Here is a 57,671-nt window from a genome sequence, read left to right as displayed (position 1 = left end):
GAGCCCCAGCCGAGCGGACTCCAGTTCTTCGCCGACGCGCACCCCGACGGGGTCGTCGGTGCGGATATCACCGGGACGGTCACCGTGATCAACGAGACGGCGGCCCGGATGTTGCGCAGCAGCGTCGGCGAGGCGGTCGGGGCGCCTCTGGGTGAGGTGCTCACCCTGCAGGACAGCCATGGTCGCACCTGGCTCGAGCACAACCGACCGTTCGATTCGATCAACATCCGCACCGGGATCCCCGAGCAGGCCTGGCAGCTGCCGGACGGCACCGAGGTGCTGGTGACAGCCCGACTGGTGCGCCGCGAGCCGCTCGGGGAGCTGCTCGGCGTGGGTGTCGGCCTTCGCAACGGTCGCGGCCGGGCCCGCCTGGATCGGGAGCGGTCCGACCTGGTGGCCACGGTCGCCCACGAGCTGCGCTCGCCGCTCACCGGCGTCAAGGGCTTCGTGCAGGCGATGTTGAACCGGTGGGACAAGCTCAACGACGAGCAGAAGAAGCTGATGCTCACCACCGTCAACGTCGACGCCGACCGGCTCAGTCGGTTGATCGCCGAACTGCTCGACGTGGCCCGGATCGACACCGGCCGGCTCTCGCTCTACCCACGACCCGTCGACGGTGCCGTCCTGGTCTCGCGAGTGGTGGAGTCCGTGCGTGCGGGCACCGCGCGGACCATCGAGTACGACGTCGCGGAGGACCTGCCCGAGATCTCGGCCGACCCGGACAAGTTCACCCAAGTCGTCACCAACCTGGTGGAGAACGCCGTCCGACACGGTGACGGAACCGTCCGAGTCGGCCTCTCTCCGAGGTCCCCGGAGGCCGACGGGGTGGTGTTGACCGTGGACGACGAGGGCGACGGCATCGCGCCGGAGATCCGGCGCCGGATCTTCACCAAGTTCTGGACCGGCGGCGTGAGCGGTGGCTCGGGGCTGGGCATGTACATCGTGCACGGCCTGACCCGCGCCCACGGCGGAGACGTCGAGATCGACGACGCACCCGGCGGCGGTGCCCGGGTGCTGGTGAGCTGGCCGGCCGCCGAGCCGGACGCCTGAGTCTCCGCGCTTTGCGCTCTCGGGCAACCTGCACAGAACCTTCACGAGTCGTCCGGGCGTTCTCCGGACTGCGCTCCCTAGGGTGAGACCCGTGCCCATCGACCCGCCGCGCCGTCACCTCCTCGTCGTCGAGGACGAACCGGCGATCAACGACAGCGTCACGCGTCGGCTGGAGGCGGAGGGCTACGCGGTGACCCAGGCCTGGGACGGTCCCGGCGCCGTGGCGGCGGCAGCCGAGGAGACCCCGGACCTGGTCGTGCTGGACGTGATGCTGCCGGGATACGACGGCCTCGAGGTCTGCCGACGCCTCCAACAGCACCGCCCGATCCCGGTGCTGATGCTGACCGCGCGAGACGACGAGGCCGACATCCTGGCCGGCCTGGCTGTCGGCGCCGACGACTACCTCACCAAGCCGTTCGGACTGCGGGAGCTGGTCGCGCGGGTGGCTGCGCTGTTGCGACGGGTCGAGCGGGCCACCGAGCTGGCCGGCCGCTCGGCCAGGGTGCTGCAGGCCGGCACGGTCACCATCGACACCGGCACCCGGCGGGTCACCGTGGAGGACCAGCAGGTGCACCTGACGCCGACCGAGTTCGACCTGCTCGCCTGCCTGGCCGCCGCCCCCGGCCAGGTGCTCGCCCGGGATCGCTTGTTGGCCGAGGTGTGGGACTGGCCCGACGCCACCGGCACCCGCACCGTCGACAGCCACATCAAGGCGCTGCGCGCCAAGATCGGCGCCGACCGGGTGCGCACGGTGCACGGGGTGGGCTATGCCCTCGAAGTCCGATGAGCAGTCCGATGAGCAGTCCGATGAACGATCCCGCGGTGGAGGGCGACTCCGCCTCGACGACCGCGGCCACGCCGCTCGCGCCGTTCCGCTCCCTCAAGCTCAAGCTCGGTCTGCTGGTGGCGGCCAGTGCCACCGTCGCCGCCGTGATCGGCACCATCGGCGCCGGCGGAGGGGTCGCACCGTGGCTGGCCATCCCGGTCACCATCGCGCTGGCCCTCGGCGTCACCCAGCTGCTCGCGGTGGGCATGACGGCTCCGTTGCGGGAGATGACTCTCGCGACCAGGCGGATGGCGTCGGGTGACTACTCCATCCGCGTCACCGAGACCGCCCGCGACGAGGTCGGTGACCTGGCTCGCGCCTTCAACACGATGGCCGCCGACCTGGCGTCGGTCGACCAGCAGCGGCGCGAGCTGGTGGCGACGGTCGCCCACGAGGTGCGCACGCCGCTCACCGCGCTCAGCCTCCGCCTCGAGAACCTCACCGACGGGATCGAGCCGGTCACCCCGGAGGCGTTGGACGCGCTGCTCGGTCAGACCCGCCGGCTCAGTGGTCTGGTCGCCGACCTGCTCGACCTGTCGCGGGTGCAGGCGGGGCTGCGTCCGCTCGACCTCGCCGAGGTGCCGGTGCTGGGCCTGCTCACCGAGGTGGTGGCCGAGCTCACTCTCCCCAGTCGTGCGGTCCAACACTCGATCGAGGTCCGCCCCGGAGACCTCACCGTGCGCGCTGACCCGGCTCGTCTCCGGCAGCTGCTGACCAACGTGTTGGAGAACGCGGCCCGGCACAGCCCGACGGACGCGGTCGTGTCCGTGCGGGCCGAAGCCACTGCGAACGGTTGGCGGTTGACGGTGTCCGACCGGGGGCCCGGCATCGCGCCGGAGGATCGAGAGCGTGCCTTCGAGAGGTTCGGAACCCTCGGCCGACTTGATGGGAGCCGATCTGATGGGGGCCGATCCGACGGAGGCGGCACCGGGCTCGGCCTGGCCATCGCGCGCTGGGTGGCCGAGCTGCACGGCGGGAGCATCAGATTCGTCGATCCCCCGGCCGGTGCGCCCGGCGCACGCCTGCTCCTGGAGATGCCCGCCGAGCCGAGCGTCACCAAGGAGAGACCCGTGCCACACACGGTCGCACCGACGCCCCCTCCGTCGACCCTGTCCCTGCCAATCGCGCCTCCGGTGACAGAGAGGCTCCCACCGCCCGCCATGGAGGTGCTGTTCGGTGCGTTCTGGCCGGAGCGTGAGCTGCCGGCGCGGCGGTTCATCATGGTGGCCGCGATTGGCGGCGGTGTGCTGGCCGCCCTCCTGGTCGCGCCCCAGATCCTCGGGTTGGGCGCCTGGCTGGTGCTCGCCGCCTGCGGGGCCACCGTGCTCTACGCCGCTCGCGACCGCCGAGACCCATTCATGCTCGGCAGCGCCGCGCTCTGCGCGCTGCTGGCCTCGACTACCGTGCTTCGTGACGCCGAGTGGATCGGCGTGCTCTGCCTGCTGGCCGGTGCGGGTCTGCTTGCGGCCGCGGTCACCCGAGCGCGGACGGTGCCGGGGTTCGTGGTGGCTGCCATCAGCTGGCCGCTGGCCGGGCTGCGCGGCCTGCCCTGGCTCGGCCGGGTCGCCACCGGCGTCACCAGGTCGGGCCGCGGTCCAGCCGTGGTGCGCACTGCCGTGCTGTCCGCCGCCGGGGTGCTCGTGTTCGGCGCCCTGTTCGCCTCGGCGGATGCGCTGGTCGCCCACTGGGTCGACATGGTGCTGCCGGACTGGAACAGCGACTCGCTGGTCTGGCGCACGTTCACCGCCGTCTTCGTCGGCGGCGTCGTGCTGGCGGCGTCGTACCTTGCCATGAACCCGCCCGCCGTCGACCGCCCCAACGCCGGCGTACGCCGCCCGGCGCGGCGCCGATTCGAGTGGCTGGTGCCGGTCGTGCTGATCGAGGCCGTCTTCGTGGTCTTCCTGCTGGCGCAGGTGGCGGAGGTCTTCGGCGGCGACAGCTACGTGCGGCACACGACCGGGCTGACCTACTCCGAATACGCCCATCAGGGTTTCTGGCAGCTCGTGGTCGGCACCCTGCTCACCCTGGCCGTGGTCAGCGCGGCCAATCACAAGGCTTCCGTCGAGACAGCCATCGACCGCCGCTGGCTGCGCGGCGTGTTGGGGGTGTTGTGTGTGCTGGCACTGGTGGTCGTCTGGTCCGCGCTGCACCGGATGTCGGTGTACGACGCGGCATACGGCTTCACCCGGACCCGCCTGCTGGTCTGGGTCTTCGAAGGCTGGCTGGGGCTGGTCATCCTTGGTGTGGCCGCCGCGGGGGCACCTCTACGCGGAGGATGGCTGCCCCGGTTCGCGCTGCTCACCGGGGCCGCGGCACTGGCGGGTCTGGCACTGCTCAACCCCGACGCCTGGATCGCCCAGCACAACCTGGACCGCTACCAGGCCACCGGCAAGCTCGACTGGGTCTACTTGCAGGGGCTTTCGGCCGACGCCGTGCCGGTCATCATGGAATCGATGCCCGAGCTTCCCGCCGAGGTGGGCGCCTGCGCCGTACCCGACGTCCACCGCACCGGATGGCGAGCCTGGACCTGGGGTCAGCGCCGCGCGCTCGCAGCGCTCGACGCGCACTCAGCGGACCCAGGCAGCGTCTGCACGTCACGGATGCTGATCGTGACGAGCGGAGACTGATCGCTGCGCTGCTCACAACCAGGTGGCGGCGCCGCTTCGGCGGGCGTAGCCTGCCGCTGTGGCGTGCGCACAACGATTTCGCTGCCCCGGACCGGTGACGGGTCCGGGGTCCGCCACGCCGCGCTGACGTCGTCGTCGCGCACCGGACATCCGACCGCGCCCGGTCCGGGGAGCAGCCCCTCCCGACTGCCCACCTAGAATCTGCGGGTCTGCCCGCACACGAGAGGCTCCCATGTCCGGACCAAACACCGACTACGACCCGGTCCAGGTGACCCCGCTGGCCGCCGCCGAGGTCGAGGCCATGCGGGACGCGGCGCTCGCCGCGATCGCGGCGGCCGGTGACCTCGACCAGCTCAAGCAGGTTCGGCTGGAGCACGCGGGCGACCGTTCTCCGCTGGCGCTGGCCAATCGCGAGATCGGCGCCCTGCCACCCGCGGCCCGCAAGGAGGCCGGCCAGCGCGTCGGCCAGGCGCGTGGCGCGGTCAACCAGGCCCTCGCCGAGCGCACCGCCATCCTCGAAGCCGAGCACGAGGAGCGGATGCTGGTCGAGGAGACCGTCGACGTCACCTTGCCGGTCGACCGCACCCCGCGCGGTGCCCGCCATCCGATCACGATGGGCTCCGAGCTGATCGCCGACGTGTTCGTCGCGATGGGCTGGGAGGTGGCCGAGGGCCCGGTCATCGAAGCGGAGTGGCTGAACTTCGACGCGCTCAACCTGGGGCCGGACCACCCCGCGCGCACCATGCAGGACACGTTCTGGACCGAGCCTGCCGAGCAGCACGTCGTGCTGCGCACGCACACCTCGCCGGTCCAGGCGCGCACCATGCTGACCCGGACCCCGCCGATCTACGTGGTCTGCCCTGGACGGGTCTTCCGCACCGACGAGTACGACGCCACTCACTCACCGATGTTCCACCAGGTAGAAGGGCTCGTCGTCGACGAGGGCATCACCATGGCCCACCTGAAGGGGTCTCTCGACCACTTCGCCGCCGCGATGTTCGGTGAGGGGATCGACACACGGTTCCGGCCGTCGTACTTCCCCTTCACCGAGCCCAGCGCCGAGGTGGACCTGCGCTGCTTCGTCTGCCGAGGCGCGGCCGGAGCGGTGGAGACCTGCCGCACCTGCAAGGGTGAGGGCTGGATCGAGTGGGGCGGCTGTGGCGTGGTGAACCCGCGCGTGCTGGTCGCCTGCGGCATCGACCCGGAGCGCTACACCGGGTTCGCGTTCGGGATGGGCATCGACCGCACCTTGATGTTCCGCCACGGCATCACCGACCTGCGCGCGTTCTTCGAGGGCGACGTGCGGTTCTCCTCGGCATTCGGAAGCGAGCTGTGAGATGAAGGCGCCCCTGTCCTGGATGCGGGAGTACGTCGACCTGCCGGCCGACGTGCCCACCGACGAGCTCGCCCACCGCCTCACCGCGCTCGGCCTGAAGCTGGAGGCGCTGGAGCGCCCGGGTCACGACGTCAGTGGTCCGCTGGTGGTCGGCCGCGTGCTCACCATGGAGCCCGAGCCGCAGAAGAACGGCAAGACCATCAACTGGTGCACCGTCGATGTCGGTGACGCCAACGGCACCGGCGAGCCGCAGGGCATCGTCTGCGGCGCGCACAACTTCAAGCCGGGTGATCTGGTCGTGGTGATCCTGCCGGGCGGCGTGCTGCCGGGGAACTTCGAGATCTCCGCGCGGAAGACCTACGGCCACATCTCCGCCGGGATGATCTGCTCGTCCCGCGAGCTCGGGCTCGGCGACGACCACGACGGCATCATCGTGCTCCCCGAGGGCTTCGGGGGGCCGGGTGAGGACGCCATCCCGCTGCTGCACCTCCGCGACGAGGTGATCGAGTTCGAGATCAACCCGGACCGGGCCTATGCGATGTCCTTGCGCGGCGTCGCCCGCGAGGCCGCATTGGAGTACGCCGTCCACGGCGACGGCGTACCCTTCCGCGACTCGGCCCTCCGCGACACGCCAACGCCCGACGCGGAGGGCTACCCCGTGCTCGTGGACGATCCGACGGGCTGCCCGGTCTTCGTGGCCAGGACCGTGGTCGGCTTCGACCCGTCCGCGCCGACGCCGGCCTGGATGGCGCGCCGGTTGACGCTGGTTGGCCAGCGGCCGATCTCGCTGGCGGTCGACGTGACCAACTACGTCATGTTCGAGATGGGGCGACCCATCCACGGCTACGACCTCGACAAGCTGCGGGGGCCGATCCGGGTCCGTCGAGCGGCAGCGGGGGAGCGGCTCACCACCCTCGACGGTGCGGACCGCGAGCTCTCGACCGAGGACCTCGTCGTCACCGACGACTCCGGCATCATCGGCCTCGGCGGCGTGATGGGCGGCGAGACCACCGAGATGTCGGACTCGACCACCCGTGTGCTCATCGAGGCGGCCCACTGGGACCCGGTGTCGATGTTCCGCACCGGCCGCCGCCACAAGCTGACCTCCGAGGCCGGCAAGCGCAACGAGCGTGGGGTCGACCCGACGATCTGCGAGGCCGCCGCCGACCGGGTGGCCGAGCTCCTCACGACCTACGGGGGTGGCACGGTCGAGGCCGGGGTGACCGTCGTCGGCACGCCGCCGCCGCCCGCCACGATCGTCATCGACGCCGGCCTGCCGGCTCGGATCACCGGCCTGGAGATCAGCGCCGAAACGGTCGTCGCCGACCTGGTGGCGATCGGCTGCGAGGTCGTCGTGGACGGCGACCAGATCACCGCGACAGTCCCGCCCTGGCGGCCCGACCTGACCGACCCCTTCGACCTGGTCGAGGAGGTGGCCCGGATCGTCGGCTACGCCAACGTCCCGTCCGTGCTGCCCCCGGCTCCCGCCGGTCGCGGGCTGACCCGCGAGCAGCGGCTGCGTCGCAGGGTCGGGCGTGCGCTGGCCGGCGCGGGCTTCGTCGAAGTGGTCAGCTTCCCCTTCGTCGGGCAGGCCGACCTCGATGCGCTGGGGCTCGACGAGGCCGACGAGCGGCGCACCGTCCTCACCCTGGCCAACCCGCTCTCGGCTGAGGAGCCGGCGATGACCACTACGCTGCTGCCGGGTCTGCTCAGGGCCGCCGCTCGCAACACCGGTCGTGGTCTGCCCAATGTCGCGCTCTTCGAGACCGCGACGGTGACCTTGCCGCACGCCGGCGGTCCGGCGCCGATCCTGCCCGTGGACCGGCGACCGACCGAGGGTGAGCTGGCGGACCTGGACAAGGCGCTGCCTGCCCAGCCCTGGCACCTCGGTGTGGTGGTCTGCGGCGAGTGGGACCGCTCCGGCTGGTGGGGTGAGGGCCGCCCGGCGGGCTGGGAGGACGCGGTCGCCGCCGTGCGTGACGTGGCGGATGCGCTCGACGTCCCGGTCGAGGTGCGCGCGGCTGCCCGCGCGCCCTGGCACCCGGGCCGCTGCGCGGAGTTCGTCGCCGGCGACGTGGTGCTCGGCCACGCCGGTGAGCTGCACCCGAAGGTCTGCGCTGCCTTCGGCGTCGCGCCGCGGAGCGCGGCCGCCGAGGTCGATCTCGACAAGCTGCTCGCGCTCGCGGTCGACGTGGTCCGCGGCCCCGAGCTGTCGCCTTACCCCGTGGCCCGCGAGGACGTCGCCCTCGTTGTCGACGACACGGTGACCGCGCTCGAGCTCGAGGCCGCGCTGCGCGACGGCGCCGGTGAGCTGTTGGAGTCGGTGCGCCTGTTCGATCTCTACACCGGCGACCAGGTCGGGGAGGGCAAGAAGTCGCTGGCCTTCCGGCTCCGCTTCCGTGCCCCCGACCGCACCCTCACCGTCGAGGAGACCTCCGCCGCCCGGGACGCCGCCATCGCGGTCGCCGCCGACCGCTGCGGCGCCGTCCAGCGCTGAGCCAGACTGGATCCTGGCCCGTCTGGTGCGCGGTTGTGGGTGCTGAGTGTCCAGCAGACCGGGTACTCAGCACCCATAGGGGCGCGGGAGCCGCAAGAAGAGCGCAGCAGAGCAGGACGGTGTCGCCCAGGTGACCACCAGTCACCGCCTGACAGTGCCGAGGGCGCGGGCGAGGAGCTCGCCTCGACTGCGCACGGAGGTCTTGGCGAAGATCGCCCGCAGGTGATCCTGGACGGTGAGCTCGGTGATGCCGAGCGCGCGGGCGGTGGTGCGGGTGTCTGCGCCCGTCGCTACCTGATGCAACACGTCGGTCTCGCGGCCGGTCAGGGCGTGCGATCGGGCGAACAGATCCAACCGGTCCGAGGCAGAGGTGAGCTCGATCGTCACGGCGATGTCGCTGATCGAGGCGGGGATGTTCGAGGACATCCGGGCAGCACTCAGAGTGAGCCAGACACCGTCGCCGACATGGGTCCGCACCGTCGCCTCCGCGGGATCGACCCCTTCCTCGCGACTGAGTAGTTGGGCCGCGACGTTGTAGGCGCTGGCGGGGATGCTGCTGCCGGCGTCGGGCGAGGGCAGCAGCCGGTCGAGATATCGGTGAGCGGCGTCGGTGACCGAGAGCACCCGAAGCTTCCGGATCGAGTAGGACGACGGCCGAGCCGGGATGATCGCGGGGGATTGTGTCGAGACCGAAACTGGCGGCTGCTCGCTCGCGGAGCGCGACGACCAGATCCGGTGTCAGCAGCGAGAGCATTCGGAGCTCCTCCTCGGCGAACGGTGCAGACCCGATTCGCCAGAGGTCGACGAAGCCCCAGCAGCCGTATCGGTCACGCAGCACCAGGGAGGCGATGTCGGTGACATCGTGATGTCGAAGGAGCTCGCGCCACATCAGGCTCGCAGCCAGGTCACCTTGTGCGGTCGCTGCGAGGGCTACGGCTTGCCCCATCGACAAGGAGGTCCACCGGTTCACCCGGGTGCGGTACTTCAAGCCGATCAGGCGAGGCAGCAACTCCTGTGGGAGCGGCCCGACGTCGGCAAGCGGCGCGGTGCCGACGGCGGTTCGCGGATCGGTGAGCAGCCACACGTAGGCCTCGAAAGGGATCCGAGCACGGATCTCCTGGAGGATCGTGGAGCGCATCGCGCGGTCGTCGAGACCGGCACGGGTCACCTCACGCACTCGGCGCAGCAGGAGCGGACCAGCGGACGCGGTGACCACGAGTCATCGTAGAGCGCCATCCCAGGTTCTCGGGATGGCTGCGGTCGACCACACCGACCTACCGTGTGGACGTCTTCAGGGAAGGAGCGGACCCATGGCCACTTTGCAGATTGAGCACGCGATCACCGACTTGGACGTCTGGATCACGGCATTCGGTCGATTCGAGCAGGGTCGCGTGGACGCGGGCGTCCGAGGACAGCGGATCTGCCAGGTGAGCAATGCGCCGCACGTCCTGGTCATCGAGCTGGACTTCGACGATGCCGAGGCAGCGGCTCGTTTCGAGGGCTTCTTGCGCACGCAGGTCTGGTCCTCGCCCGACCGGGCGCCGGCACTGGTGGGCAGCCCCGAGACTCGCATCCTCGAGCCGATCGACATCGCCCGCGCAACGTCATAGCGAGCGGTCGCCCGGCTACTTGCCGGCGGCGGCCACGCGGGGGTGGTCCTGCCAGGCGGGCATCGTCGCCATGTAGGCGAGCGTCGCGGCCTCGAGCTCTTCGCGGGTGGAGTCTGGCTCGCGGCGCGCCTGCCAGGAGACCATCCGCTCGAAACGCTCGTCGAAGGACTGGAGGTTGCCCTCGGCGTCGGTGCAGTAGCCGCAGTAGCGCCCGGTTTCGATGGGCATGTCGCAGCTCTCGCAGGATGTCGTGCTGGTCATCGTTCGTCCTTTCGGTCGGAGTGGGGCGGGGGATCGTCGTGGTGGCGGGCCAGCCCGTGCCGGGCCGCGGGAGCGGCGAGCAGGGCACGCAGCCCTCGGAAGAGGCCGGCACGTTCGTCGTCGGTCAACCCGGCCAGTGCGGGGTTGAGCAACTCCGTCGAAAGCACCCGACGGTCCGCGGCAAGCCGGTCGAAGCCCGTCGGCGTCAGCCAGACCAGCGTGCGGCGGCGGTCGGCCGGATCGGCCTCACGCTCCAGCAGCCCCTTGTCTTCGAGCTGGCTCACGATGTCGCTTACGACGGACTGGGCACGGTCCAGGTGCGCGGCAGCCTCGCCGATCGTGACGGGTCCGCTCAGCCCGAGATGGGTCAGCACCGCCCGCGAGGCCGCGGTCAGCTCCGAGTGCTTCCGATCGCGTCGGTGGAAGGTCAGATAGACGCTCTGGAAGACCCGGTCGAACTCTTCGGCCTCGGTGCTGGTCACCAGTCCAGCCAACGCCCCCGGTGATGCATCGTCAATCCCGATGCATTCCGGCTCCGCCGGCCGTGCGCGCGAGCCGCATTAGTCGATGGGGTGGTGGACGGCAGCGCGGAAGTGGTCGACCATGGCCAGGTCCCCGGCCAGCTGGATCTCGTCACCGGGCCCGCGCCGCCAGAGCCGGGCAAGCAGCTGGGCGGCGGTGCCGCCGATGACGGCGTCCGGCTCCTCACCCGGGTCGGACACGACGTGGATGTCGTCCTCGTGATACTCCACGCCCTCGGGGTCGGTGCCGTCGAAGTGGCCGAGCTGCACCCACACCGACTGGTCGACGTCGATCAGGTCCACCCGCACGTAGTGGGGGAGCGGGGAGAAGGTCCCCCAGGGCGGGCAACCGCCGTACATCACGTCGAGGATCTCGTCGACGCCGTCGGCCGCCAACCGGGGATCGATGGACGCATGGTCGACGCCCGCGGCAATCTCCGCGTCCAACCGGTGGATCAGCGCCTCGTGCGCCTGCCGCCGGAAGGTGAAGCCCACCGTCTGCTCCGTCGACCACGTCCATGCCGGGTCGGCGGGCGGGGCGCCCTCCAGCGCGGCGACGAGTCGCCCGGAGGCGTCGTCGAAGGCGGCCAGCAGGTCGGCATAGTCGGTGGGGCGCTCGGGCTCGGAGTACTCCTCCGGCGGCGCCGGCCGGTGGGTGACGACGTACGCCCAGAAGTCGTGCACCGTGGTGAGGTGCCACAGCAAGTCGGCAGCGTCCCAGGCCGGGCAGGTCGGCACGGCGGCGGCCGGGTCGCAGCTGGCGAGCACCTCGCGGAAGCGAGCGGACTCCGAGCGCAGGTGAGCGAGGTAGTCGTCGAAGCTGAGACGAGTCATCCCCGCAACCTACCGTCCAAGCCCGACAGCCTCCGACCCGGTTCGCCTAGGCATGCAGCAATATGTATAGTCATGCACATGGCTGGATTCTCCGTGGCGGTCGCGGGCGCGAGTGGGTACGCCGGTGGCGAGGCACTGCGACTCCTGCTCGGCCACCCCGAGGCCCGGATCGGCGCGCTCACCGGCGGCTCCAACGCCGGTGAGCGACTGGGTGTCCTGCAGCCGCACCTGCTGCCGCTGGCCGACCGCGTGCTCGAGCCGACCAACGCGGACACCCTCGCGGGTCACGACATCGTCGTGCTCGCGCTCCCACACGGCCAGTCCGGTGCGCTGGCGACGGAGCTCGGCGACGACACGGTTGTGATCGACTGCGGCGCCGACTTCCGGCTGACCGACCCGAGCGCCTGGGCACGGTTCTACGGCAGTGAGCATCCAGGCACCTGGCCCTACGGCCTGCCCGAGCTGCCCGGCCAACGGGCCGTGCTCACCGGAGCGCGCCGGATCGCGGTGCCGGGGTGCTACCCCACGGTCTCCTCGCTCGCCCTGGTTCCCGCGGTCGCGGCAGGCCTGGTCGAGCCCGACATCGTCGTGGTCGCGGCCAGCGGCACCTCCGGTGCGGGGAAGTCGGCCAAGTCGCACCTGCTCGGCAGCGAGGTGATGGGCAACGCCTCGGCCTACGGAGTCGGCGGCGTCCACCGGCACACCCCGGAGATCGTGCAGAACCTGTCCGCGGTCGCCGGCGCACCGGTCGCGGTCAGCTTCACGCCGCTGCTGGTCCCGATGTCGCGCGGGATCCTGGCCACCTGCTCGGCACCGGTCGTCGCGGGCGTCACCGCCGAGAGCGCGTACGACGCCTATGCCGCGGCCTACGCCGACGAGCCGTTCGTGCACGTCCTCCCGCCAGGACAGTGGCCGCAGACCAAGGCGGTGCTGGGCTCGAACGCCCTCCACCTGCAGGTCACCGTCGACGAGGCGGCCGGTCGACTGGTCGCCGTCGGTGCCGTGGACAACCTCGCCAAGGGCACGGCCGGCGCCGCCGTGCAGTGCCTCAACCTTGCCCTCGGCCTCCCGGAGACGACCGGCCTGAGCACGGTGGGACTCGCGCCATGAGCCGACGACGACGCTGACCCGACCGCCGCCCCAGCCGACCCGACTTCGAGAAGAGATCCCATGAGCGTCACCACTCCCGCCGGCTTCCGGGCCACCGGCGTCACCGCCGGGCTGAAGAGCTCCGGCGGCAAGGACCTGGCCTTGGTCGTCAACGACGGCCCGACCTTCTGTTCCGCCACCGTGTTCACCGCCAACCGCTGCCAGGCCAACCCGGTGCTGTGGAGCAAGGAGGTGGTCAAGGACGGCGTCGTGCGCGCCGTCGTACTCAACTCCGGCGGAGCCAACTGCTACACCGGCGCCGACGGCTTCCAGACCACTCATGCCGTCGCCGAACAGGTGGCGGGCCATCTCGGCATCGGCGCCATCGACGTGGTGGTCTGCTCGACCGGCCTGATCGGGATGGCCAACGACCGCGACCAGCTGCTGGCGGGCGTCGACACGGCCGCGTCAGCGCTGACGCCAGACGGCGGCGCGGACGCGGCGGAGGCGATCATGACCACCGACACGGTGAGCAAGCAGGTCGTGGTGGAGGGAGCCGGCTGGAGCATCGGCGGGATGGCCAAGGGTGCCGGGATGCTGGCGCCGCAGCTCGCCACGATGCTGGTCGTGCTCACCACCGACGCCGTCATGACGTCCGCGGAGCTGGATCGGGCGCTGCGCGCGGCGACCCGGGTGAGTTTCGACCGGCTGGACTCCGACGGGTGCATGTCGACCAACGACACCGTGACGCTGCTGGCGTCAGGGGCGTCGGGGATCACGCCGCCGCTCGACGACTTCACCGCGGCGCTGACCCAGGCCTGCACCGACCTGGCCATGCAGCTGCTCCGCGACGCCGAGGGCGCCGACCACGACATTGCGATCTCGGTGCTCAATGCGGCCACCGAGGACGATGCCATCGAGGTCGCCCGCAGCGTCGCCCGCAGCGCCCTCTTCAAGGCGGCCGTCTTCGGCAACGACCCCAATTGGGGGCGGGTGCTGGCCAGCATCGGCACCACGTCCGCGACCTTCGACCCGGCCGATCTCGACGTGGCGATGAACGGCGTCTGGGTCTGCCGCCGCTCGACACCGGCCGAGGATCCGAGCGCCGTCGACCTCACCGCGCGTGACGTGACCGTCACCATCGATCTCAAGGCGGGTGCCGAGCGCGCCACCGTGTGGACCAACGACCTCACCCATGCCTACGTCCACGAGAACAGTGCGTACTCCTCCTAGGGCGCCCGGTTAGGACCACCTGTGAAGATCCCCGACCCGAACAAGGCGGCCACCCTGGCCGATGCGCTGCCGTGGCTGAAGGCCTACCACGGCAAGATCGTGGTGGTGAAGTACGGCGGCAACGCCATGACCGACCCCGACCTGAAGCAGGCGTTCGCCGAGGACATCGCCTTCATGCGATTCGCGGGCTTCAAGCCGGTCGTCGTGCACGGCGGTGGTCCGCAGATCTCGGCGATGCTCGACCGACTCGAGATCTCCTCGGAGTTCCGCGGCGGCCTCCGAGTCACCACTCCCGAGGCGATGGACGTGGTCCGGATGGTGCTCGTCGGCCAGGTCCAGCGCGAGCTGGTCGGGCTGATCAACCAGCACGGACCGCTTGCCGTCGGCCTCTCGGGGGAGGACGCCGGGTTGTTCACGGCGAAGCCCACCAACACCGTGGTCGACGGCGAGGAGGTCGATCTGGGGCTGGTCGGCGAGGTCGCCAAGGTCCGTCCGGAGGCGGTGCTCGACCTCATCGACGCCGGTCGCATCCCGGTGGTCTCCAGCGTCGCACCCGACGTCAACGGGGTGGTCCACAACGTCAACGCCGACACCGCGGCAGCGGCTCTGGCGATCGCGTTGGGCGCCGAGAAGCTGCTGGTGCTCACCGACGTGGAAGGCCTCTACCGTGACTGGCCGGCGAGCGACGACGTCATCAAGGAGATCAGCCCCGAGGCGCTGGCCGAGCTGATGCCGACGTTGGCCAGCGGCATGGTGCCCAAGATGGGTGCCTGCCTGCAGGCGGTGACCGAAGGAGTGCCGCGCGCCACCGTCGTCGACGGCCGCGAGCGGCACGCCGTCTTGCTCGAGATCTTCACCGACGAGGGCGTCGGCACCCAGGTGCTGCCTGGCGTGGAGACCAAGATCCGACCGGCCCACGGGAGCCTGACATGACCGCGCCGACCACCACATCTAACTGGGCGGACCGCTACACCGGTGCCTTGATGAACACCTTCGGCCCACCTCGACTGGTGCTGACCCGCGGCCAAGGCGCCCAGGTCTGGGACGACGCCGGCACCCGCTACCTCGACCTGCTCGGTGGCATCGCGGTCAACGCGCTCGGCCACGCCCATCCGGCGGTCGTCGCAGCGGTGACCAGGCAACTCGACACCCTCGGCCACGTGTCGAACTTCTTCGCCACCCGACCGCAGATCGAGCTCGCGGAGCGGCTGCTCGCGATGGACGGCCGTCCCGGCCGGGTCTTCTTCACCAACTCCGGCACCGAGGCCAACGAGGCCGCCCTCAAGCTGACCCGGCGCACCGGCCGGACCCACCTGGTCGCCGCCGAGGGCGCCTTCCACGGACGCACCATGGGTGCGCTGGCGGTCACCGCGAAGGAGGCCTATCGGCTTCCGTTCGAGCCGCTGCCGGGCGAGGTCACCTTCGTGCCGTACGGCGACGCGGAGGCGCTCGCCGCCGCGGTCACGGACCGGACGGCCGCCGTGGTCGTGGAGCCGGTGCAGGGCGAGGCGGGCGTCGTCGTGCCTCCGCGGGACTATCTGGCCGCGGCCCGCCAGATCACCGCCGACCACGGCGCGCTGCTCTGGCTGGACGAGGTGCAGACCGGGATCGGCCGCACGGGTGCCTGGCTGGCTCACCGCAACCCTGAGCTCGTCGACGCCGAGCTGCCGGTGCGTCCCGACGTGGTCACCCTCGCCAAGGGCCTCGGCGGCGGCATCCCGATCGGCGCCTGTGTGGCGTTCGGGGACGCCGCGACGCTGCTCCAGCCCGGCAACCACGGCACCACCTTCGGCGGCAATCCGGTCGCCTGCGCGGCGGCCCTGGCGGTCCTCGACACGATTGTGGCCGAGGGCCTGCTCGACCACGCTGCCGCTCTCGGCGCCCGCTTGGCGACAGGGCTGGCCGCCGATGCCCGCGTGAGCGAGGTGCGCGCTGCCGGTCTGCTGATCGGTCTGGATCTCACCGAGCCGGTCTCTGCCGAGGTGGTTGCCGCCGCCCAGCGGCACGGGTTCATCGTCAACAACCCCACCCCGGATCGGATCAGGATGGCTCCACCACTGATCCTCACTGCCGGCGAGGCGGACAGCTTCCTCGCGGCCTGGCCGCAGATCCTTGACGAGGCTTTGGGAGAGCAGCCATGACCGATCCGCGCGCCAGCACACCGCCGACCAAGATTGCTCGCCAGCGGCGCATCGTCGAGCTGGTCACCCATCACGAGGTGCGCTCGCAGACCGAGCTGGCGGACCTGCTCGCGGCCGAAGGGCTGCAGGTCACCCAGGCCACACTGTCTCGCGACCTGGTCGAGCTGGACGCGGTCAAGGTCCGGGCGGCCTCGGGCGCGCTGGTGTACGCCGTGCCGGGCGAGGGCGGCGACCGGCGCCCCGCCGCACCGGTGGAGACTGCCGCGGCCGCGCACCGGATGGCCCGACTGTGTGGTGAGCTCCTGGTCACTGCGGAGTCGAGCGGCAACCTGGTCCTGCTCCGGACGCCTCCCGGCGCCGCCCAGTTCCTCGCCTCGGCCCTGGACAAGGCCGAGCTCGCCGAGGTGCTCGGCACCATCGCCGGCGACGACACGGTGCTGGTGATCGCGCGCGATCCGGCCGGTGGTGACGCGCTGGCGAATCGGTTCCTCGAGCTCGCTGCGGGAGCATGAGCAGATGACCGACATCACGGAGCCCGAGCTGGGCACCACCAAGAGCGGCACGCTGTGGGGCGGCCGCTTCGCATCAGGCCCGAGCCCCGAGCTGGAAGCGCTGTCCCGGTCCACCCATTTCGACTGGCGGCTGGTGCCCTACGACCTGGCCGGCTCTCGCGCCCACGCCAACGCCCTCCACGCCGCCGGGTTGCTCACCGATGCCGACCATGCCGAGCTGCTGCGCGGCCTGGCGGTGCTTGGCGATCGGTTCGCGGCGGGGGAGCTGCTGCCCGATCCCGGCGACGAGGACGTCCATGGCGCGCTCGAGCGGCTGCTCCTCGACGAGGTGGGCGCCGAGGTCGGTGGCCGACTCCGCGCCGGCCGGTCGCGCAACGACCAGATCGCCACGCTGTTCCGGGTGTACCTGCGCGACCACGGGCGGGTGCTGGCCGACCTGCTCCTCGACCTCGCCTCCGCGCTCGCGGACCTGGCCGAACGCCACCGGGGCGCGGTCTTGCCCGGTCGCACCCACCTCCAGCACGCGCAACCCGTGCTGGTCTCCCACCATCTGCTCGCCCATGCCTGGCCGCTGCTCCGGGACGTCTCCCGACTTCGCGACTGGGACGCCCGGGTGGCCGCCGACTCGCCGTACGGCTCCGGCGCGCTCGCCGGCTCCAGCCTCGACCTCGACCCGCAGGCAGTGGCGGCAGAGCTGGGCTTCGCCGGCTCCAGCGCCAACTCGATCGATGCGACCTCGGCACGTGACTTCGCCGCAGAGTTCGCTTTCGTCACTGCGATGGTCGGCGTGGACGTGAGCCGGTTGGCCGAGGAGATCACCATTTGGGCGACCGCGGAGTTCGGGTTCGCCCGGTTGCACGACTCGTGGTCGACGGGGTCGAGCATCATGCCGCAGAAGAAGAACCCGGACATCGCCGAGCTGGCCCGAGGCAAGGCGGGTCGACTGATCGGTGACCTGACCGGTCTGCTCGCCACGCTGAAGGGGCTGCCGCTGGCCTACAACCGCGATCTGCAGGAGGACAAGGAGCCGGTCTTCGACGCCGTGGACACTCTCGAGATCTTGCTGCCCGCGGTCACCGGGATGGTCGCCACGCTCGAGCTCGACACCGAGCGGATGGCGACGCTGGCCCCGCAGGGCTTCAGCCTCGCCACCGACGTGGCCGAGTGGCTGGTGCGGGAGGGGGTGCCCTTCCGTGAGGCACACGAGGTGGCCGGTGCCTGCGTGCGCCGCTGTGAGGAGCTGGGCGTCGAGCTCGCCGACCTCACCGATGCTCAGCTCGCCGAGATCTCGACGCGGCTGACGCCGGATGTCCGCTCGGTGCTCACCGTCGACGGGTCGGTCTCCGCACGCACCGGTCGAGGCGGCACCGCACCAGCCCGGGTCGCGGAGCAGCTCGCAGAGCTGCGCGGACAGATCGCGGGTGATCGAGCCAGTCTCACGTCGCCGTGAGCGATCGACTAGATCTCCTGCTCCGCCGACCGGTGCTTGAGGTCGCGCCCCGACTGCTCGGCGCGGTGCTTCGGCATGGCGAGGTGGCGGTCCGGCTGACCGAGGTCGAGGCGTACGACGGCGCGAACGATCCCGGCTCGCACGCCTATCGAGGCCAGACGCCGCGCAACTCGGTGATGTTCGGCCCACCCGGCCACCTCTACGTCTACTTCACCTACGGCATGCACCACTGCTGCAACGTGGTCTGCGGACCGGAGGGGGTTGCCTCTGCCGTGCTGCTGCGGGCAGGGGAGGTGGTGGCCGGCGCGGACATTGCTCAGGGCCGCCGGCTGGGCGCCACGGACCGCGACCTGGCCCGTGGGCCCGCTCGGCTGTGCTCGGCGTTGGGCCTGGACCTGACCTACAACGGGCTGTCTCTCGCCGGCCCCGAGTTGCTGCTCGAGCCGCGCTCGCGCGCGGTCTCGGCCTCCTTGGTCAGCACAGGCCCGCGGGTCGGGCTCCGACCGGCCGCGGAGCGTCCGTGGCGGTTCTGGCTGAGCGGTGAGCCGACCGTCTCGGCTTACCGCCCGGCGGTGGCGCGCCGGACGCGTCGCCAAGTTGACGCTCTCACCGACACCCGGTAAGTTCTTCCAGGTTGCCCAGTTGGTGGTGCTCGCTCGTGTGAGCCGGCCACCGGGGCAGCCAGCCGGCCTCGAGTCGCGTGTCTGATTTTTGAGAACTCAACAGTGTGTGATAGTCGATGAATTGATTTGTTTACTCGTTGATCCTTGGGCTCTGTTTTTTTGGGGTGTTTTTGGGTTGATGTTTTTTTGATGATTCTGTGACAGGCTAGCTTGTCTGTTGCCAGATCGGTTTTCTGTTTAGTGCTGAATGCTCTGGGGTCCTGTTTGGGGTTTTGGGGTTTTTGGTTTTCGATGGAGAGTTTGATCCTGGCTCAGGACGAACGCTGGCGGCGTGCTTAACACATGCAAGTCGTGCGGAAAGGCCTCTTTTGGGGTGCTCGAGCGGCGAACGGGTGAGTAACACGTGAGTAATCTGCCCTGCACTTTCGGATAACTGTCGGAAACGGTGGCTAATACGGGATAGGACTACATGGCGCATGTTGTGTGGTGGAAAGCCTCTTCGGGGGTGGTGTGGGATGTGCTCGCGGCCTATCAGCTTGATGGTGGGGTAGTGGCCTACCATGGCTTTGACGGGTAGCCGGCCTGAGAGGGTGTCCGGCCACACTGGGACTGAGACACGGCCCAGACTCCTGCGGGAGGCAGCAGTGGGGAATATTGGACAATGGGCGGAAGCCTGATCCAGCAACGCCGCGTGGGGGATGACGGCCTTCGGGTTGTAAACCTCTTTCACCTATGACGAAGTTCTCACTTTTTGGTGGGGGTGACGGTAGTGGGAGAAGAAGCACCGGCCAACTACGTGCCAGCAGCCGCGGTAATACGTAGGGTGCGAGCGTTGTCCGGAATTATTGGGCGTAAAGGGCTCGTAGGCGGTTTGTCGCGTCGGGAGTGAAATCCGCCAGCTTAACTGGTGGCTTGCTTTCGATACGGGCAGACTAGAGGGATGCAGGGGAGAACGGAATTCCTGGTGTAGCGGTGAAATGCGCAGATATCAGGAGGAACACCGGTGGCGAAGGCGGTTCTCTGGGCATGTCCTGACGCTGAGGAGCGAAAGTGTGGGGAGCGAACAGGATTAGATACCCTGGTAGTCCACACCGTAAACGTTGGGCGCTAGGTGTGGGATCCATTCCACGGGTTCCGTGCCGTAGCTAACGCATTAAGCGCCCCGCCTGGGGAGTACGGCCGCAAGGCTAAAACTCAAAGGAATTGACGGGGGCCCGCACAAGCGGCGGAGCATGCGGATTAATTCGATGCAACGCGAAGAACCTTACCTGGGTTTGACATAGGAAGAAATCCATCAGAGATGGTGGGTCCGTAAGGGTTTCCTACAGGTGGTGCATGGCTGTCGTCAGCTCGTGTCGTGAGATGTTGGGTTAAGTCCCGCAACGAGCGCAACCCTTGTCTTATGTTGCCAGCACGCCCTTCGGGGTGGTGGGGACTCATGAGAGACTGCCGGGGTCAACTCGGAGGAAGGTGGGGATGACGTCAAGTCATCATGCCCCTTATGTCCAGGGCTTCACGCATGCTACAATGGCCGGTACAGACCGTTGCGATCCCGTGAGGGGGAGCGAATCGGAAAAAGCCGGTCTCAGTTCGGATTGGGGTCTGCAACTCGACCCCATGAAGTCGGAGTCGCTAGTAATCGCAGATCAGCAACGCTGCGGTGAATACGTTCCCGGGCCTTGTACACACCGCCCGTCACGTCACGAAAGTCGGCAACACCCGAAGCCCATGGCCCAACCCCACTTGTGGGGAGGGAGTGGTCGAAGGTGGGGCTGGCGATTGGGACGAAGTCGTAACAAGGTAGCCGTACCGGAAGGTGCGGCTGGATCACCTCCTTTCTAAGGAGCACCACCCCCTACAGTGTCTGCTGCCGACCACGGCAGCAGACCACTACTGGGTGGAACTCATAGTGGAATCATCGACAACCCCGCCCGACCCCCCTGGGGCCGGCCCGGGGTTCCCCGTGTTCCCCACCCGAATCAGTGGGGGGACACGCCCCTCCCGGTGGCCCGTCTGGGCTGGTGTGGTGGGGGTGTGGGGTGTCGCATGCTGTTGGGGTTCTGAGGAATCAGCCCGTGTGCTGCCAGTGATGGTGGTGGGGGTTGGTTGCTTGGAGGGCCCCGTCCCCTTCTGGCCAGGTTTCTGGTTGGCCAGGTTTCTGGTTGGCCAGGTTTCTGGTTGGCCGGTTTGTTCTGGTTGTGGGGGTGTGGGTGGGTTGTTTGGTTTTTGTATAGTGGATGCGAGTGTCTTTGTAGTGTATGTTTTGTGGTTCTTTGCAGTGTTTGTTTTGAGTGCATGACGCATTGTTTTTGGTGTGTGTTGTGTTGGTTTGTTTGGCAAGCTGTGAAGGGCGCATGGTGGATGCCTTGGCATCAAGAGCCGATGAAGGACGTAGGAGCCTGCGATAAGCCCTGGGGAGTTGGCAACCGAGCTGTGATCCGGGGGTGTCCGAATGGGGTAACCTGGCTGGAGTCATGTCCAGTCGCCTGCACCTGAATGAAATAGGGTGTTGGGAGGGAACGCCGGGAAGTGAAACATCTCAGTACCGGTAGGAAGAGAAAACAATAGTGATTCCGTGAGTAGTGGCGAGCGAAAGTGGATGAGGCTAAACCCGTGGCATGTTCAAGCTGGCAGGTGTTGTGTTGCGGGGGTTGTGGGACGCGATGGGCCCGGGCTGCCATACTGGGTGCGTAGTGAGAAACCATTGGGTGAAGACGAGGCCGTTGGAAAGCGGTGCCGTAGAGGGTGATAGTCCCGTAGTTGTAAGCCTGTGGCTGCGTTGTCGTGTTCCCGAGTAGCACGGAACTCGTGGAATTCTGTGTGAATCTGGCGGGACCACCCGTCAAGCCTAAATACTTCTTGATGACCGATAGCGGACGAGTACCGTGAGGGAAAGGTGAAAAGTACCCCTGGCGGGGAGTGAAATAGTACCTGAAACCATGTGCCTACAATCCGTCAGAGCCTCATCCTTTTGGGTGGGGTGATGGCGTGCCTTTTGAAGAATGAGCCTGCGAGTTTGTGTTGTGTTGCGAGGTTAACCCGTGGGGGGTAGCCGTAGCGAAAGCGAGTCCGAACAGGGCGTAGCCGCATCTTTTTGGGTGTGGTGTAGTAGCGCGATCAAGACCCGAAGCGGAGTGATCTAGCCATGGGCAGGTTGAAGCGTCGGTAAGACGTCGTGGAGGACCGAACCCACTTCAGTTGAAAATGGAGGGGATGACCTGTGGTTAGGGGTGAAAGGCCAATCAAACTCCGTGATAGCTGGTTCTCCCCGAAATGCATTTAGGTGCAGCGTTGCGTGTTTCTTGTTCCAGGTAGAGCACTGGATAGCCGATGGGCCCGACCAGGTTACTGACGTTAGCCAAACTCCGAATGGGAGCAAGCCATAGCGTGGCAGTGAGACTGCGGGGGATAAGCTCCGTAGTCGAGAGGGAAACAGCCCAGACCATCAGCTAAGGCCCCTAAGCGGCGGCTAAGTGGAAAAGGATGTGGAGTCGCAGTGACAACCAGGAGGTTGGCTTGGAAGCAGCCATCCTTGAAAGAGTGCGTAATAGCTCACTGGTCAAGTGATTCCGCGCCGACAATGTAGCGGGGCTCAAGTCGTCCGCCGAAGCTATGGCACCCATGCGTTTGTCCTAGCCTGTCTCTCTTTGTGGGGGTGGGTTCAGGTGTGTGGGTGGGTAGGGGAGCGTCGTGTCGCCGGTGAAGCGTCGGAGTGATCTAGGCGTGGAGGCGACACGAGTGAGAATGCAGGCATGAGTAGCGAATCGCGTGTGAGAAACACGCGCGCCGAATGATCAAGGGTTCCAGGGTCAAGCTCATCTGCCCTGGGTAAGTCGGGACCTAAGGCGAGGCCGACAGGCGTAGTCGATGGACAACCAGTTGATATTCTGGTACCGGCAAGGTAGCGACCCTGACGAGGTCCGTGATGCTAACCACCCAAAGCCACCCACGACCATCGCCTTCGGGTGCTGGCGGGGTGGGGCTGCGTGGGACCCGACCGGGTAGTAGTCAAGCGATGGGGTGACACAGGAAGGTAGCCCAGCCGCGGCGATGGTTGTCCGCGGGTAAGGATGTAGCACGCAGCCCAGGCAAATCCGGGTTGTACCCGCCACTGGCGGGGGTGTGAGATCTGATGCCGAGCCAGATAGTGGTGAAGTGGGTGATCCTATGCTGTCGAGAAAAACCTCTAGCGAGCTATGCGCCGCCCGTACCCCAAACCGACTCAGGTGATCAGGTAGAGAATACCAAGGCGATCGAGCGAACCATGGTTAAGGAACTCGGCAAAATGCCCCCGTAACTTCGGGAGAAGGGGGACCCGACCCGTCAACACCCTTTGCGGTGGGTAGCGGTGAGGGTCGCAGAGACCAGGCCCAAGCGACTGTTTACTAAAAACACAGGTCCGTGCGAAGTCGTAAGACGATGTATACGGACTGACTCCTGCCCGGTGCTGGAAGGTTAAGAGGACCCGTCAACACCCTACGGGTGTGAAGCGGAGAATTTAAGCCCCAGTAAACGGCGGTGGTAACTATAACCATCCTAAGGTAGCGAAATTCCTTGTCGGGTAAGTTCCGACCTGCACGAATGGAGTAACGACTTGGGCGCTGTCTCAACCATGGGCTCGGCGAAATTGCACTACGAGTAAAGATGCTCGTTACGCGCGGCAGGACGGAAAGACCCCGGGACCTTTACTATAGTTTGGTATTGGTGTTTGGTACGGTTTGTGTAGGATAGGTGGGAGACTGTGAAGCGGCCACGCCAGTGGTGGTGGAGTCAACGTTGAAATACCACTCTGGCCGTACTAGATGTCTAACCTCGGACCGTGATCCGGTTCAGGGACAGTGCCTGATGGGTAGTTTAACTGGGGCGGTTGCCTCCTAAAATGTAACGGAGGCGCTCAAAGGTTCCCTCAGCCTGGTTGGCAATCAGGTGGCGAGTGTAAGTGCACAAGGGAGCTTGACTGTGAGACAGACACGTCGAGCAGGGACGAAAGTCGGAACTAGTGATCTGGCCACGGCATGTGGAAGCGTGGTCACTCAACGGATAAAAGGTACCCCGGGGATAACAGGCTGATCTTCCCCAAGAGTCCATATCGACGGGATGGTTTGGCACCTCGATGTCGGCTCGTCGCATCCTGGGGCTGGAGCAGGTCCCAAGGGTTGGGCTGTTCGCCCATTAAAGCGGCACGCGAGCTGGGTTTAGAACGTCGTGAGACAGTTCGGTCCCTATCCGCCGCGCGCGCAGGAAACTTGAGAAAAGCTGTCCCTAGTACGAGAGGACCGGGATGGACGAACCTCTGGTATGCCAGTTGTCCCGCCAGGGGCACCGCTGGTTAGCTACGTCCGGACGTGATAACCGCTGAACGCATCTAAGCGGGAAGCACATTTCAAGACAAGGTTTCCCACACCATATGGTGGTAAGGCCCCCCACAGACCATGGGGTCGATAGGCCGGAGGTCTACAGCAGCAATGCCCAGCCGACCGGTACTAATAGGCCGAGGGCTTGCCACACACACCACCACACCACACACCCCACCAGACAACACAGTCCAAGGGGACCACAGCGCACAACTACTGGTGCTCGCATCCACTACACAAAAACCAAAACCCCACCCAAACAACCCCACCCAAACAACAGGGGCCCCGGTATAACAACAAAACCACCCCAACAGCCAACAACCGGCACAAAAAGGGGTGGCATAGAGTTACGGCGGCCACAGCGACAGGGAAACACCCGGACCCATCCCGAACCCGGAAGTTAAGCCTGCCAGCGCCAATGGTACTGCAACCACACGGCTGTGGGAGAGTAGGACGCCGCCGAACAAACACCCGTAGAGGGCCACCACGGTGGCCCTCTACGTATATTTGCTCCGATTTCTCGGACCTATTCTCGAGCCCGGAGTTCCAGCTCCAACAAGAGCCGGTCGGCCGCATTGGAGAGATCGACACCGACCGTGGCTTCGACCCGCTTGAGTCGCTGCCTGAGGGTGTTGGGATGGATCCCCATCTCCGCCGCGGTCGCGCCGGTATTGAGATTCGACCTGAGGTAGGTCGAGATGGTTTGAGCGAGCTCGTCGCCGTCGACGTACTTCGCGAGTCGGAGGGCCTCCACCCGAGCGGCGGAGACGAGGCCGCTTTCCCTGAGGGCCTGGGCTATCTGGGCAAGGGTGACTTCGGCGCGGTGTGCCTCATAGGTGCGGATCCTGTTCTCGTCGTCGACGGCGATGTCAGCGAGTAGCGTGTCACACGCCTCGCGCATGGAGCGTAGGTCCTGAGCCCCGTGACCGATCGGGCCGACAGCGACACGCACGGCAAGCCGGCTGGCCGCCAACGTTGCCGACGTACGCCTGGCCCACGCCTCGAGGTCGGCCTTCGGTGTCGGATCGTGGACGAGGACGTAGAGAATCTCGGGTGTGTCGAGGATTCGCGACCCCCCTCCAACGGTGGCGGCCTCGAGTTGCACGGTCGTGGCGACGCGGGTCCATACCGGACCGGGGCGCCGAGGCCCGTGCACCTGTAACGCACCGAGCGCCCACGTCTGGATGCCGTCGAGGCCGAGCGCTGTGGTCAAGGTGCGTGGCGACTCGAGCGACTCCGATATGCCGAGCAGCTGGCTGAGGAGGGTCCGATCGCGATTACGTGCGCGGCTGCGTTGCCCGATCATCCCGGCCGCCACGACGCTTGCCGCGCGCAGGAGTTGGCGAGCCCTGGGCGCGAATGGGTCGGGGCCACGCTGAACCCAGATCACCCCGACGTAGCGTCCGTCGTGCGGGTCGATGAGCCCGATCCCCAGGCGAGGCATGGTGGAGGCCGTCCCGGGTAGCTCGACGAGTTCGCCGCGCCGAAGGGCGTCCCAGACTCCCATCGTGCGGATCTGCTCTAGATGACCCGGCGGCGCTGCACGCCCGAGCACCGAGTCTCGTCGCAACTGGTCGGCGTGTTCGTCGAGCGGAGAGAAGGCCAGGACGCGAGTGTGGGCGTCGTCGATCGTGACGTAGCCGCACACTTGGGTGGCGAGCGAGATGGCGAGGTCGAAGAGGTCTCCTTGTGACGAGGCATCGATGTCATCGGCCACGGAGGCCTCCGGACCAGGAAGCGACGTCGCGCGGATTACGCTCGTGATGAGCCCGAGAAGCTGGCCCCAGGTGATGTCCCCACGCGCCACACCGACCGGCACCGAGCTCTGTCGGGCGATGGTCCGCCAGCTCGCTTCGTCAGCGGTCTTGACGATGACCATCGCGGGCCGCATGGATCGTAGATCAGCGGATACGTCGGCGATGTCGTCGAGACCTGATACCAACAAGAGCACCTCGTCAGAGCGATCCGTGCGGTCGGTGTGGAGTTCGACCGGGTCGATCACCCCGCACGTGGTCACCGATCGCGCAGCGACCTGACAACCAGGGAGAACGCGGATCATGTCTCCGAGCCGTTCGACGACATCGGTCAATAGGGCCATGGGGGCTCGTCTCCTCGCCTGAATCTCACTGCCTGCTGCAGAAAGCAGTGCGAAGGCATTGACTTTAGCGGATAAGACGATGTGATAGCACGGCGGATTTCGATGACTCGCTCACTAAACTCGGCCGAACGCTCCACCCCCCAAACCCCAAAGGGAGTCCCATGTCACTACCTCACAGGCGCATCCTTGCCGGACTCTGCGCGACCACCACGGTGCTTGTGCTGGCCGGGTGCGGCAGTTCGAGTGATTCAGAGAAGGACGGAACCGACTCTGGGTCGAGTTCCAGCGCGAAGCAGTTCACGATTCCGCAGCAGACCGGCGCCCCGCCGTGGGCGTTCACCGACGATGCGGGCAAGTCGATCGGCATGCTGCCGGATCTTTCTCTCGCGGTTGGACCACCGTTGGATATCGAGGTTGTCAACGAACAGACAACTTGGGAGAACTCGCTTCTGGGCCTGGAGTCGGGCAAGTACATCTTCGTGCCAGGTGCTGATGCGACACCGGAGCGGCTGGAGAAGTTCGACTTCGTGATCACCATGAAGGACGGCTACAGCTTCGAGGTCAAGGCCGGCAGCCCTGAGATCGGCTCGGAGATGACGGATCTCTGTGGTCTGACGATCGGGTTGGTCACCGGCTCGAGCCCGATCCCGACCCTGCAGAAGCAGTCGAAGGACTGCGTTGCAGGGGGCATGGACCCGATCGAGATCAAGACGTTCCCGGACTGGGCCAGCGGTGAGTTGGCGGCCCAGAGTGGTCAGATCGACGCCGCGACGAACACCCTCAGCTCGATCGGCTACCAGGCGCAGCAGAATCCTGGAAAGTGGGCCGTCACCGGCCCCGTCTTCCAGGAGACCGAGGTCGGCTTCGCGGTGCAGAAGGGCAGTGAGTGGGGTCCGAAGCTCGTGGATGCGGTGAACTCCATCATCGAGGACGGCTCGTATGCGGAGATCTTCGACACCTATGGCACCCCGGACATGATGATCGAGAAGTCGCGTCTGGTCACCCAGTGAACGATTCCGCCGCACCAGATCTTCCCCCGGCGGAGCGGTGGCGCGCGGAGGCAGCTCGCCTCGGCGCGTCACCGCACCATCCGCCGAACCATGCGGTCCGCAACGCCCTGGCCGTGGTCATCCTGCTCGTCGCAACTGCCGTGGTGGTGGACTTCGCGCGTCGCCCTGCGCTCGATTGGGAGGTCGTCTGGAAGTACCTCTTCGACCCCACAGTCATGACCGGTATCCGTAACACCCTGCTGCTGACCGTGCTGTCGATGGCCCTGGCCCTCGTACTCTCAGTCGTGCTGGCCAACATGCGCCTGTCGGGCAACCCGCTGCTGCGGGCGATCGCCGGGGTCTACGTCTGGCTGTTCCGGTCGATCCCGCTGCTCGTGCTGCTGATCTTGTGGTTCAACATCGCGATCATCTACCCGCGAATCGCACTCGGCATCCCGTTTGGTCCGGAGTGGTGGGCGACCGACACCCGGAACGTGGTCAGCGGCTTCTGGGCCGCCGTGCTCGCGTTCGGGCTCCAGCAGGCGGCCTACACCTCGGAGATCATCCGAGCCTCGTTGCTCGCCATTCCTACTGGGCAGCGGGAAGCGGCCGCGGCCCTAGGCATGACGAAGGTCCGCACGTTCTTCCGGATTATCTTCCCTCAAGCGATGCGAATCGCCGTCCCGCCCATCAGCAACGACACCATCAACTTGTTGAAGGCGACCTCCCTGGCGGCCTTCATCGCCGTGCCCGACTTGCTCTACACCGTGCAGACGATCTACAACCGCACCTACCAGATCATCCCGCTGCTGCTGGTCGCGACGATCTGGTACACGGTCTTCGTCAGCCTGCTGTCCTACGGCCAGTACCACCTGGAGCGCGCTCTGCGCCGCGATCGTGTCGGGAGGATCTTGTGACGAGCGTTCCGCTCTTGGCGGCGGTGAACATCTCGAAGTGGTTCGGTGAGCATCAAGTGCTCAAGTCGATCTCCTTCGAGGTTGCCGCGGGTGAGGCCATCTGCATCCTGGGGCCGTCGGGCAGCGGGAAGAGCACCTTGCTGCGCTGTCTGAACATGCTCGAACGGCCCAACGAGGGCGCGATGTTCCTCGCGGGAGATCTGATGGGGTACACCACTCATCGCAACGGGATGCGAGAGCTCCCAGATCGCCTCGAGGCGCGCCAGCGACAGCGGCTAGGCATGGTCTTCCAGCAGTTCAACCTGTTCCCGCATCTGACCGCGCTCGAGAACCTCACCGAGGCGCCCACCGGGGTGCAGAAGCGCGAGAAGGGCATCGTCAAGCAGGAGGCGCTCGCGCTCCTTGAACGAGTCGGCATGTCGGACAAGGCGCGCGCCTTCCCCGGTCAGCTGTCCGGGGGACAGCAACAGCGAGTGGCTATCGCTCGCGCACTCGCAATGAAACCCGAGGCCCTGTTGTTCGACGAGCCAACCAGCGCCCTCGATCCCGAGATGGTCAGCGAGGTTCTTCAGGTCATCCGAGATCTGGTGCGGGACGGGATGACGTCGGTCATCGTGACCCACGAGGTCGGCTTCGCGCGCGAGGTGTGCGACCGCTTCCTCTTCCTTGAGGACGGTGAGCTTCTCGAGGAAGGCCCCTCGTCCTCCCTGAACCAGAACGCGGTGCATCCCCGCACTCGCGCGTTCCTCGAGAAAGTCCTCTAGAGAAGGAAAAGATGACAGACACGACAGGCGGCGGGTTGTCCGTCGCGATCATCGGTGCTGGCTTCGGCGGCATCGCCATGGGTGTACGTCTGGTCAAGGCCGGCATCACGAACTTCACGATCTTCGACTCGTGGGGCGATATCGGCGGAACGTGGCTGCACAACACCTATCCCGGGGCCGCCGTCGACACTCCTTCTCACATGTACTCCTTCTCCTTTCGGCGCTACGACTGGCCACGCAGGTTCGCCACCCAGGCGGAGCTGCTTGAGTACCTCAAGACGACCGTGAAGGAGTGGGGGCTCGACGAACACCTCGAGCTCAACACCGAGATCACCGGTGTGCATTGGGACGATCGATCCAGGACGCACCGGGTCGTCGATGCGAACGGTTGCGAGTGGACGTTCAACGTCGTGGTGTCGGCCGTCGGCATCTTGAACGTCCCCGCGTTCCCTGGCTGGGAGGGGAAGGACGAGTTCCGCGGAACGGTGTTGCACACCGCTCGGTGGGATCCTGCTGTCGACTGGTCCGGCAAGCGCGTCGCGGTCGTCGGCACCGGCTCTTCCTCGGCTCAGGTGGTTCCCGCGATGGCTCCCGATGCTGCCAGTCTGACCGTCTTCATGCGGCAACCCGTCTGGGTGGACGAGAAGGACGAGCACACCTTCACCCGAGAAGAGCGCCGTCGTTACTCGACGTGGTGGGGATACCACCGTGAGCGGTACAAGGTCTACCTGGCCAATGAACGCAACTGGTTGGGCGGGCGCGTCGCCGTGCCCGGCTCGCGCGTCGATCGGCGGGCCACCGCTCGCTGCTTCGCCCATATGAAGCGGCAGATCAAGGATCCCGCCCTCCTTCGCCTGATGACGCCCGACGGGCCTTACATGGCCAAGCGTCCGGTGCGAAGCGCGGAGTACCTCCCAGCCCTGCAGCGTGACAACGTGAAGCTGGTTCCGCGCGCGGTCGAGCGGTTCTACGAAGACGGGCTCATCGACAGCGCCGGCGAGAAGCACCCCGTCGACATCGTCGTCACCGCGACGGGCTTCCGCCCTGCTGAGTACATCTTCGGGATCGACGTGACCGGCAGCAATGGCGCCGACCTCCACGGGGTGTGGGGTGCCGACCCGCAAGCGTTCCTGGGCGTGAACTACCCCGGATTCCCCAACTTCTTCATGCTGCTCGGCCCGAACTCCAACTACTACGCCATCGTCTTCAATCTGGAGCGGCAAGCCGACTTCGTCGCACGGATCCTGGTCCGCATGCAGCGAAGCGGAAGCGACGTCGCGGAGGTCAAGCACACGTACTTCCGCGTCTTCAACCGCTGGCTCAGCAAGCGTCTCGCCCGCTCCTCGTTCGCCACCGGCGAGAGCTACTTCCGCTCGGCCTCGGGAACCGTAGTGACTCAATGGCCTGAAGGTGCTGCGCCGTTCTGGCTACTGACCAGACTGCTGGCCATTCCGTCGACACGGTTCACCGCCGCGCGCGTGCGGCCCGCGAGGCGTCCACAGACCACCAACACGAGGCAGTCTCCACAGGCGTGAGCTACGCAGCGTGCTCGGGGCTGCTGTCTCGGCGACGGTGGTCCTCGGAGGTGAGGTCGTGACCAGACGAGGCGAGGCCAGCGACGTAGCGCTGGCGGATGCGGTGGAGGCGGTCAACGAGGTGCGCCTGGTGGGTCGGGTCTCGGCTGCTCCCGAGGAGCGGACGCTGCCCAGCGGCGACTCGCTGTGGACCTTCCGGGTGGTGGTGCAGCGCCCGGCCGAGCGGCGCCGACCACGCGCGAGCGTGGACGCGCTGGAGTGTGCCGTCTGGTCCGGCCGTCCCCGGCGCTCGGTCGCGACCTTACGGGCAGGCGACGAGGTGGAGGTGCGCGGAGCGCTGCGCAGGCGGTTCTTCCGAGGCGGCGTCGGCTCCGTGGCGTCGCGGGTCGAGGTCGAGGTGAGTGGCCTGAAGGTCATTCGGCGGCAGAGCGGGTGAGCACGCGATGGGGGAGCACACGATGGGGGAGCACACGTTGGGGGAGCACCGTGCCGGGGGAGAGGCCCAGCTCGCGCTCGGTGGCCTCTCGCGACCAGGCGTCGGCCTGCTCGTCACTGAGCACGTCGCCGTGGGCGACCACCTGGAGGCTCAGTCCGTCCAGCAACGACAGCACCCGCCAGGCGGCGGCGTCAGGGTCGTCGGTGGTCATCACGCCGTTGGCGCAGCCGTCGGCGATGACCTCGGCCAACAACGCCTGCCACTCCTCGTTGAGGCGCCGGGAGGTGCGTTGCACTGCCGGTCGACGAGCCGCCTCGGCCCAGGCATCCAGCCAGATCTGCATGCCGGCGTCGGTGTCGGCGCGGGCATAGGTGTCGAAGAAGAGCCGCAGCCTCTCGAGCGGTGAGTCTCCGGCGGCTACTGCCGCCACGGTCTCCTGGAGGTCCGCGCGGGCGATCCGCTCGAACGCCTCGGCGAGCAACTCGTCCATCGAGGAGTAGTAGTGGTGGATCAGCCCGCTCGAGGTGCCGAGCTCCGCGGCCACATCACGGACCGTCGTGGCCGCGATGCCACGGCGCTGCATCACCGCGAGCGTGGCGGCGACGATCGCCTCGCGCCGCTCGGCTGGGCTCATCCGCGCCATGAGACGCACCCTAGCCCGCTATTGCGCAACCGTCCAACAATTCTCTAGGGTGGGTGGACCCACCGCACCGAAGCGAGGCACCCGCATGAGGATGAAGACCACGCCCTTCCACCCGCGTCTGGTCGAGCTCAACGACACCGGACTCTGGTCGCACTGGTCGGGCTACCTCTCGGCGGTCCGCTATGACTTCTCCTCGAAGTTCGAATACTTCGGGATCCGCAACGCCGCAGCGTTCTTCGACGCCTCGCCGCTCTACAAGTTCTGGATCCGTGGCGCGGACGCCGAGCGTTATCTCGCCGGTGTGATGGCCAGGGATGTGCGCACGGTGCGGCCCGGTCGCGCGCAGTACACCGTGTGGTGCGACGACGAGGGCTACGTCCTCGAGGACGGCGTGCTCTTCCGGCACGCGGCCGACGAGTTCATGCTCACCGCCGCCGAGCCCAACCTCTCCTTCCTGCAGTCGCAGGCGATCGGCAAGCGGGTCGAGATCGTCGACGTCTCCGAGGACTACGCGACCCTCGCGGTGCAGGGCCCACGCTCGCGCGCGATCCTCGAGCCGCTCGCGCCCGAGATCGCCGAGCTGTCCTACTTCGGGTTCACCCCCGCCAAGGTGGCCGGTCACCCGGTGACGATCAGCCGCACCGGCTTCACCGGCGATCTCGGCTTCGAGGTGATGGTCGGTGCCGACGACGCGCTGCCTGTCCTCGACGCGATCCTCGAGGCGGGTCAGCCGCACGGCCTGCGGCCGTTCGGCGAGGAGGCGCTCAACATGGCGCGCATCGAGGCCGGCCTGCCCCTGATCGGCACGGAGTTCACCTCGGCTCGCTACGCCTACAACGCGGCCGAGCGATTCACTCCGACCGAGCTCGGCCTCGGCTGGCTGCTGCGCGGCATCGATGACGACACCCGCCCCTTCGTGGGACGTGACGCCATCCGCCGCGAGCTGGCCGACAAGACCTCGCGCTGGACCACCCGCGGCATCGTCGTGGACTGGCGCGCCTACCGCGATCTCTACGAAGCGCACGGGCTGATCCCGGAGATGGACGAGATCCCGGTGGGCTGGGAGACGATGCTGTACGACGACGCGGGTGAGCGCGTCGGCTACGCCACCAGCCTGATGTACTCCCCGATGATGCAGCGCTACATCGGCATCGCCCGGATCAAGCCGGAGCTGGCCGCCGTCGGCGGCACCGTCCAGGTCGAGCAGACCGTCGACCACGAGTACTACACGGTCCCGGCCGAGATCACCACCCTGCCCTTCTTCAACCCCGAGCGGAAGCTGTCCTGACATGGCGAAGAAGCCCTCGTCCAACAACTACGACGCGATCGTCGTCGGTGGGGGTCACAACGGCCTCACCAACGCGGCGTACCTCGCCAAGTCCGGGCTCCGCACGCTGGTGTTGGAGCGCCGGCCGATCGTCGGCGGCGCCGCGATCACCGAGGAGCTGCACCCGGGCTTCTCGTTCACGACCTTCTCCTACGGCCTGAGCCTGATCCGGCCCGAGGTGGTCCAGGAGCTCAACCTGGTCAAGCACGGCTTCATGCCGCTGTTGATGAACTCCACCTTCGCGCCGATGGAGAACGGCGACTACCTGCTCGTGGGTGGGGACCGGGAGCACAACATCTCGGAGTATCGCCGCCACTCCAAGGCCGACGCCGACGCGATGGACCGCTTCGAGTTCGACCTGTCGCGGGTGCAGCAGTACGTCAAGCCGATGTTCGACGCGATGGCGCCCAACATCTTCGGCGGCACCGAGGAGGACGCCGAGCAGGTCGCCTGGCTGCTCAAGCACCTCGGCTCGGCTCCGCCGAAGGTCGTCCACGACACGGTGCGGCTGCTGTTCGGCAGCATCGCCGACTTCCTCGACGACTACTTCGAGAGCGACGTCATCAAGGGACACCTGGCCTCGTCGGGGATCATCGGCACCAAGGTCGGTCCGATGTCCCCGGGCTCGGGGCTGGTGTTCTTGTTCATGGCGATGGGTGAGCACGACGGCTCGGTGGGTGCGTGGGCGTTCCACAAGGGCGGCAACGGCGGCTTCACCGAGGTGCTTGCCCGGGCCGCCCAGTCCTACGGCGCGGAGGTGCGGCTCGAGGCGCCGGTCTCGCATGTGGTCACGGCCAACGGCAAGGCGACCGGTGTGGCCCTCGAGGACGGCACCGAGTTCACCGCGCCGGTGGTGGTCAGCTCCCTGGACCCGCGGCGCACGTTCACCGAGTTGGTCGACCCCGCGGAGCTGCCCACCGAATTGGTGGAGACCATTCGTCGGTTCCGCTTCCAAGGGACCGCGTCGAAGGTGAACTTCGCACTCGACGGCCCGCCGGTCTTCCCCGCGCTGGCCGATCGCACCGACCAGTGGCAGGGCTTCGTCAACATCGGCCCGTCGATCGAGTATCTCGAGCGTGCCTTCGACCCCGCGAAGTACGGCTGGTACAGCGAGCGCCCCTACCTCGACTGCTGCGTGCAGTCGTTCATCGATCCCGACATGGCGCCTGCCGGCAAGCACGTGATGTCGTGCTTCACGATGTACACGCCCTACGAGCTGAAGAAGCCCGACGGCACCCCGGGTGACTGGGACGTCGAGCGGGACAACCTCGGCGACACCGTGCAGCGCACGCTCGCCGAGTTCTTCCCCGGCTTCGACGACCTGGTCGTGCACCGCGAGGTCGTCACCCCGCTGGACATCGAGCGGGTCACCGGGCTGAGCGAGGGCAACATCTACGCCGGCGAGTTCCTCGCCCCGCAGATGTACTTCTTCCGGCCGGCACCCGGCTACTCCGACTACCGCACCCCGATCGACGGCTACTACCAGTGTGGGTCCGGCACCCACCCCGGTGGCTGCGTGATCGGGGCTCCGGGCCGGTTCGCGTCCCAGCAGGTGCTCAAGGACCTCGACGCCAAGGGAACCAAGAAGCCGTAGAGCGGCATCACCCGTCGCGCAGCGAACGCATCAGCACGCCGAGGGCCGGCTTGGGCTGGAACGAGGTGGCCTTCTCGGGCAGCAGTCGATCGTGGGCGACGATCTGGTGCACCTGGTCGAAGTCGAGCGCCGGCATCACGATGGCGACGTCGCGACGGGGGCGCACTCGCTGCAATGCGTCGGCGACCTGGTGGTGGTAGGTCACCACGGCCGGGTCGACCCCGATCGCTGGTAGCACCGACTCGTGCAGCAGGTCGACCGCCGTCCGCCCTTCGGGGATCTTGAGCTGGAGGGTGGCCCAGCCCTGACCGTCGGTGGCGACCAGCGTGTGCGAGCCGAGCTCTTGGAGAGCGCCGTCGGTGGCATAGCGGCGCACGACCGCGACGTCGTCGGGCACGCGTTCGAGGGCGTCGAGCCGCAGCCCCTGCACGATGCGATGGATGGCGCCCAGGAACAGTGGCGTGTCGTCCTGGTCCACCAGCATGGCCAGACCCAGGTCCCAGGCGGTGCCCGGTCGTTCCTGTTGCAGGCGAAGCGCGGCGGCGTAGCGATGGTGTCCGTCCGCGATCACCGGCGTGGCCCGCTCGAGCACCCCGGAGAGCACCTCCTGGCTGTCGGGGTCGCGCAGCGCCCAGACCCGGTGGCGATGACCACGCCGGTCGGCGAAGTTGCGCAGCGCCGGCCCGCTGGCCAGCTCGTCCAGGGCGGCGCGCACCTCGGCGCTGCCTCGGTGGACCAACAGGATGGGCGCCGGGTTGAGCGACATCCGCCGCATCCGGCGTGCCAACTGGTCGACCTGACCAGGATGCACGCCCTCGTGGGGCAGCACCGCACGGTCGGCTGGGTCGGCGGAGCGATGGGTCAGGTCGAGGGCGGCGACGATCCCGCGCACGACCATCCCGTCGACGGAGTACTCGTGCAGATAGATCGCCGGATCGCGATCTCGCCACACCCGGCCGGTGCGTTCCCACAGCGCGAGTCGGGCCGGCGCGTCGCGATAGGGTCGGGCGAGCGCGCCCACTGCGGCAGGGTCTCCGACCCGACGCGGGGTGAGCGACAGCCCTCGAAATGGCAGCAGGCGCAGCGGTTTCCCCAGGTGAGGTGGCGGGACCACCACGGCGTCGTCCATCGAGTGCATGCTAGAGGAGGAGGGAAACAGTGTTGGGGAGCTCTGCGGTCCCGCCGTGTGAGGCGTACGACCTGACCATGTTCGACCTCGATGGTGTGGTCTACATCGGCGGCAAGCCCGTCCCAGGTGCACCGGAGACGATCGCGGCCCTCCGCGACTCGGGCGCTCGGATCGCATTCATCACCAACAACGCCTCCCGACCGCCGGACGCGGTTGCCCGCAATCTGGTCCGGATGGGCGTGCAGGTGTGGGAGGACGACATCGTCACCTCCGCCCAGGCCGCGGCGCGACTGCTCGCCGCCCGCCTCCCACCCGAGAGCCGGGTGCTGATGCTGGGCGCCGAGGGCCTGGCCCGAGCGCTGGTCGAAGAGGCACTGGTTCCCGTGCGGGAGACGACCGACGACGGGTCGGTGGCCGCCGTGGTCACCGGCTATGGCCCGGACGTGGTCTGGCGCGACGTGATGAGGGCCGCTGTGCTCATCCGCGACGGGGTCTGGTGGGTCGCCAGCAACACCGACCTCACCCTGCCGACGTCGTTCGGCACCGCCCCGGGCCATGGCGTGATGGTGCGGATGCTCTCCCAGTTCTCCGGCGTCGAGCCCGAGGTGGCCGGCAAGCCGGCCCGGCCGCTGTTCGACGAGACGCTCCGGCGGGTCGGCGGTCGCCGACCGCTGATGGTCGGCGACCGGCTGGACACCGACATCGAAGGTGCCTACCACGCCGGCCTGGACTCCCTGCTGGTGATGACCGGGGTGAGCCAACTCCCCGAGGTGGTCACGGCGCCGCCTCACCAGCGCCCGACGTACGTCGCCACCGAGCTCACCGGCCTGCTCAAGCCGCAGCCGGTGGTCGAGGAGGAGGCGCTGGACGGCTCCGGCAGCCGGTGGAGCTCTGGTGGTTGGCAGGCCGTGGTGAGCGACGGGCGTCTGGGCGTCACCGGCGAGGGTGGCCCCGATGACTGGTGGCGGGTGGTCGCCTCGGCAGCCTGGCAGCACCTGGACCGGACCGGCGCCGCGGTGGACATCGACGGCGTGACACCGCTCGAGCCCACCGACCGAGGTTAGGGTGACAACCATGGATGAGGGTGAGCACGAGGTCGACACATCGGCCGAGTTCGATCAGTCCGAGGGATTTGATCAGCCCGAACTGCGCACCGGCAGCCCCCGCGTGGACGGGGTCCTCGACGACCTGGCCGGGTTGGACGACCTGCCCGTGGCCGAGCACCTCGCGGTCTTCGAGAGGGCCCACGAGGCGCTCCGCGAGGCGCTCGAGGCGCCGGACAACTAGCGTGCCCCCGCGCCGTCTGCGGCTGGATGCCGAGTTGGTGCGCCGGGGCCTGGCCCGGTCGCGTGAGCACGCAGCGGAGCTGATCCGGGGCGAGAACGTGCGGGTGGGCGGCATGGTCGCACGCAAGCCCGCGACGGCGGTGACCACCGATGTCGCGATCGTGGTGCGGACCGACCCCGATCGCCCCGACTACGCCTCCCGTGGTGGCCACAAGCTGGCCGGCGCGCTGGCAGCGTTCGAGCCCAACGGCCTGCTCGTGAGCGGGCGCCGTTGTCTCGACGCGGGCGCCTCTACCGGTGGCTTCACCGACGTCCTGCTCCGGCACGGAGCGGCCGAGGTGGTGGCGGTCGACGTCGGCTACGGCCAGCTCGTCTGGCGGCTCCGGCAAGACGACCGGGTGCGAGTGCTCGACCGCACCAACGTCCGGCAGCTGACGCCGGATCTGATCGGTGGACCGGTCGAGCTGGTGGTGGGTGACTTGTCCTTCATCTCGTTGGCCCTCGTGCTGGACCCGTTGATCGGTGTCACCGAGCCGGACGGCGACCTGGTGGTGATGGTCAAGCCACAGTTCGAGGTGGGCCGCGAGCGCCTGGGCAAGGGTGGCGTGGTCCGCGACCTCACCGATCGGGCAGACGCGGTGATCGGGGTGGTCGAGGCCGCCGCGCAGCGAGGGTGGGGGGCGCGGCAGGTCACCACCAGCCCCTTGCCCGGCCCGTCGGGCAATGTCGAGTTCTTCGTCTGGCTCCGTCGGGGGCCGCGAACCGTCGACGACCTCGATATCCGTGACGAGGTGGCACGCTCCACGACGCCGACGGTGCCGGGTGAGAAGGTGGACTCGTGACCGACGCCCGCGCGACCCAGGTGCGCCGCGTCTTGCTGGTGGCAAACTCGCGCCGGCCGGACGCGCGCGCGGTGGCCCGTGACTTCTGCGCGAGGCTGACCGAGCACGGCCTGGTCGTCCGACTGGTCGACGAGGACGCGGCCGAGCTCGGCATCGACCCGGTCGCGTTCAGTCCGCCACTCGACATCGCCGACGGCGATGAGGACGCCGCCGCCGACTGTGAGCTGGCGGTCGTCCTCGGCGGCGACGGCACCCTGCTGCGCGCGGTCGAGCTCACCCGCGGCTGCGGGACACCGCTTCTCGGGGTCAATCTGGGACACGTCGGCTTCCTCGCCGAGGTGGAGCACGAGGACGCCGACCGGATCGTCGACGCCGTCGTGTCGGGGCGCTACTTCACCGAGGACCGGCTGACCCTGGACGTCACCGTTCTGCAGGACAAGACAGTCGTGGCGCAGACGTTCGCTCTCAACGAGGCGAGCGTCGAGAAGTCCGCGCGGCAGCGGATGCTCGAGGTCATCGTCGGCATCGACGGTCACCCCGTGTCGCGCTGGGGATGCGACGGCGTCGTCTGCGCGACTCCGACCGGGTCGACCGCCTACAGCTTCTCCGCCGGTGGCCCGATCGTGTGGCCCGGTGTCGACGCACTGCTGGTGGTGCCGATCAGCGCCCACGCCCTCTTCGCCCGACCGATGGTGGTCGGTCCGGACTCGTTGGTCGTGATCGAGCTGGTGGACGGAGCCGACGGCTCCGGCGTGGTGTGGTGTGACGGTCGACGGACCGTGGACCTGCCTCCCGGTGCGCGGGTCGAGGCGCGTCGCGGCGACGCCCCGGTTCGGCTGGTGCGGCTGCAAGAGGCGCCGTTCACCGACCGGCTGGTGAAGAAGTTCGACCTGCCGGTGGACGGCTGGCGAGGCGCCGCGGAGCGTCGACGCCGTGCCGCGGGGGACAGCGATGCTTGAGGAGCTCCGGATCTCCTCCCTCGGTGTCATCGAGGCCTCGGTGCTCGAGCTCGGACCGGGGCTGACCGTCGTCACCGGTGAGACCGGAGCAGGCAAGACCATGGTGGTCACCGCGCTGGGGCTGCTGCTGGGCGCCCGAGCAGACTCCGGTGCCGTGCGCACCGGCGCCCGATCGGCCCGCGTGGAGGGGGTGCTGGACGCCAGCGCCGTCCAGGAGCTGGCCGAGGCGGTCGAGGCAGTCGGCGGCGTGGTCGAGGACGACCGGGTGGTGGTGGCCCGCAACATCTCCGCCGAGGGCCGCTCCCGTGCGTTCGTCGGAGGGGCGAGTGTCCCGGTGGCGACGCTGGCCGAGGTCACCGAGCCGTGGGTGGCGGTGCACGGGCAGTCCGACCAGCACCGCTTGCTGCGCGCTCAGGCGCAACGCGTGGCGCTCGACAGTTTCGCCGGCCCCGAGCACGGTGCGCTGTTGGGTGACTACGAGGAGCTCTATGCGCGACTCCAGTCCGTCGAGCGGAAGCTCGCCGAGATGGTCGCCAGCGCGCGCGAGCGGGCCCAGGAGGCCGACCTGCTCCGCTTCGGGCTGGCCGAGATCGAGACCGTCGAGCCACGCGCCGGCGAGGACGACGAGCTGGCCGCTGAAGAGTCCCGGCTCGGCTTCGCCGACACCTTGCGGGCAGCGGCGACCCAGGCCAGGGACGCCCTGTCGAGCGACGAGGGCGTCGCCGACGCGCTGAGCGCGGTCGCCGCTGCCCGATCCGCGCTGGACGGTGTCCGAGAGCACGACACCGAGGCCGCCGGCCTCGCCGACCGACTCGCCGAGCTCAGCTATCTGCTCTCCGATCTGGCGACCGACGTGGCGTCCTACGCCAGTGGCATCGAGTCCGACCCGATCCGGCTGGCGGCGGTCTCCGAACGACGCGCCGCGCTCACCGCACTGACCAGGAAGTACGGCCAGACCGTGGCCGAGGTTCTCGGCTGGGCGGAGTCGGGCAGCCGCCGGCTGCTGGAACTCGACTCCACCGACACCACCATCGCCGACCTCGAGGGCGAGCGCGCCGAGTTGCGCGCGAAGCTGGGTGAGGCGGCCGGCGTACTCTCGGCGAGCCGGACCCGGGCCGCCGCGGTGCTGGCCGAGGAGGTGACCGGGGAGCTCGCCCTGCTCGCGATGCCGTCGGCCCGGTTGGAGATCGCCGTGCGACGACACGACAGCGAGGGGCCCGATCAACGGTTCGGGCCGCACGGCGTCGACGAGGTGGAGTTCCTCCTTGCGACCAACGTCGGCGCCGAGCCCCGCCCGCTGGCCAAGGGTGCCTCGGGCGGTGAGCTGTCCCGGGTGATGCTGGCCCTGGAGGTTTCGTTGGCTGCGACCAACCCGGTGCCGGTCTTCGTCTTCGACGAGGTCGATGCCGGGGTCGGCGGCCGAGCTGCGATCGAGGTCGGCCGCCGCCTCGCGCAGCTCGCCCGGAGCGCCCAGGTCCTGGTGGTCACCCACCTGCCCCAGGTGGCGGCGGCAGCCGATCGCCACGTGGTCGTCGAGAAGGCCAGCGACGGCAGCGTCACCACCTCCGGGCTGACCGTCCTAGACGACGAGGCGCGGGTCCGAGAGCTGTCCCGGATGCTGGCCGGTGTCGAGGAGTCGGAGGCCGCGCTGCAGCATGCGCAGGAGCTGCTCGACGGGGCCCGCAGCGGCGCCTGACCGGAGGCCCACCGGCCGACGCGCGGAGCCGTCGCAGATCCGCTGACCGGCCACCCTGCGGTGAAACCATGGCACCGCCATGAGATTCCCCGTTCGCTCACGCACTCCCTCCGACGCTCCCGGGCTCAGCGCACCCGCGCGGGTGGACCGGCGCACCTCCTCGCTGATCTCCCGGCTGCGGCCAGGTGACATCGCCGTGCTCGACCACATCGACCTCGACCGGGTCACCGCCCAGGCTCTGGTCGAGGCCGGCGCGGCAGCCGTGGTCAACGCAGCACCGATGACGTCGGGTCGCTATCCCAACCTGGGGCCCGAGGTGTTGGTCGACGCCGGTCTGCCCGTGGTCGATCGGGTGGGCAGCGAGGCGCTCAGCGCGGTGCGTGACGGCGCAGCGGTGCGGCTCTACGACGGCGAGCTCTACCTGGACGAGCAGCTGGTCGCGACCGGTCGCCAGGTGGACGCCGAAGCAGTGCGCGACGACATGGCCGAGGCCCGCACCGGCATGGCCGCCCAACTCGACAGCTTCACTCGCAACAGCCTGGAGTTCGTGCGCCGCGAGGAGGCGCTCCTCCTGGAGGGCGAGGGTCTGCCCGCGCTCCGCACTCGTCTCTCCGGGCGGCCGGTGGTGGTGGTCACCCGATCCCTCGACCACGACGACGAGCTGGCCCGGGTCGCCCGCTTCGTGCGGGAGAACGATGCCGTGCTGATCGCCGTGCACCGCGGCGTGGAGGCGGTGACCGCCGCCAAGCTTGAGGCCGACGTGGTCGTCGTCGATGCCCGCGCCGCCGACGCCGAGCAGCCCGCCGACAAACTGCTCAAGGCAGCCAAGGACGTGGTGGTCCGCGTGGACCCCGGGTCTGGAGGTGCCGCAGAGCCCTTCGAGCGGCGCGGACTCCGCCCGGTCTTCTGCCAGACCGGAGCTGCCCCGGAGGACCTGGCCCTGCTGCTCGCCCACCACGGCGGCGCCTCTGTCATCGTCGGTGTCGGCCTGCCCGCCACCGTCGAGGAGCTGCTCGACCGCCGGCATCCCGGGCTGGCCAGCACCTATCTGACCCGCCTCGCGGTGGGGGAGAAGCTCGTCGACGCCCGCGCGGTGCCGGTGCTCTACTCCGGGCGAGTCCGAGCCTGGCACCTGGTGGTCGTGCTGCTCGCCGGGCTCCTCGCGCTGGCCGTCGCCGTCGCCACTACGCCGGTGGGCCAACAGTGGGTGCACGACGCCGAGCCGCTCTTCGGCAGCCTCCTCGACGACATCCAAGGACTGTTCTCGTGATCTCCTTCCGCTACCACATCGTCTCCCTGGTCGCCGTGCTGCTCTCCCTGGCCGCCGGCGTCGTCCTCGGCGGCGGGCCGCTCTCGGCCCTGGGCCGGGGCGACTCCGCCGCCTCGCCGTCGTCAGCGGACACCAAGGACGCCGCCCGCGCCGAGGCCTTCGCCGACGCGTTCGCCGAGCAGGGCGCGACCCGCCTCTACGCCGACGGCCTGGCCAAGCGAGGTGTCGTGTTGGTCTCCTTCCCCGGCGCGTCCGACACCATCCGCAACGCCCTCGCCAAGCAGGTCGCCGCCGCGGGTGGGAAGGTGACCGGCAGCTATGCGGTCCAGGCCAACCTGGTCGACCCCGGCGAGAAGACCCTGGTCGACACGCTGGGCAGCCAGTTGATGACCCAGCTCCCGGACGGCACGGTGTCGGGTGACGCCGCGACCTACGACCGGCTCGGTGAGCTCTTGGGCACGGCGGTCGCCACCACCGAGACCACCGGCAGCCCGGAGCTGGGCGACCGCTCGACCACGATCTTGAGCAGCCTGGACGGCGCGGGTCTGGTCACCTCGACGGGCAAGGCGGCCGGGCGCGCGTCGTACGTCGTGCTGTTGCTCGGCGACGACTCCGGCACCGACGCCGACCCGATCTACGCAGGGCTGGTCACCGGGCTGGCCAGCCACGCGGCCGGCGTGGTGGTCGCGAGCGGAGGAGACACCGGCACGTTGGAGAGATTGCGGGAGGACCCCGCGGCCGAGCAGGTCGCCACCGTCGACGGAGCAGACGGAGCCGCCGGTCAGGTCACCACCGTGCTGACGCTGACCCAGTGGCCCGCCAGCAAAGGTGGCTCGTTCGGTGCGGCGGGCGCCGACGGCGCGGTTGGCCTGCGGTAGGCTAGAAACCCGTGAAGGTAGCGACCCCCACCAAGCACGTGTTCGTCACGGGGGGAGTCGCCTCCTCACTCGGCAAAGGCCTGACGGCATCAAGCCTCGGCAACCTGCTGAAGTCACGTGGTCTCCGGGTCACCATGCAGAAGCTGGACCCCTATCTCAACGTCGACCCCGGGACGATGAACCCGTTCCAACACGGCGAGGTCTTCGTGACCAACGACGGCGCGGAGACCGACCTCGACATCGGCCACTACGAGCGGTTCCTCGACACCGATCTCAACCAGGTCGCCAACGTCACGACCGGGCAGGTCTACTCCTCGGTGATCGCCAAGGAGCGCCGAGGCGACTATCTCGGTGACACCGTGCAGGTCATCCCGCACATCACCAACGAGATCAAGGAACGCATCCGCGCCATGGCCACTGCCGGCGAGGGCGAGCCGGCCGACGTGGTCATCACCGAGATCGGCGGCACCGTCGGCGACATCGAGTCGCTGCCGTTCCTGGAGGCTGCCCGCCAGGTCCGCCACGACATCGGCCGGGACAACTGCTTCTTCCTGCACGTCAGCCTGGTGCCCTACATCGGCCCGTCGGGGGAGCTGAAGACCAAGCCGACCCAGCACTCCGTCGCTGCACTGCGCTCGATCGGCATCCAGCCCGACGCCATCGTCTGCCGCGCCGACCGGGAGATCCCGCAGGGCATCAAGCGCAAGATCTCGCTGATGTGCGACGTCGACGAAGAGGCGGTCATCACCGCCGCCGACGCTCCCTCGATCTACGACATCCCCAAGGTCGTCCACCGCGAGGGCTTGGACGCCTACGTCGTACGCCGCCTCGACCTGCCCTTCCGAGACGTCGACTGGACGGTCTGGGACGACCTGCTCCGCCGGGTCCACCACCCCAAGGAGGAGGTGACCGTCGCCCTGGTCGGGAAGTACATCGACCTACCCGACGCCTACCTTTCCGTCGTCGAAGCGCTCCGCGCCGGCGGCTTCGCCCACGAGGCGAAGGTGCACGTGCGTTGGATCCAGTCCGACGAGTGCGAGACGCCCGCCGGCGCCCGCCGCAACCTCGAGGACGTCGACGCCATCTGCGTGCCGGGCGGGTTCGGGATCCGCGGCATCGAGGGCAAGCTGGGCGCGCTTACCTACGCCCGCACGCACGGCATCCCGACCCTGGGCCTCTGCCTCGGCCTGCAGTGCATGGTGATCGAGTTCGCCCGCAGCGTCGCCGGTCTGGAGAAGGCCGCCTCCACCGAGTTCGACCCCGACTGCCCCGAGCCGGTCATCGCCACCATGGAGGAGCAGAGGTTCTTCGTCGACGGTGCCGGCGACCTGGGCGGCACCATGCGGCTCGGGCTCTATCCGGCCGACCTGGCTCCGGGCTCGCTGGTGCGCGAGCAGTACGGCGCCGGCTCGGTCGAGGAGCGGCACCGCCACCGCTACGAGGTCAACAACGACTACCGTGAGCAGCTGGAGTCCGCCGGGCTGGTGTTCTCCGGCACCAACCCCGACCTCGACCTGGTGGAGTTCATCGAGCTGCCGCGCGACGTGCACCCCTACTACGTCGCCACCCAGGCCCACCCCGAGCTCCGCTCCCGCCCCACCCGCCCCCACCCGCTCTTCAAGGGTCTCGTCGGCGCCGCCGTCGAGCGCCAGAAGGAGCTCAGGTTCCCGATCGACGGGGACTAGCGCCAAGCGAGTAGGTTGTCCTCGCATGCCACAACGGTGTGGCGTGGGCGACAGAGGAGCGATGCCTTGAAGATCGGCGTTCCCAAGGAAGTCAAGAACCACGAGTATCGGGTGGCGTTGACCCCGGTCGGCGCGCACGAGCTCACCGCGCATGGCCATCAGGTGTTCGTGGAGGCAGGTGCCGGTCTCGGGTCCCAGATCAGCGACGAGGAGTACGTCGCGGAAGGGGCCACGATCCTCGACAGCGCCGACGACGTGTGGGGCGGCGTCGACATGGTGTTGAAGGTCAAGGAGCCGATCGCCGAGGAGTATCACCGGATGCGCGACGGGCTGGTGCTGTTCACCTACCTGCACCTGGCCGCCGACCAGCCGTTGACCCAGGAGCTGCTCGACCGGCGGGTGACCGCGATCGCCTACGAGACCGTGCAGCTGCCCTCGGGTGGCCTGCCGCTGCTCTACCCGATGTCGGAGGTCGCTGGCTGCCTGGCACCACAGGTGGGCGCCTACTCGCTGATGAAGGCCCAGGGCGGTCGCGGCGTGCTGATGGGCGGGGTGGGCGGAGTCGCCAACGCGAAGGTCGTCATCATTGGAGCTGGTGTCTCGGGGCAGAACGCCGCCAACATCGCGTTGGGGATGGGTGCCGATGTCACGCTGTTGGACACCGATCTGGACAAGCTGCGGATGTCGTTTTGGCGTTACAACAACCGGGTGCACGGCCTGGCGTCGTCGAAGCTGGCCATCCAGCAGCAGGTGATGGAGGCCGACATGGTGATCGGAGCGGTGCTGATCCCGGGTGCGAAGGCACCGAAGCTGGTCACCAACGACCTGGTGGCGCAGATGAAGCCGGGCTCGGTGCTGGTCGACATCGCGGTGGACCAGGGCGGCTGCTTCGAGGACACCCATCCGACCACGCACGCCGAGCCGACCTTCGAGGTGCACAACTCGATCTTCTACTGCGTGGCGAACATGCCGGGTGCGGTGCCGAACACCTCGACCTACGCGCTGACCAACGCGACGTTGCCGTTCACAGTCGCGCTGGCCGACAAGGGCTGGCAGCAGGCCTGTCGAGCCGACGCCTCGCTCGCCAAGGGCCTCAACACGCACGCCGGCCAGCTCACCAACGATCCCGTTGGCGAGGCGCACCAGATGAGCGCCGTCTCCCTGGAGAGCGTGCTTGGCTGACCCGGCGACCAGCACCGGGCTCGCCCGGGCCGTGCGGACCTACCTCGACCACTTGGCGGTCGAGCGGGGGTTGGCGGCCAACACGCTGTCGTCGTACCGCCGCGACCTGCGCCGCTACCTCGAGCATCTCGACGCCCACGGCGTCGAGGCTCTGGACGAGGTCACCGAGGCCACCGTGTCCGACTTCTTGATGAGGCTGCGTGAGGGCGACGCCGATCATCCGCCGCTCGGTGCCTCGTCCGCGGCGAGGACGGTCGTGGCGGTCCGCGGCTTCCACAAGTTCGCGGTCCGGGACGGACTTGCCCAGACCGACCCCGCCGCTGCCGTGCGACCGCCCGCGCCCGCCAAGCGGCTGCCGAAGGCACTGCCCCTGTCTGACGTCGAGGCGATCTTGGAGGCAGCGGGGGCTCCCGGCACGACGCTGGCCCTTCGGGACCGGGCCCTGTTGGAGGTGCTCTACGGCACGGGTGCTCGAATCTCCGAGGCGATCGGCCTCGACGTCGACGACCTCGACCTGGAGGACGGCACCGTGCTGCTCCGCGGCAAGGGCGGCAAGCAGCGACTGGTGCCGGTGGGCTCGTTCGCGAGGGAGGCGGTGACGGCCTACCTGGTCCGCGGCCGACCGGAGCTGGTGGCCGCCGGCCGGGGCACCCCCGCGATGTTCCTCAACGCGCGCGGTGGCCGGCTGTCCCGGCAGAGCGCCTGGGCGGTGCTCAGCCGGGCCGCGCAGCGTGCCGGGGTGACGCGGGATGTCTCGCCCCACACGATGCGGCACTCCTTCGCCACGCATCTGCTGGAGGGCGGCGCCGACGTGCGGGTGGTCCAAGAGCTGCTCGGGCACGCCTCGGTCACCACCACGCAGGTCTACACCCTGGTCACCGTCGACAACCTCCGCGAGGTGTTCGCCTCCGCCCATCCGCGAGCGCTGGGGTGAGCACACCCGACGAGGCGTACGACGCCTTCGCCGCCCGCGTCTCCGCCCAGGGGCTCAGCCTCTATCCGCACCAGGACGAGGCGCTGATCGAGCTCCTCGGTGGTGGCAACGTCGTGCTCGCGACACCGACCGGATCGGGCAAGTCGCTGGTGGCCACCGGAGCGATCACCGGAGCCCTCGCCGAGGGCCGACGAGCGTGGTACACCGCACCGATCAAAGCCCTGGTCAGTGAGAAGTTCTTCGACCTCTGCGCCTGGTTCGGAGCCGACCAGGTCGGCATGCTCACCGGGGACGCCGCGGTCAACGCCGACGCGCCGATCGTCGTCTGCACCACCGAGGTGCTCGCCAACATCGCCCTGCGCGAGGGGGACCGGGCCGATGTGGGCCTGGTGGTGATGGACGAGTTCCATTTCTACGCCGAGCCGGACCGCGGCTGGGCCTGGCAGGTGCCGCTCCTGGAGCTCACGTCGAGCCAGTTCCTGCTGATGTCAGCCACCCTGGGTGACGTCCGCGAGCTTGCGGCCGACCTGACTCGGCGCACCGGCCGGACCACCGCGGTCGTCGACGACGCCGAGCGCCCGGTGCCGCTCACCTTCACCTGGTCGCTGGAGCCGCTCGCCGACACGCTCGAGGAGCTCCTCACCACCGGCCAGGGGCCCGTCTACGTCGTCCACTTCACCCAGGCGGCTGCCGTCGAGCACGCCACGTCGCTGCTCGCCCGACCGCCGTTCACCGAGGACAAGACCACCCGCCAGGCCCGCAGCGAGGCGGTCGGCGGCTTCCGGTTCGGAGCCGGCTTCGGCAAGACGCTGTCCCGGCTCCTCCGAACCGGCATCGGCGTCCACCATGCCGGCATGCTGCCCCGCTATCGCCGCCTCGTGGAGACTCTCGCCCAGTCCGGCCACCTCCGTGTCATCTGTGGCACCGACACCCTCGGGGTCGGCATCAACGTCCCGATCAGGACCGTGCTCTTCACCGGACTCGCCAAGTTCGACGGCAATCGGCAGCGGGTGCTGCGCACCCGCGAGTTCCACCAGATCGCCGGCCGCGCCGGACGGGCCGGCTTCGACACCGCCGGGTACGTCGTCGTCCAGGCGCCCGAGCACGTCATCGAGAACGAACGCGCCAAGGCGAAAGCGGAGGCCAAGAACGCGGCGAACCCTAAGAAGCGCAGCAAGGCGCAGCTCAAGCGACCGCCTGAGGGCGCCGTGGTGTGGAGCGAGCAGACCTTTCTCAAGCTGGTCTCGGGTGGACCTGAACCGCTGCCGTCACGGATGAAGGTCGACAACGCGATGGTGGTCAACGTGCTGGCTCGCGAAGAGGACGCCTTCGGTGTCCTGCGCCGCCTGCTCACCGACAACCACGAGTCGCGACGCAACCAGCTCCGGCTCGCCCGGCGAGCGCTTCGGCTGACCCGCAGCCTGGTTCGCTCCGGAGTGGTCACCCGGCTGGATCAGCCCGACGAGTTCGGTCGCCGCTACGTGCTGACCGTGGACCTGCCCGAGGACTTCGCCCTCAACCAGCCGCTCGCCCACTTTGCGCTCGCCGCCCTCGACGTCCTCGACCCGGAGCAGCCGAGCTATCCGCTCGACGTGGTCTCGGTCATCGAAGCCGTCTTGGACTCGCCCCGGCAGGTGCTGGTCGCCCAACAGTTCGCCGCCCGTGGGGCGGCGGTGGAGGAGATGAAGGCCGACGGCATCGACTACGACGAGCGGATGCGGCTGCTCGAGGAGGTCACCTGGCCGCAACCGCTGGCGGAGCTGTTGGAGGCGACCTTCGAGCTCTACCGGCAGAGCCATCCCTGGGTCGGCGCCCATGCCCTGGAGCCCAAGTCGGTGGTGCGCGAGATGTGGGAGCAGGGGATGGGCTTCACCGACATGGTGGCCCGCTACCGGATCGCCAGGTCCGAGGGGCTGCTGCTCCGCTATCTCAGCGACGCCTACCGCACGCTGCGCCAGACCGTCCCCGACGCACACCGCCCGCCCGAGCTCGACGAGTTGATCGACTGGCTGGGGGAGACGGTGCGCCAGACCGACTCCTCGCTGCTGGACGAGTGGGAGTCGCTCACCGACCCCGAGCACGCCCGCGAGCGGTTGGCCGCCCCCGCGCCGCCGAGACCGCTGTCGCGTCAGGAGCGGACCTTCGCGGTGATGATCCGCAACGCCCTGTTCGCGCGCGTGGAGCTCTGCGCCCGCGACGACCCGGCCGGACTGGAGCGAGTGGAGCTGGAGGCGGCCGAGAAGTGCGACCCACCACACGAGGTGGTGATGAGTCGCGCAGCGTGGGACACCGCGCTGGAGGCCTACTACGCCCAGCACCAGTCGATCGGCACCGACGCCGACGCGCGCGGCCCGGCGTACCTCGACCTCGGCGTCGAAGAGCAGGACGCCGAGGGGACTCGAGTGCGGCAGGTCCGGCAGACTCTCGCCGACCCGGCCGGAGACCATGACTGGGTGCTCGAGGCGACCGTCGACTGCGACGCCTCCGACGCCTGCGGCGAGCTGGTGCTGACCACCACGGCGCTGCGCGAGTTGCGGTGACGCGCTGTGGAGGCTCTATGCACAGTTGTCTCCACAGGCTGGCCGAGGGTGTGCACTCTCAGCGCGGCTCCTCAACAGATTTCAGTGGGTCCTGGGGGTATCCGCGCGTCGTGTTGTGATGGCCGAGCACGCCGACTTAGCCTGACGCGAGAAGGCGTGAATGTCGCCGAGTCGACAAATAGATGAGGAGTGCCCATGGACGGTGGTGGAACGTTCTCGGGTTATCGGGGGCAACCGGGAGCGAACGCTCCCGAGATGCCGCCCCTGACCCCCTCGATCGTCCCTCCCCCTTCCCCAGGAGGCCAGATCCCGATGAGTGAGCCGATCCCCTTTCCCCCGCCGGAGCCGGAGGACCTGTCAGAGGAGGAGGCACCGCGTCCGATCGGACCGACCGGACGACCGCTGCCCCGGACCCCCGAGCCGCGCCCGCTCACCGAGCACGGCAACGGGCGGGTCATCGCGATGTGCAACCAGAAGGGCGGCGTCGGCAAGACCACCACGACGATCAACCTCGGCGCCACCCTCGCGGAGTACGGCCGCAAGGTGCTGCTCGTCGACTTCGACCCTCAGGGCTCGCTCTCGGTCGGGCTCGGGTTGAACCCGCACGAGATGGAGTACACCGTCTACAACCTGCTCATGCAGCCGGGCACCTCGGTCGACGACGTGATCGTGCCGACCGGTGTCCCCGGGATGGACCTGCTGCCCTCCAACATCGACCTTTCTGCCGCCGAGGTGCAGTTGGTCCACGAGGTTGCGCGTGAGCAGACGCTGGCGCGGGTGCTCAAGCCGGCCATCGAGAAGTACGACGTCATCCTGATCGACTGCCAGCCCTCCCTCGGGCTGCTCACCGTCAACGCGCTGACCGCCTCCGACGGGGTGATCGTGCCGTTGGAGTGCGAGTATTTCGCCCTGCGCGGCGTGGCGCTGCTGAAGAACACCATCGACAAGGTCCGCGAGCGGCTGAACCCCGACCTCGAGATCGACGGTGTGCTCGGCACCATGTTCGACGGCCGCACCCTGCACAGCCGTGAGGTGATGCAGCGCCTGGTCGAGGCCTGGGGCGACGCGGTCTTCCACACCGTGATCCGGCGGACCATCAAGTTCTCCGACTCCACGGTGGCCGGTGAGCCGATCACCACCTACGCCGCCGACTCGACCGGCGCGGAGGCCTACCGTCAACTCGCCAAGGAGGTGGTGGCACGGTGTCTCGACGGGTAAGCATGCCCACCGCCGACGACCTGTTCCGCCCGACCGAGGAGGAGCCAAGCAGCCCGGTCCGCGCGGTGCCCGACCAGCAGGAGGCCGCCGAGGAGCCGTTGCGCCGTCGTCCCAGCGGCCGAGTCCGACACGACGAGAAGATGACGGTCTACGTCACCTCGGCCGAGCTCTTGCATCTCGAGCAGACCCGGTTGGCGCTGCGTGCCCAGCACGGGCTCGCGGTCGACCGCGGTCGACTCGTGCGCGAGGCGCTGGCACTGGTGCTGGAGGAGTTCGAGAGCCGCGGTGACGACAGTGCCTTGGTCCGACGGTTGAGCGAGGAATGACCGAGCTGGCCGAGCAGTCGCTGACGACCACAGGCGAGCCGGAGGGTGCGGCACCGGCGTTCGAGGTGCGCCTGGACAACTTCGAGGGCCCGTTCGACTTGCTGCTCAACCTGATCGCCAAGCACAAGCTCGACATCACCGAGATCTCGCTCTCCACGGTCACCGACGAGTTCATCGCGCACGTGAAGGCCGGCGGTGAGGTGTGGGACCTCGAGCAGACCACGTCGTTCCTGCTCGTGGCCGCGACGCTCCTCGACCTCAAAGCGGCCCGCCTGCTGCCGCAGGGCGATGTCGAGGACGAGGAGGATCTCGCGCTGCTGGAGGCACGGGACCTGCTCTTCGCCCGGCTGCTGCAGTATCGCGCGTTCAAGCAGGTCGCCACCGTGCTGGAGCAGCGACTGGCGGGGGAGTCCCGCCGGCACCCGCGGGCGGTGGGACTCGAGGAGCGTTTCGCCACGCTGTTGCCGGAGGTGCTGATCGGCATCGGCCTGGACGCCTTCGCCGGACTCGCGGCCAAGGCGATGGAGCCGAAGCCGGTCCCTGAGCTGTCCCTGCAGCACATCCACGCCCCGCGGGTCAGCGTGCGCGAACAGGCCGCGGTCGTGGTGGAGCGACTGCGGCGCCAGGGCACGATGACCTTCCGAGCGCTGTGTGGCGACTCCCCGGACACGCTCACGACGGTGGCCCGCTTCTTGTCGCTGCTGGAGCTGTTCCGCGAGGGCGCAGTGGCCTTCGAGCAGGTCAGCCCGCTGGGTGAGCTCACCATCCGGTGGACCGGCAGCGAGGACGGCGAGATCGACATCGTCGACGAGTTCGACGGCGAGACAGAGATGGACCCAGCACAGGCAGCGAGCGAGGAGCAACCGTGAGCGAGATCGTGGAGCAGGACCAGACCGACCTCGACCAGACCAACGTCGAGGAGACCCTGGCCGTGCCGGTGGCGTCGCTGCGACCCTCGTTGGAGGCCATCTTGATGGTCGCCGACGAGCCGCTCGACCAGGTCGCGCTGGCGTCGGCGGTGGGCTATCCGGTCGACGAGGTGTCCGCGGCGCTGGCTGCCCTCGCCGAGGAGTACACCCAGCAGGGTCGCGGCTTCGAGCTGCGCAACGTCGCCGGCGGCTGGCGGTTCTACACCCGCGACGAGTTCGCCCCCGTGGTGGAGGGGTTCGTCCTCGACGGGCAGCAGGCCCGGCTCACCCAGGCCGCGCTGGAGACGCTGGCCGTGGTCGCCTACAAGCAGCCCGTCTCGCGTGCTCGGGTCTCGGCGATCCGCGGCGTCAACGTCGACGGCGTGATGCGCACCCTGCTCACCCGCGGACTGGTCGAGGAGGCCGGCCACGACGGCGAGCACGGCGCGACGCTCTATCGCACGACCGGCTACTTCTTGGAGCGGATCGGGGTCACCTCCCTCGACGAGCTGCCCGAGCTGGCGCCGTACCTCCCCGACATGGACGACCTCGAGGACGACCTGGTCGCCTTCGCTGGCGGGATCGAGGAGTGACCGACGACGCTGAGCTGGTCCGGCTGCAGAAGTTGCTGGCCCAGTCCGGGGTCGCCTCCCGTCGCCGGTGCGAGGAGCTGATGCTGGCCGGACTGGTCGAGGTCGACGGCGAGGTGGTGACCCGGCTAGGCACCAAGATCGACCCACGCACGGCCGTGATCCGGGTGGAGGGACAGCGGCTGCCGCCGGTGTCGGCGCATGTCTACGTCGTGTTGAACAAGCCGCGTGGCGTCGTCTCCACCATGTCCGACCCGCAGGGACGCCGCACCCTACAAGACGTCCTCGACGAGAAGGCACCCGAACGAGGTCGTCTCTTCCACGTCGGGCGGCTCGACACGGACACCGACGGTCTGCTGCTGCTCACCAACGACGGAGAGTTCGCCCAGCGGATGGCCCACCCCTCCTTCGAGGTGGACAAGACCTACGTCGCCGAAGTGGAGGGTACGCCGACCAAGGCGACCCTCGCCCGCCTGCGAGCGGGAGTCGTCCTCGACGACGGCCCGGTGACTGTCTCCGCGGCCAGGCTGGTCACCCGCGGCGAAGGCAAAGCCCAGGGGAGGGCCATCGTCGAGCTGGTCATCCACGAAGGCCGCAACCGGATCGTCCGGCGGCTACTCGACCACGTCGGCCACCCCGTCCGCAGGCTGACCCGCACCGCCATCGGCCCGGTTCGACTGCGCGACCCAAAGACAGGCGACCTCAAGCCAGGTGAGCTCCGCGAGCTGACCTCCACCGAGCTCGGCTCCCTCCTCGACAGCGCTCAGCTCTAGGGCCATTAGGCTGTCCGAGTGGCGGTGCGAGCGGTGCGGGCGGCGACCCAGCTGGAGTTGGACACCCGGGAGCACATGCTCGATCGGGTGGCGGAGATGGTCCTGGACGTGATGACGTCCAACGGGCTGGTCGTCGATGACTTCATCTCGGTGATCTTCACCGCGACCTCGGACCTGGTCTCGGAGTTCCCGGCCTATGCGGCGCGCCGTCTCGGCTTCGCCGACGTGCCGCTGATCTGCGCGCGTGAGCTGGAGATCGCGGGCTCGATGCCGCGGGTGGTGCGGATGATGGCGCACGTGGAGACCGATCTGCCGCGTGCGGAGATCACCCACTGCTATCTGCACGGAGCGGCCGGACTGCGACGCGACCTGAACCGGGTCCACGCGGTGCCCGACGAGGAGCGGTCGTGAGCGACAGCCTGGTCGGACCGGTGCGGGTGGTCGGTGCCGGGTTGCTCGGCACCTCTGTCGGGCTGGCGTGCCGCCGCGCCGGCCTGGAGGTGCAGCTCAGCGACATCTCCCATCAACACCTGCGGACCGCGACCGGGCTCGGCGCTGGCCGGGCAGCCGTCGACGGCGACACCGCCCAGCTGATCGTGGTCGCTGTCCCACCCGATCATCTCGGCGAGACGCTGATCAGCGAGCTGGCCACCTCTGACGCGGTGGTCACCGACGTGGGCAGCGTGAAGTCCGAGCCGCTGCGTGAGGTGTTGGCAGCCTCTCGGCAGCATGCTCACCGCTACGTCGGGAGCCATCCGATGGCCGGCAGCGAGCGGTCGGGTCCGCTGGCAGCCACGGCCTCATTGTTCGACGGCCGGCCGTGGGCGGTGACGCCCCACCCGGATGCGGCGGAGGAGGCTACCGCGCTGGTGGTCGAGCTGGCCCGCACCTGTGGCGCCGTACCCGTCGTGTTGCCGCCCGACGAGCACGACCGCGCCGTGGCGCGCACCTCACACCTGCCCCAGCTGCTCTCCGCGCTGGTGGCGGCCCGCCTGGCGGACGCTCCTCCGGAGCACTTGGTGCTGTCGGGTCAGGGGGTGCGGGACGTGACCCGCATCGCGGGCAGCGAGCCTGGCATGTGGCTGCAGATCATCGGCGCCAACGCGCCTGCCGTGTTGGACGTGCTCGCCGAGGTGCGCGCGGAGCTGGACGCCATGATGAGTGCGGTCGCGACAGGGGAGCGCACCGAGCTGGAGCGGCTGCTGGATCTCGGAGTTGCCGGCACCCGCGCCATCCCAGGCAAGCACGGCGCGCCGGCCTCGCCGACCGCCTCGGTGTTCGTGGCGGTGCCGGACCATCCCGGCGAGCTGGCCAGGCTGTTCGCGGACGCCGGCGACAGCGGCGTCAACATCGAGGACATCCACATTGACCATGACCCGGGTCGGGCGATGGGTCTGGTCGAGGTGGTCGTCGAGGACGCTCGTGCCGAGCAGCTGTTGAAGTCGCTGGAGTCGCGCGGCTGGGAGACCCATCGCTGAGACCGGTTGCCGAGGGTGGTCGCTAGGGTGTGCTCCGTGAACAACCCGAGTGCCGGACCAGTCATCGCCATCGACGGCACCTCCGGCTCGGGCAAGTCGAGCACCTCGCGTGGAGTGGCTGAGCGCCTCGGACTGCGCTACCTCGACACGGGTGCGATGTTCCGCGCCATGACGTGGTGGATGCTCGAGCACGGCGTGGATGTGAACGACCCGCGCGCCGTGGCGTCGTACGCCGGCGCACCGGAGATCGTGTCGGGGACCGACCCTCGTCGCCCGGCGATCGTCGTCGGTGAACGTGACGTGGCGACGGCGATCCGCTCCGACGAGGTGAACGCAGCGGTCAGCCCGGTCAGCGCCGTGCCCGAGGTGCGGGCCCGGCTGCTGGATCTGCAGCGCGCCGTGATCGGCGACGGCGGCATCGTCGTCGAGGGCCGTGACATCGGCTCGGTGGTGGCGCCGGACGCCGAGGTGAAGATCTATCTCACCGCCGATCCGGCCGCCCGGGCGCGGCGGCGCGCTCTGGAGGAGGGCGGCGCCGACGTGTCGGCCACCGAGGAGTCGCTGCTCAACCGGGACCGGATCGACTCAGGCCGGGCCACCGCGCCCTTGGTGATGGCCGAGGGCGCGGCGCACATCGACAGCACCGACCTGACCCTGGACGAGGTGATCGACCGGGTGGTCGCGCTGGTCGAGCAGGCCGGCGCGGTGGGGGACCCGGCGTGAGCGGTCCGGTGCCGGTGCTGGCCGTGGTCGGCCGGCCCAACGTAGGCAAGTCCACGCTGGTCAACCGGATCCTGGGCCGCCGGGAGGCGGTCGTCGAGGACGTGCCGGGCGTGACCCGAGACCGCGTGTCCTACGACGCGAACTGGAACGGTCGCGCCTTCACCGTCGTCGACACCGGTGGCTGGGTCCCCGACGCGCGCGGCCTCGCCGAGCGGATCGCCGCCCAGGCCGAGATCGCGGTGTCGCTGGCCGACGCCGTGCTCTTCGTGGTGGACGCCATCGTCGGAATCACCGACGCCGACGAGGCCGTCGTACGCGTCCTGCGCCGGTCTGGAAAGCCGGTAGTGCTGGCGGCCAACAAGGTGGACGACATGCGCACCGAGACGGAGGCCCACGCGCTGTGGAACCTCGGCCTCGGCGAGCCGTTCCCGGTCTCGGGGCTGCACGGCCGGGGGAGCGGCGACCTGTTGGACGCCATCTTGGCGGCGCTCCCGGAGCCACCGCCGGACGTTGACGCCGAGGTCGGCGGTCCGCGTCGGGTGGCCATCGTCGGCAAGCCCAACGTCGGCAAGTCCTCGCTGCTCAACAAGCTGGCCGGTGCCGAGCGGGCAGTCGTCGACTCCGTGGCGGGCACCACCGTCGATCCGGTCGACGAACTGGTCGAGCTCGGCGGGCGCACGTGGCGGTTCATCGACACCGCCGGTATCCGCAAGCGGGTCAAGGAGGCCTCCGGGCACGAGTACTACGCCTCGTTGCGGACCTCGGCCGCCATCGACCGCGCCGAGGTCGCCGTACTCGTCCTCGATGCTTCGCAGTCGATCAGCGAGCAGGACGTGCGGATCCTGCAGAGCGTGCGCGACGCCGGCCGGGCGTTGGTGATCGCGTTCAACAAGTGGGATCTGGTCGACGAGGAGCGCCGCTACTACCTGGACCGGGAGGTCGAGCAAGCTCTGGTGCAGGTGGGCTGGGCGCCGCGGATCAACGTGACCGCGCGAACGGGCTGGCACATCGACCGCCTGGTGCCCGCCCTAGACAAGGCGCTGGCCGGGTGGGAGACCCGTGTGTCGACCGGCGCGCTGAACTCCTTCCTCGGTCGCCTGGTCGCCGAGCACCCCCACCCGGTCCGCAGTGGGAAGCAGCCCAAGCTGATGTTCGGCACCCAGGCCTCCACCGCTCCGCCCGTGATCATCCTGTTCACCAGCGGCAAGCTCGAGGCGTCCTATGAACGCTTCATCGAGCGTCGGCTGCGCGAGGAGTACGGCTTCGTGGGAACTCCGATCATCCTCCAGCAGCGGGTCCGGGAGAGGCGCAAGCGGCGGTAGCGGCCGCTCTCCACAGATCTCCACAGATCTCCAAACACCGTTGTTTCCGAGCGTATGCACGAATAGAATGGAGTCATGATTGACTGGTCAGGGCGCAAGCCGTTGGACAGTGCCGAGGCGCTGCTCGACGAGACGCGCGCGCTGGCCGACGCCGCGCAGCGCGCCGAGTGCCTGCTGTTGCTGCGAGCCGCGGAGTGGGCAGACCAGCACCCGGCGATCGGCGAGGACGGCGCCTGGGAGGACACCCAGGTGCCGGCCGTGCAGTGGGACGCTCCGGCAGAGTTCGCGTTGGCGGCTGGCCTCTCCCATGAGGCCGGGACGGACCTGATCCACCAGGCCCTCGAGCTGCGACACCGACTGCCCGACGCCTGGAAGCGAGTGCAAGCCTTCGAGCTGCCGGCGTGGCGGGCTCGCCGGCTCGCCGAGCGGACCATCGGCGAGCCCTCCGACGTGGTGGCGTCGATCAACAAGAAGGTCGGGCCGATCGCGCACAAGATCGGCCTGATCACGCTCGGCAGGCTGATCGACGAGGAGATGGCCAGACTGCATGCCGAAGAGCGTGAGTGTGAGCAGGTGGCGGCCCTCGACCGGCGTGACGTCCGACTGTTCGACGACATCACCCACGGCGGCGTCGCCACCATCGAGATCCGTGCAGACCTCAAGGATGCCCTCGAGTTCGACGACGCCGTCGCGCGCGTGGCCGCCGCATTGCGCGAGCGCGGCTGCACCGAGTCGCTCGACGTCCGCCGGTCGATGGCGGTCGGTGTGCTCGCCGATCCTCAGGGCGCTCTGGACCTCCTCAGCGGCACTGCCAACAGCGGGCGACCCCGCAAGCACATCAAGCTCTTCGTCCACCTGACCGACACCGCGCTGCAGGGGCGCGAGCCCGTCGGTCGCCTCGAGTGGGGCCAGAAGCCGATCTTCGAGCAGCAGGTGCGCGAGTGGTGCGGACGCACCGACACCCACCTCACCGTCACCGGGGTCGTCGACCTTGCCGGTCACCAGCAGGTCGAGGCCTACGAGGTGCCGGATCGGATCGCCACCCAGGTCGAGTTGCTGCACCAGACCTGCGTGTTCCCGCACTGCCGGCGACCGGCCCGCCGCTGCGACAAGGACCACATCATCCCCGACTCGGCTGGCGGCCCCACCTGTTCGTGCAACCTGGCCCCGTTGTGTCGTCGGCATCATCGGCTCAAGACGCTCAAGGGATGGAGCTACGAGCGGATCGGACCTGCCACCTATCGATGGCGCTCACCGCACGGTTTGCTGTTCCAGCGCGACCCCACCGGCACCGTCGCGATCACCGAGTCCCCACCCGATCCACCGGATCCCCCTCGATATGCAGCCGCCTGACTCGCTGGGGTAGGGTTCAACGCGGTTCGCCCGGGCTCGGCCTCAGGGCACCACGGGCTGTGGCGCAGTTTGGTAGCGCACTTGACTGGGGGTCAAGGGGTCGCAGGTTCAAATCCTGTCAGCCCGACCGATGCGTTTTCGCACGTGATCGTGGCGGTCTCGGCGCAGGGCTGTGCATGCAGGTCTGCAGGGCCATCAGTGTACGTTTCAGCGGTTTCGGCGCTATCCTGGGCGGCATGGCTGAGTTGACGGTGACCGATGCGCGTGCCCGTCTCGCCGACGTAGTCGACGCTGCGCGTGTGGGTCACGATC

General features: G+C 68.6%; 50 protein-coding genes, 1 tRNA gene and 3 rRNA genes (2 of these 54 running past the window's edge). 46 read left to right on the top strand and 8 right to left on the bottom strand.

Features of this window, described 5'->3' with window-relative positions:
- The 5 genes from QM714_RS04945 to pheT all read left to right on the top strand — a co-directional run.
- On the top strand, positions 1-1,050 hold the 3' portion of the coding sequence (locus tag QM714_RS04945) for an ATP-binding protein (RefSeq protein WP_415098154.1). The gene continues 6 nt to the left of window position 1, outside the view; the window shows 1,050 of its 1,056 coding nt (coding positions 7-1,056); the start codon falls outside the window, past its left edge; it ends in the stop codon at positions 1,048-1,050.
- Between the two features lie 91 nt (positions 1,051-1,141).
- A complete protein-coding gene (locus QM714_RS04940) occupies positions 1,142-1,837 on the top strand; it encodes a response regulator transcription factor (protein WP_415098152.1) in 696 nt (231 codons plus the stop codon).
- 8 nt (positions 1,838-1,845) lie between these two features.
- Positions 1,846-4,503 (top strand): DUF4153 domain-containing protein, encoded by a 2,658-nt coding sequence (locus QM714_RS04935; RefSeq protein WP_415098150.1) that lies wholly within the window; start codon positions 1,846-1,848, stop codon positions 4,501-4,503.
- A gap of 232 nt (positions 4,504-4,735) precedes the next feature.
- The gene (gene pheS, locus QM714_RS04930) at positions 4,736-5,839 is read left to right on the top strand and encodes a phenylalanine--tRNA ligase subunit alpha (RefSeq protein ID WP_415098148.1); all 1,104 of its coding nucleotides are present in this window, start codon (positions 4,736-4,738) and stop codon (positions 5,837-5,839) included.
- Between the two features lies 1 nt (position 5,840).
- Positions 5,841-8,336 carry a phenylalanine--tRNA ligase subunit beta gene (gene pheT / locus QM714_RS04925; RefSeq protein WP_415098146.1) on the top strand — a complete coding sequence of 832 codons (2,496 nt, stop codon included), beginning with the start codon at positions 5,841-5,843 and terminating at the stop codon, positions 8,334-8,336.
- A gap of 141 nt (positions 8,337-8,477) precedes the next feature.
- Here the strand turns inward: pheT and QM714_RS04920 are convergent, their stop codons facing one another.
- Positions 8,478-8,960, bottom strand: a complete 483-nt coding sequence (locus tag QM714_RS04920; protein ID WP_415098144.1) for a helix-turn-helix transcriptional regulator — start codon at positions 8,958-8,960, stop codon at positions 8,478-8,480.
- 686 nt (positions 8,961-9,646) lie between these two features.
- Between QM714_RS04920 and QM714_RS04915 the strand changes: the two genes are divergently transcribed.
- Positions 9,647-9,946 (top strand): hypothetical protein, encoded by a 300-nt coding sequence (locus QM714_RS04915; protein WP_415098142.1) that lies wholly within the window; start codon positions 9,647-9,649, stop codon positions 9,944-9,946.
- 15 nt (positions 9,947-9,961) lie between these two features.
- Here the strand turns inward: QM714_RS04915 and QM714_RS04910 are convergent, their stop codons facing one another.
- The 3 genes from QM714_RS04910 to QM714_RS04900 all read right to left on the bottom strand — a co-directional run bounded on the left by QM714_RS04910 (position 9,962) and on the right by QM714_RS04900 (position 11,562).
- The gene (locus tag QM714_RS04910) at positions 9,962-10,207 is read right to left on the bottom strand and encodes a hypothetical protein (RefSeq protein WP_415098140.1); all 246 of its coding nucleotides are present in this window, start codon (positions 10,205-10,207) and stop codon (positions 9,962-9,964) included.
- Entirely contained in the window at positions 10,204-10,689 is a 486-nt protein-coding gene (locus QM714_RS04905; RefSeq protein WP_415098138.1) for a MarR family winged helix-turn-helix transcriptional regulator, read from the bottom strand. The genes QM714_RS04910 and QM714_RS04905 overlap by 4 nt, the downstream gene beginning before the upstream one ends.
- Positions 10,690-10,767: 78 nt before the next feature.
- On the bottom strand, positions 10,768-11,562 hold the full coding sequence (locus QM714_RS04900; RefSeq protein WP_415098136.1) for a maleylpyruvate isomerase family mycothiol-dependent enzyme: 795 nt from the start codon (positions 11,560-11,562) through the stop codon (positions 10,768-10,770).
- A gap of 72 nt (positions 11,563-11,634) precedes the next feature.
- Here QM714_RS04900 and argC point away from each other — a divergent pair, with 72 nt between their 5' ends.
- The 10 genes from argC to rrf all read left to right on the top strand — a co-directional run bounded on the left by argC (position 11,635) and on the right by rrf (position 24,429).
- Positions 11,635-12,672, top strand: coding sequence for an N-acetyl-gamma-glutamyl-phosphate reductase (gene argC / locus QM714_RS04895; protein ID WP_415098134.1), 1,038 nt, complete (start codon positions 11,635-11,637; stop codon positions 12,670-12,672).
- A 60-nt stretch (positions 12,673-12,732) separates the two neighbouring features.
- A complete protein-coding gene (argJ, locus tag QM714_RS04890) occupies positions 12,733-13,884 on the top strand; it encodes a bifunctional glutamate N-acetyltransferase/amino-acid acetyltransferase ArgJ (protein ID WP_415098132.1) in 1,152 nt (383 codons plus the stop codon).
- Positions 13,885-13,905: 21 nt separating this feature from the next.
- Positions 13,906-14,817 carry an acetylglutamate kinase gene (gene argB, locus QM714_RS04885; RefSeq protein WP_415098130.1) on the top strand — a complete coding sequence of 304 codons (912 nt, stop codon included), beginning with the start codon at positions 13,906-13,908 and terminating at the stop codon, positions 14,815-14,817.
- Positions 14,814-16,025, top strand: a complete 1,212-nt coding sequence (locus QM714_RS04880; RefSeq protein ID WP_415098128.1) for an acetylornithine transaminase — start codon at positions 14,814-14,816, stop codon at positions 16,023-16,025. The genes argB and QM714_RS04880 overlap by 4 nt, the downstream gene beginning before the upstream one ends.
- Positions 16,022-16,537, top strand: coding sequence for an arginine repressor (locus QM714_RS04875; protein WP_415098126.1), 516 nt, complete (start codon positions 16,022-16,024; stop codon positions 16,535-16,537). Before QM714_RS04880 ends, QM714_RS04875 begins: the two co-directional genes overlap by 4 nt.
- 4 nt (positions 16,538-16,541) lie before the next feature.
- Positions 16,542-17,987 (top strand): argininosuccinate lyase, encoded by a 1,446-nt coding sequence (argH, locus tag QM714_RS04870; RefSeq protein ID WP_415098124.1) that lies wholly within the window; start codon positions 16,542-16,544, stop codon positions 17,985-17,987.
- Complete coding sequence (locus QM714_RS04865) at positions 17,984-18,610, top strand: DNA-3-methyladenine glycosylase (protein WP_415098122.1); 627 nt, start codon at positions 17,984-17,986, stop codon at positions 18,608-18,610. Before argH ends, QM714_RS04865 begins: the two co-directional genes overlap by 4 nt.
- A 288-nt stretch (positions 18,611-18,898) precedes the next feature.
- Positions 18,899-20,448: ribosomal RNA gene (locus QM714_RS04860) — 16S ribosomal RNA — on the top strand.
- Between the two features lie 496 nt (positions 20,449-20,944).
- Positions 20,945-24,117, top strand: a 23S ribosomal RNA gene (locus QM714_RS04855).
- Positions 24,118-24,312: 195 nt separating this feature from the next.
- Positions 24,313-24,429: ribosomal RNA gene (gene rrf, locus QM714_RS04850) — 5S ribosomal RNA — on the top strand.
- The 16S, 23S and 5S rRNA genes sit together here, the layout of an rRNA operon.
- 61 nt (positions 24,430-24,490) lie before the next feature.
- On the opposite strand, the gene QM714_RS04845 is transcribed toward rrf, so the two are convergent.
- Both QM714_RS04845 and QM714_RS04840 read right to left on the bottom strand, forming a co-directional pair.
- Positions 24,491-26,062, bottom strand: a complete 1,572-nt coding sequence (locus QM714_RS04845; RefSeq protein ID WP_415098120.1) for a PucR family transcriptional regulator — start codon at positions 26,060-26,062, stop codon at positions 24,491-24,493.
- Positions 26,063-26,234: 172 nt separating this feature from the next.
- On the bottom strand, positions 26,235-26,429 hold the full coding sequence (locus tag QM714_RS04840; RefSeq protein ID WP_415101092.1) for a hypothetical protein: 195 nt from the start codon (positions 26,427-26,429) through the stop codon (positions 26,235-26,237).
- On the opposite strand from QM714_RS04840, the gene QM714_RS04835 reads away from it, so the two are divergent.
- The 5 genes from QM714_RS04835 to QM714_RS04815 are packed head-to-tail and all read left to right on the top strand — an operon-like array spanning position 26,428 to position 30,703.
- Positions 26,428-27,072: a transporter substrate-binding domain-containing protein gene (locus tag QM714_RS04835; protein WP_415100979.1), complete on the top strand. Its 645-nt coding sequence runs from the start codon at positions 26,428-26,430 to the stop codon at positions 27,070-27,072. The two genes, QM714_RS04840 and QM714_RS04835, sit on opposite strands and share 2 nt — an antisense overlap.
- Positions 27,069-27,968, top strand: a complete 900-nt coding sequence (locus QM714_RS04830) for an amino acid ABC transporter permease (RefSeq protein ID WP_415098118.1) — start codon at positions 27,069-27,071, stop codon at positions 27,966-27,968. The genes QM714_RS04835 and QM714_RS04830 overlap by 4 nt, the downstream gene beginning before the upstream one ends.
- Positions 27,965-28,732 (top strand): amino acid ABC transporter ATP-binding protein, encoded by a 768-nt coding sequence (locus QM714_RS04825; RefSeq protein WP_415098116.1) that lies wholly within the window; start codon positions 27,965-27,967, stop codon positions 28,730-28,732. Before QM714_RS04830 ends, QM714_RS04825 begins: the two co-directional genes overlap by 4 nt.
- Before the next feature lie 11 nt (positions 28,733-28,743).
- On the top strand, positions 28,744-30,267 hold the full coding sequence (locus QM714_RS04820; RefSeq protein ID WP_415098114.1) for a flavin-containing monooxygenase: 1,524 nt from the start codon (positions 28,744-28,746) through the stop codon (positions 30,265-30,267).
- A gap of 58 nt (positions 30,268-30,325) precedes the next feature.
- Positions 30,326-30,703 carry a single-stranded DNA-binding protein gene (locus tag QM714_RS04815; protein WP_415098112.1) on the top strand — a complete coding sequence of 126 codons (378 nt, stop codon included), beginning with the start codon at positions 30,326-30,328 and terminating at the stop codon, positions 30,701-30,703.
- On the opposite strand, the gene QM714_RS04810 is transcribed toward QM714_RS04815, so the two are convergent.
- Positions 30,681-31,337: a TetR/AcrR family transcriptional regulator gene (locus QM714_RS04810; protein ID WP_415098110.1), complete on the bottom strand. Its 657-nt coding sequence runs from the start codon at positions 31,335-31,337 to the stop codon at positions 30,681-30,683. The two genes, QM714_RS04815 and QM714_RS04810, sit on opposite strands and share 23 nt — an antisense overlap.
- Before the next feature lie 100 nt (positions 31,338-31,437).
- Between QM714_RS04810 and QM714_RS04805 the strand changes: the two genes are divergently transcribed.
- Both QM714_RS04805 and QM714_RS04800 read left to right on the top strand, forming a co-directional pair.
- A complete protein-coding gene (locus QM714_RS04805) occupies positions 31,438-32,634 on the top strand; it encodes an aminomethyltransferase family protein (protein ID WP_415098108.1) in 1,197 nt (398 codons plus the stop codon).
- Position 32,635: 1 nt separating this feature from the next.
- Positions 32,636-34,267, top strand: a complete 1,632-nt coding sequence (locus QM714_RS04800; protein ID WP_415098106.1) for a phytoene desaturase family protein — start codon at positions 32,636-32,638, stop codon at positions 34,265-34,267.
- A 7-nt stretch (positions 34,268-34,274) separates the two neighbouring features.
- Here QM714_RS04800 and QM714_RS04795 read toward each other — a convergent pair whose 3' ends face one another.
- A complete protein-coding gene (locus tag QM714_RS04795) occupies positions 34,275-35,396 on the bottom strand; it encodes a DUF1015 family protein (protein ID WP_415098104.1) in 1,122 nt (373 codons plus the stop codon).
- Between the two features lie 29 nt (positions 35,397-35,425).
- Here QM714_RS04795 and QM714_RS04790 point away from each other — a divergent pair, with 29 nt between their 5' ends.
- From QM714_RS04790 to QM714_RS04680, 23 genes are all read left to right on the top strand, one after another.
- A complete protein-coding gene (locus tag QM714_RS04790; RefSeq protein WP_415098102.1) occupies positions 35,426-36,460 on the top strand; it encodes an HAD-IIA family hydrolase in 1,035 nt (344 codons plus the stop codon).
- A 10-nt stretch (positions 36,461-36,470) separates the two neighbouring features.
- Positions 36,471-36,683 carry a hypothetical protein gene (locus QM714_RS04785; protein WP_415098100.1) on the top strand — a complete coding sequence of 71 codons (213 nt, stop codon included), beginning with the start codon at positions 36,471-36,473 and terminating at the stop codon, positions 36,681-36,683.
- Position 36,684: 1 nt separating this feature from the next.
- Complete coding sequence (locus QM714_RS04780) at positions 36,685-37,524, top strand: TlyA family RNA methyltransferase (RefSeq protein WP_415098098.1); 840 nt, start codon at positions 36,685-36,687, stop codon at positions 37,522-37,524.
- A complete protein-coding gene (locus tag QM714_RS04775) occupies positions 37,521-38,483 on the top strand; it encodes an NAD kinase (RefSeq protein ID WP_415098096.1) in 963 nt (320 codons plus the stop codon). The genes QM714_RS04780 and QM714_RS04775 overlap by 4 nt, the downstream gene beginning before the upstream one ends.
- On the top strand, positions 38,476-40,179 hold the full coding sequence (recN, locus tag QM714_RS04770; protein WP_415098094.1) for a DNA repair protein RecN: 1,704 nt from the start codon (positions 38,476-38,478) through the stop codon (positions 40,177-40,179). The genes QM714_RS04775 and recN overlap by 8 nt, the downstream gene beginning before the upstream one ends.
- Positions 40,180-40,258: 79 nt before the next feature.
- The gene (gene steA, locus QM714_RS04765) at positions 40,259-41,449 is read left to right on the top strand and encodes a putative cytokinetic ring protein SteA (RefSeq protein WP_415098092.1); all 1,191 of its coding nucleotides are present in this window, start codon (positions 40,259-40,261) and stop codon (positions 41,447-41,449) included.
- Positions 41,446-42,327, top strand: coding sequence for a copper transporter (locus QM714_RS04760; protein WP_415098090.1), 882 nt, complete (start codon positions 41,446-41,448; stop codon positions 42,325-42,327). The genes steA and QM714_RS04760 overlap by 4 nt, the downstream gene beginning before the upstream one ends.
- A gap of 11 nt (positions 42,328-42,338) precedes the next feature.
- A complete protein-coding gene (locus QM714_RS04755) occupies positions 42,339-44,012 on the top strand; it encodes a CTP synthase (protein WP_415098088.1) in 1,674 nt (557 codons plus the stop codon).
- Between the two features lie 66 nt (positions 44,013-44,078).
- Positions 44,079-45,194 (top strand): alanine dehydrogenase, encoded by a 1,116-nt coding sequence (ald, locus tag QM714_RS04750; protein ID WP_415098086.1) that lies wholly within the window; start codon positions 44,079-44,081, stop codon positions 45,192-45,194.
- Positions 45,187-46,128: a site-specific tyrosine recombinase XerD gene (gene xerD, locus QM714_RS04745; protein WP_415098084.1), complete on the top strand. Its 942-nt coding sequence runs from the start codon at positions 45,187-45,189 to the stop codon at positions 46,126-46,128. The genes ald and xerD overlap by 8 nt, the downstream gene beginning before the upstream one ends.
- Complete coding sequence (locus tag QM714_RS04740; RefSeq protein ID WP_415098082.1) at positions 46,125-48,668, top strand: DEAD/DEAH box helicase; 2,544 nt, start codon at positions 46,125-46,127, stop codon at positions 48,666-48,668. The genes xerD and QM714_RS04740 overlap by 4 nt, the downstream gene beginning before the upstream one ends.
- 312 nt (positions 48,669-48,980) lie before the next feature.
- Positions 48,981-49,886 (top strand): ParA family protein, encoded by a 906-nt coding sequence (locus tag QM714_RS04735; RefSeq protein ID WP_415098080.1) that lies wholly within the window; start codon positions 48,981-48,983, stop codon positions 49,884-49,886.
- Positions 49,871-50,212: a hypothetical protein gene (locus QM714_RS04730; RefSeq protein WP_415098078.1), complete on the top strand. Its 342-nt coding sequence runs from the start codon at positions 49,871-49,873 to the stop codon at positions 50,210-50,212. Before QM714_RS04735 ends, QM714_RS04730 begins: the two co-directional genes overlap by 16 nt.
- A complete protein-coding gene (locus QM714_RS04725; RefSeq protein WP_415098076.1) occupies positions 50,209-51,081 on the top strand; it encodes a segregation and condensation protein A in 873 nt (290 codons plus the stop codon). Before QM714_RS04730 ends, QM714_RS04725 begins: the two co-directional genes overlap by 4 nt.
- Before the next feature lie 5 nt (positions 51,082-51,086).
- A complete protein-coding gene (scpB, locus tag QM714_RS04720) occupies positions 51,087-51,713 on the top strand; it encodes an SMC-Scp complex subunit ScpB (protein ID WP_415100977.1) in 627 nt (208 codons plus the stop codon).
- On the top strand, positions 51,710-52,483 hold the full coding sequence (locus tag QM714_RS04715) for a pseudouridine synthase (protein WP_415098074.1): 774 nt from the start codon (positions 51,710-51,712) through the stop codon (positions 52,481-52,483). The genes scpB and QM714_RS04715 overlap by 4 nt, the downstream gene beginning before the upstream one ends.
- Positions 52,484-52,501: 18 nt before the next feature.
- Entirely contained in the window at positions 52,502-52,894 is a 393-nt protein-coding gene (gene aroH / locus QM714_RS04710; RefSeq protein ID WP_415098072.1) for a chorismate mutase, read from the top strand.
- Positions 52,891-53,961 (top strand): prephenate dehydrogenase, encoded by a 1,071-nt coding sequence (locus QM714_RS04705; protein ID WP_415098070.1) that lies wholly within the window; start codon positions 52,891-52,893, stop codon positions 53,959-53,961. The genes aroH and QM714_RS04705 overlap by 4 nt, the downstream gene beginning before the upstream one ends.
- A gap of 36 nt (positions 53,962-53,997) precedes the next feature.
- Complete coding sequence (gene cmk, locus QM714_RS04700) at positions 53,998-54,684, top strand: (d)CMP kinase (protein ID WP_415098068.1); 687 nt, start codon at positions 53,998-54,000, stop codon at positions 54,682-54,684.
- Positions 54,681-56,006, top strand: coding sequence for a ribosome biogenesis GTPase Der (gene der, locus QM714_RS04695; RefSeq protein WP_415098066.1), 1,326 nt, complete (start codon positions 54,681-54,683; stop codon positions 56,004-56,006). The genes cmk and der overlap by 4 nt, the downstream gene beginning before the upstream one ends.
- 75 nt (positions 56,007-56,081) lie before the next feature.
- Positions 56,082-57,359: an HNH endonuclease signature motif containing protein gene (locus QM714_RS04690; protein ID WP_415098064.1), complete on the top strand. Its 1,278-nt coding sequence runs from the start codon at positions 56,082-56,084 to the stop codon at positions 57,357-57,359.
- 53 nt (positions 57,360-57,412) lie between these two features.
- A tRNA-Pro gene (locus tag QM714_RS04685) sits at positions 57,413-57,486 on the top strand.
- A 109-nt stretch (positions 57,487-57,595) separates the two neighbouring features.
- Positions 57,596-57,671, top strand: the 5' portion of a protein-coding gene (locus QM714_RS04680) for a type II toxin-antitoxin system Phd/YefM family antitoxin (protein ID WP_415098062.1). It continues 188 nt past the right edge of the window; the window shows 76 of its 264 coding nt (coding positions 1-76); its start codon is at positions 57,596-57,598; its stop codon lies off the right edge, out of view.

Origin of the sequence: Nocardioides sp. (genome assembly GCF_047602075.1) — a bacterium.
GTDB lineage: Bacteria > Actinomycetota > Actinomycetes > Propionibacteriales > Nocardioidaceae > Nocardioides.
The sequence above is the reverse complement of the archived record's forward strand: the minus strand, read 5'-3'. Positions and strand labels throughout refer to the sequence as shown.

Coding starts and splice junctions, on each gene's coding strand:
- argJ (WP_415098132.1), top strand. CDS start 12,733: ATGAGCGTCACCACTCCCGCCGGCTTCCGGGCCACCGGCGTCACCGCC.
- pheT (WP_415098146.1), top strand. CDS start 5,841: ATGAAGGCGCCCCTGTCCTGGATGCGGGAGTACGTCGACCTGCCGGCC.
- QM714_RS04690 (WP_415098064.1), top strand. CDS start 56,082: ATGATTGACTGGTCAGGGCGCAAGCCGTTGGACAGTGCCGAGGCGCTG.
- QM714_RS04800 (WP_415098106.1), top strand. CDS start 32,636: ATGGCGAAGAAGCCCTCGTCCAACAACTACGACGCGATCGTCGTCGGT.
- QM714_RS04785 (WP_415098100.1), top strand. CDS start 36,471: ATGGATGAGGGTGAGCACGAGGTCGACACATCGGCCGAGTTCGATCAG.
- QM714_RS04835 (WP_415100979.1), top strand. CDS start 26,428: ATGCTGCCGGATCTTTCTCTCGCGGTTGGACCACCGTTGGATATCGAG.
- argC (WP_415098134.1), top strand. CDS start 11,635: ATGCACATGGCTGGATTCTCCGTGGCGGTCGCGGGCGCGAGTGGGTAC.
- recN (WP_415098094.1), top strand. CDS start 38,476: ATGCTTGAGGAGCTCCGGATCTCCTCCCTCGGTGTCATCGAGGCCTCG.
- steA (WP_415098092.1), top strand. CDS start 40,259: ATGAGATTCCCCGTTCGCTCACGCACTCCCTCCGACGCTCCCGGGCTC.
- pheS (WP_415098148.1), top strand. CDS start 4,736: ATGTCCGGACCAAACACCGACTACGACCCGGTCCAGGTGACCCCGCTG.
- QM714_RS04845 (WP_415098120.1), bottom strand. CDS start 26,062: ATGGCCCTATTGACCGATGTCGTCGAACGGCTCGGAGACATGATCCGC.
- QM714_RS04820 (WP_415098114.1), top strand. CDS start 28,744: ATGACAGACACGACAGGCGGCGGGTTGTCCGTCGCGATCATCGGTGCT.
- QM714_RS04735 (WP_415098080.1), top strand. CDS start 48,981: ATGAGTGAGCCGATCCCCTTTCCCCCGCCGGAGCCGGAGGACCTGTCA.
- QM714_RS04840 (WP_415101092.1), bottom strand. CDS start 26,429: ATGCCGATCGACTTGCCCGCATCGTCGGTGAACGCCCACGGCGGGGCG.
- QM714_RS04725 (WP_415098076.1), top strand. CDS start 50,209: ATGACCGAGCTGGCCGAGCAGTCGCTGACGACCACAGGCGAGCCGGAG.
- QM714_RS04915 (WP_415098142.1), top strand. CDS start 9,647: ATGGCCACTTTGCAGATTGAGCACGCGATCACCGACTTGGACGTCTGG.
- QM714_RS04900 (WP_415098136.1), bottom strand. CDS start 11,562: ATGACTCGTCTCAGCTTCGACGACTACCTCGCTCACCTGCGCTCGGAG.
- QM714_RS04795 (WP_415098104.1), bottom strand. CDS start 35,396: ATGGACGACGCCGTGGTGGTCCCGCCACCTCACCTGGGGAAACCGCTG.
- QM714_RS04805 (WP_415098108.1), top strand. CDS start 31,438: ATGAAGACCACGCCCTTCCACCCGCGTCTGGTCGAGCTCAACGACACC.
- QM714_RS04910 (WP_415098140.1), bottom strand. CDS start 10,207: ATGACCAGCACGACATCCTGCGAGAGCTGCGACATGCCCATCGAAACC.
- QM714_RS04880 (WP_415098128.1), top strand. CDS start 14,814: ATGACCGCGCCGACCACCACATCTAACTGGGCGGACCGCTACACCGGT.
- QM714_RS04875 (WP_415098126.1), top strand. CDS start 16,022: ATGACCGATCCGCGCGCCAGCACACCGCCGACCAAGATTGCTCGCCAG.
- argH (WP_415098124.1), top strand. CDS start 16,542: ATGACCGACATCACGGAGCCCGAGCTGGGCACCACCAAGAGCGGCACG.
- QM714_RS04935 (WP_415098150.1), top strand. CDS start 1,846: ATGAGCAGTCCGATGAACGATCCCGCGGTGGAGGGCGACTCCGCCTCG.
- QM714_RS04810 (WP_415098110.1), bottom strand. CDS start 31,337: ATGAGCCCAGCCGAGCGGCGCGAGGCGATCGTCGCCGCCACGCTCGCG.